Source organism: Streptococcus sp. 27098_8_69 (assembly GCF_041432445.1).
Lineage (GTDB): Bacteria > Bacillota > Bacilli > Lactobacillales > Streptococcaceae > Streptococcus.
On the sequence record NZ_JAPVZO010000005.1, the window covers coordinates 1 to 57,671 of the forward strand.

A 57,671-nucleotide genomic window follows, 5' to 3' on the forward strand; every position below is an offset into this window, starting at 1 on the left:
AAGACGACTTCACATTCACTGGTAAAGTAAACAAAGCTTCTGGAACTACAACATGGACTGAGAAGAGCCATACTTACGGTAAGGTATCTGTACCAGTAATTCCAGGTTACTACGCTGATAAGACAGAAGCCGGTGGTAAGACAGTTACTCCAGAAAATCCTGAAGTAGTAGAGATTGTTACCTATAAACCACTTGGAAGCTTGGTTCCAAAATCTGATGATCCTAAATTCCCATCAACACCAGATGTGAAATATCCAAATGATCCAACAGATCCAACAAAACCAGGTAAACCAGTTGTTCCAGACGTACCAGGCTACAAACCATACTTGCCAGATCCAAAAGATCCAAGCAAACCAGGTAAACCAGTAGAACCAGGTAAGGAACTTCCAAACCTTCCAACAAACCCAGGTGATGACACACCAATCATCTACGTTCCAATTGTACCAGTAACTCCAGAGAAACCAGTAACTCCAGAGAAACCAGTGACTCCAGAGAAACCAGTAACTCCAGAGAAACCAGTAACTCCAGAGAAACCAGTAACTCCAGAGAAACCAGTAGCTCCAGAGAAACCAGTAGCTCCAGAGAAACCAACCTCTGCTAAAGAAAATACTCCTCAGTTGCCAAATACTGGTACTGAAGATCATACTAGCTTAGCAGCACTTGGACTTCTTGGAGTAATGAGTGGATTTGGACTTGTAGTTCGTAAGAAAAAAGAAGATTAAAATAAAAATTTAATCCTATTGAAATTACTTCGGACTAGATGATAGAGTCTATAGCATTAAGAGGACAAACATTTTAAGAATGTTTGTCTTCTTTTTAGTTATCAAATTTGGTATTCAATATTACCTTACAATACTTTATAGAGATAATTTTGTATGTGTAATACTCAAAATGAATCAAACTTAATTTTTTATGTGGAACACTTTATGCAATTGAAAATATACTCTCAAAGAATATTCAAAATTAAAATAATAATACTTGGAAATACTAGCTAAAAACTAACTCTAGAATGTCAAAAATTTACTAAATTTTCCTGAGTAGACTAAGATAGAAAATTATAAAAAATGTGTTTTAGCCAGATTTATCTGCATTAGTCTAGCTTTTATCAATGGAAAATGTTATAATAGACTGTATTTAAAAAAATTTTAAGGAGAAATGACAGAATGTCTGTATCATTTGAAAACAAAGAAACAAACCGTGGTGTCTTGACTTTCACTATCTCTCAAGACCAAATCAAACCAGAATTGGATCGTGTATTTAACTCAGTAAAGAAATCTCTTAACGTTCCTGGTTTCCGTAAAGGTCATCTTCCACGTCCTATCTTCGACAAAAAATTTGGTGAAGAGTCACTTTACCAAGACGTTATGAACGCTCTTTTGCCAAACGCTTATGAAGCGGCTGTAAAAGAAGCTGGTCTTGAAGTCGTTGCACAACCAAAAATTGACGTAACTTCTATGGAAAAAGGTCAAGACTGGGTTATCACTGCTGAAGTTGTTACAAAACCTGAAGTTAAATTGGGTGACTACAAAAACCTTGAAGTATCAGTTGATGTAGAAAAAGAAGTAACTGATGCTGATGTTGAAGAGCGTATTGAACGTGAACGCAACAACTTGGCTGAATTGGTTATCAAAGAAGCTGCTGCTGAAAACGGCGACACTGTTGTTATCGACTTTGTTGGTTCTATCGACGGTGTTGAATTTGACGGCGGAAAAGGTGAAAACTTCTCACTTGGACTTGGTTCAGGTCAATTCATCCCTGGTTTCGAAGACCAATTGGTAGGTCACTCAGCTGGTGAAACTGTTGATGTTATCGTAACATTCCCAGAAGACTACCAAGCAGAAGACCTTGCTGGTAAAGAAGCTAAATTCGTAACAACTATCCACGAAGTAAAAGCTAAAGAAGTTCCAGCTCTTGACGATGAACTTGCAAAAGACATCGATGAAGAAGTTGAAACTCTTGCTGAATTGAAAGAAAAATACCGCAACGAATTGGCTGCTGCTAAAGAAGAAGCATACAAGGATGCAGTTGAAGGTGCAGCAATCGATAAAGCAGTTGAAAACGCTGAAATCGTAGAACTTCCAGAAGAAATGATCCACGAAGAGGTTCACCGTTCAGTAAATGAATTCCTTGGAAACTTGCAACGTCAAGGTATCAACCCTGACATGTACTTCCAAATCACTGGAACTACTCAAGAAGACCTTCACAAACAATACGAAGCAGAAGCTGAGTCACGTACGAAGACTAACCTTGTTATCGAAGCAGTTGCTAAAGCTGAAGGATTTGACGCTTCAGAAGAAGAAATCCAAAAAGAAATCGAGCAATTGGCAGCAGACTACAACATGGAAGTTGCTCAAGTACAAAGCTTGCTTTCAGCTGATATGTTGAAACACGATATCACAATCAAAAAAGCTGTTGAATTGATTACAAGCACTGCAACAGTAAAATAATCTTTACAAGATAAAAGCCCACCGGATTCGGTGGGTTTTCTTATACTTTATTTTCCGAAAATCTCCTTCAGGTCTTCTTGGCTAATCCCAATCATGGCTGGGATACTAGACCAGTTGTCTTCGGTTAGAATATATGATTGTTCAGTGTCTGTTGAGATGGCAGTATCGGTAGCAAGTTGGTTTGTTTCCTCGGCATTCTGCATTAGGTCAGCGAAACGTTCAATTAGATAGGTCTTACGAGCTGTTCCGATGTGTTGAGTTGCATAGTCAAAGGCCTGTAATTCACCTAGTAAAATGAGCTTACTTTTTGCACGAGTGATAGCAGTGTAGATGAGATTGCGCTCTAACATGCGCTTGCTTGCACTGGTAATAGGTAAAATAACGACTGGGAATTCACTTCCTTGCGACTTATGGATACTCATGGCATAGGCTAGGCGAATCTTGTACCATTCATTTCGAGGATAGGAGACTTCATTGCCGTCAAAATCGATGACAATTTCATCTTGCTTGGATTCAGTGTATTTTCCTGGAATCAAGTCTGTGATATAGCCTAAGTCTCCGTTGAAGACATTGACCTCTGCATCGTTGACTAGGTGAATGACCTTATCTCCTGTTCGATAGTGACACTGAGGAGCTTCAAAGCTAAGCTGGTCTTTTTGTGGAGGATTGAGTAGGTCTTGCATGAGCTGGTTGATGGCATCAATACCAGCAGTTCCACGGTACATAGGGGCAAGAACCTGAATATCACGAGCAGGGATGCCACTTCTGATAGCAGCACCTAGGATTTTTTCAATGCTAGCAGAGATATGGTTACTAGCGATTTCAAAGTAGGAGCGATCTGCTTTTTTCTGGGTAAAATCTGCAGGCAATATTCCCTGACGAATCTGACTTGCAAGAGTGACGATGGTTGATTCTTCGCTCTGACGGTAGATTCGTTCCAAACGTGTTTGAGGGATGGTTGGTATCTGGAGTAAATCTGCTAGGACTTGACCAGGACTGACAGAAGGCAGCTGGTCACTATCACCAACGATAAGGATTTTACTGTTAGAGGAGATATTGGAGAAGAGCTGGTTAGCTAGCCAAGTATCTACCATGGAAAACTCGTCAACAATGATAAAGTCAGCATCCAGATAATCTTCCAGATGGCTGGTATCGTCGTCTCCAGTCATACCTAGGTGGCGGTGAATGGTTGCACTAGGCAAGCCTGTCAACTCATTCATGCGCCGGGCTGCGCGACCAGTAGGAGCGGCTAGGAGAATGGGCAGATTGCTCTTTTTCTTGAGATCCAGTCCTTCTAAGAGAGCATAGACAGCGATAATGCCGTTGATAACAGTAGTCTTACCTGTACCAGGTCCACCTGTAAGGATAAAGACCTTGTTCTGGATAGCATCACAGATAGCCTGTTTTTGAATGCTATCATACTCAATTCCCAGTTCTTCCTCAACAGCTGTGATATGGTCTTGAATAGTCTCTAGATCCTGTTTTTTACTCTGACCTTTTTCGAGGATTCTGATGAGATGGCTGCGAATCCCTTCTTCTGCAAAAAAGAGGCTATTATCAAAGATTTTGGTATCAATCTGCTGGACCTTATCTTCTTCAATCAGATAAGCAAGTTCTTGGGCAACTTGACTCGGATCTAGTTCGACTGGACGGGAGGATTCCAGAAGGTTGAGGGTTTGCTCCAACAAGTCTCTAGCTTCCATATAGGTATCTCCCGTCTCCATGCAACCTTGAAAGAGGCTATGGACGAGACCAGCACGGAAGCGCTCGGGAGCCTGGCTCTCAATCCCCAATTCTTGGGCCAATTGGTCAGCGATGGTAAATCCCAAGCCCTTGATATCCTCGACCAGTTGATAGGGATAATTCTCGACAATATCTAGCGTTTCTTCCTTGTAAAAGTCTTGAATCTGAAAGGCTAGTTTATTTGGGATGCCGTAATTAGCCAGTTTGGCTAAGACCATCTCTGTTCCGTAATTAAGACGAAGAGTTGAGACAAAGGCCTCACGGTTTTTAGCAGAGAGTCCAGAGATAGACTGGAGCTTGTCTGGATTTTCTAGGATTTTGTCAATAGTGTTTTCACCGTAGATATCCACAATTTTCTGGGCTGTTTTGAGTCCAATTCCCTTAAAATGACTGCTGGAAAAATACTTGACCAAGCCCTTACTAGTCGGCTTGGCTCTCTCATAGCGAGTCATTTGTAGCTGTTCCCCATACTTAGAGTGTTGGACAATTTGTCCCCAAAAGGTGTATTCCTCTCCTTCAATGATATCAGCCATGGTACCTGTGACAATGATTTCATAATCATCAAAGTCTTCAGCATTGGTATCCTCAATATCTAGGAGCAAAATGCGGAAAAAATTGCTGACATTTTCAAAAATAATGCGTTCAATGGTGCCTGAAAAATAAACTTCCATAAAATTCCTTACAATAGTGTCTGAGAAAATTTATCCCAGATTTAATCAAAATAGAATGAGAAGAGGCTGAGATAGAAAATTCTCGGCCTCTTCCTAGTTTTTAAAATGTTCCGATACGCTTGAGTGGCCAGAAGCGGAATTTGGCTTCACCAGTGATATCTTTTGCCTTGAAGGTACCAACATGTCGACTGTCGCTAGATACCAGACGGTCATCACCCAGTAGGAGGTATTCTCCTTCTGGAACAGTGAAGGTGAAGCTAGTGTTGTAATTAACATCTAGGGTAAAGGCCTGAGCCTTTTGGGCAATGTTTCTAAAGTATTCTCCCTTTTTACCATCCCAACCAGTTCCAGTATAAGTGCTTTGGAGCTTATCTTCCTTGAAACGCTTAAGGTATTCTGCTAGATAAGGCTCATCAGTTTCTTGACCATTGATATAGAGCTTGTCGCTCTCGTAACGAATGGTATCTCCTGGCATACCGATGACCCGCTTAACGATGTCCTTGTTCCCGTCGTCTTCATGAGCAACTACAATATCAAAGCGATTGATTGGGAGATGTTTAACTACAAAGAGGATTTCTCCATCAGCTAGGGTTGGATCCATAGAATGCCCTTCTACCCGGACATTGCTCCAGAGAAAGAGACGGCTAAGGGCAACAAGAGTGATGATGAGGATAAAACTCCCCCACTCTTTTAAAAACGATTTAAAATATTTCATAATTTACCTTTCTAGCATTTGTTTTGCTTTTTCAGTATTTTTAAAGTGTAGTTTGGCGCAGAAATTGAGTCCCTGCATACCATAAGCACGAAGAATTTGGCTAGCTACCTTGTCAGAAGCTGTTCCAGCCCCGCTTGGAAGTTGATAACCAAGTTCTCTACCCAGATTTTCGAGATTTTCTAGAAAGAGATCACGCGCAATGATAGAACTTACTGCGACAGCCAAGTACTTACCTTCGGCTTTTTCCTCTAGACTGACTGGATTAGAAAAATGATTGGCTTCATTTTTTAAGTACTTCTCATAGTTTTGAGCACTAGTAAAAGCATCAATAACAATCTTTTCTGGCTGGACTCCCTTTTGGAGGAGGAGAAAAATCGCTTGATTGTGCAGGGCTACCTTGACAGAAACGGCGTTGTAGCGCTCCCCAATGACTTCGTTATACTTACTTGGAGAAAGCAGTAGAGCTTGGTGCTGGATTCTCTCCTTAAGCAGGGGGGCAAGCTGACGAATCTTTTGGTCTGTCAGAGTCTTAGAATCCCCTACACCTAGTTTTCGTAGGAAGTCATGTTGGTCAGGAGTCACAAAGGATGCTACTACAGCTAGACCACCGAAGTAGGAACCATTTCCCACCTCATCTGTTCCAATCAAGGGGAAATTTTGTCCGCTAGTTCCTTGACTGACTTGATAACCAAAAAAACTGGCATAGTTTTCAGCCATTTCTCCCTGAAGCAAGACTTTTCCAGAAGTGTAGATGGAAACACTTGCCTGCGGAAGCTTCAAAAAGTAGCGAATATAAGGATTTTTACTAGGAGTCAGTGCCTGTTCATATTGCTGAACAAAGACTTGGATTTCCTTTTCACTCGGGGTTAATGTAATACTTGCCATAGTTCTTATTGTACCATAAAAGCCGCAGAATTGGTAAAAACTGACAAACTTAGTGAAATTTGGTATAATATCGTGAGGTGAATTTTTATGGCAAATTTAAATCGATACAAGTTTACATTCGGCAAAAAAACATTGACCCTAACAACTGAGCATGACAACCTCTTTATGGAGGAAGTTGCCAAGGTTGCAACAGAAAAATATGAAGCAATCAAAGAACAAATGCCTGGAGCGGATGATGAGACAATCGCTATTTTATTAGCAGTCAATAGCTTGTCAACCCAACTCAGCCGTGAGATTGAATTTGATGATAAGGAGCAAGAATTAGACGCCCTTCGTCATCAAGTGGTAGCGACTAAACAAGAGCAGAGCAAGATTGAGGACTCACTATGATTTCCGTCCTTCTCTTATTGGTTCTTGCATGGAGCTTTTATATCGGTTACCGTAGAGGTTTAGTTCTCCAGATTTACTATTTTGTAGCAACTGTGATTTCAGCTCTTCTTGCAGGAAATTTTTATCAATCCTTAGGGAAACAATTTGATTTGTTGATCCCATATGCAAGTCCACAGGAAGGACAGGGAACCTTCTTTTTCCCGTCGAATCAACTTTTCCAGCTGGACAAAGTCTTTTATGCAGGTCTTGGTTACCTCTTAGCCTTTACTATATTTTATTGCATTGGTCGTTTGCTGGGTCTCTTTCTTAATCTTCTACCGACTAAAAAGCTAGCGGGTCAATATTTCCGTATAGGCGCAGGAGTTTTATCAGTGGCTGTGACCTTATTTGTCCTCCAGATGATACTGACTATTCTTGCGACTGTTCCTTTACAAATTGTTCAAAATTCACTTGAAAACAGTTTTGTAGCTAAACATATTATCCAGAGTGTTCCAATCACTAGTCATGTGATTAAACAACTCTGGGTAACCAAAATAATCGGATAAAAAGGGCGGGAACTATTCCTAGCCTTTTGTTTACAATTCCAAAAGTTAAGGAGACTTTTAAGAAAGCTTTAGAACTTGAATACAGGGTTCCTAGGCTTATAACTAAGGAAAAGAAAATGAATAAAAAAATACTAGAAACGTTAGAATTTAATAAGGTCAAGGCTTTATTCGAGCCTCATATTTTGACCGAGCAAGGATTAGAGCAGTTGAAAGAACTTGCTCCGACTGATAAAGGAGACAAGATTAAGCAAGCTTTTGCAGAGATGAAGGAAATGCAAGAACTCTTTGTCGAGCATCCTCATTTCAGCATTTCTGCAACAAAAGATATTGCAGCGACCTCAAAACGTTTGGAAATGGGTGCTGATCTCAACATCGAGGAATTTCTCCTTCTCAAACGTGTCATCTTTGCCAGTCGTGAATTGCAGAATTTTTATGACAATCTTGAAAATGTACGTTTGGATCACCTGGCAAGTTGGTTTGAGAAACTTCATGATTTTCCACATTTACAGGGAAATCTACAAGCCATCAACGAAGCTGGATTTATTGAGAACTTTGCTAGCGAGGATTTGGCACGAATCCGTCGAAAAATCCATGATAGTGAAAGTCAAGTCCGTGATGTCTTGCAAGACCTTCTCAAACAAAAAGCTCAGATGCTGACAGAAGGTATCATCGCAAGTAGAAATGGTCGCCAAGTTCTTCCAGTTAAGAATACCTATCGTAACAAGATTGCTGGTGTAGTACATGATATTTCTGCCAGTGGGAACACTGTTTATATCGAACCTCGTGAAGTGGTCAAGTTGAGTGAGGAAATAGCCAGTCTTCGTGCAGATGAACGCTATGAGATGATGCGTATCCTCCAAGAACTCTCTGAACGAGTAAGACCACACGCAGCTGAAATTGCTAATGATGCTTGGATTATCGGACATTTGGACCTGATTCGGGCTAAGGTTCGCTTTATCCAAGAGACGGAGGCAGTAGTACCTCAAGTGTCTGAGGGACAGGAGATTCAACTTCTTCACGTTCGTCATCCCTTGGTGAAGAATGCCATCGCAAATGATGTGCACTTCGGCAAAGAATTAACAGCTATCGTCATCACTGGTCCCAATACTGGTGGTAAGACTATCATGCTGAAGACCTTGGGTTTGACGCAATTGATGGCCCAGTCTGGACTGCCAATTCTAGCCGATAAGGGCAGTCGTGTAGGGGTTTTCGAGGAGATTTTCGCAGATATCGGGGACGAACAGTCCATCGAACAAAGTCTCTCAACCTTCTCTAGTCATATGACCAATATCGTAGATATTCTTGGTAAGGTCAATCAAAACTCGCTCTTGCTACTTGATGAGCTTGGAGCAGGTACAGATCCTCAGGAAGGAGCTGCCCTAGCCATGTCTATCCTAGAAGACTTGCGTTTGCGTCAGGTCAAGACTATGGCAACCACTCACTATCCTGAACTCAAGGCCTACGGGATTGAAACGGCTTATGTTCAAAATGCTAGCATGGAGTTTGATACAGCTAGCCTGCGCCCAACCTATCGCTTTATGCAGGGAGTTCCAGGTCGAAGCAATGCCTTTGAAATTGCCAAACGTCTAGGCTTGTCAGATGTCATCGTAGGTGATGCCAGCAAGCAGATTAATCAAGACAATGATGTCAATCGCATTATTGAGCAATTGGAAGAACAAACACTTGAAAGCCGGAAACGTCTTGAAAATATCCGCCAAGTCGAGCAAGAAAACCTCAAGATGAACCGTGCCCTTAAAAAACTTTATAACGAGCTCAACCGTGAAAAGGAAACAGAACTCAATAAGGCGCGAGAACAAGCTGCTGAGATTGTTGACTTAGCACTAGCTGAGAGTGATGATATACTTAAAAATCTTCACAGTAAATCTCAACTAAAACCACATGAGATTATTGAAGCCAAGGCTAAACTCAAAAAATTAGCCCCTGAAAAGGTTGACCTTTCTAAAAACAAGGTCCTTCAAAAGGCCAAGAAAAAACGAGCTCCAAAAGTTGGAGATGATATTATCGTTTTAAGCTATGGTCAACGTGGTACCTTGACCAATCAACTCAAGGATGGTCGTTGGGAAGCACAGGTTGGCTTGATTAAGATGACGCTTGAAGAAAAAGAGTTTGACTTGGTTCAAGCCCAGAAAGAAGCACCAGTCAAGAAGAAACAAGTTAACGTCGTTAAACGTGCAGCAGGCAAAGGCCCACAGGCTCGACTAGATCTTCGTGGCAAACGCTACGAGGAAGCTATGGAAGCCTTGGATGCCTTTATTGACCAAGCCCTTCTCAACAATATGGCTCAAGTAGATATCATCCATGGTATCGGTACAGGAGTCATCCGTGAAGGTGTAACTAAGTACCTGCAAAGAAACAAGCAAGTCAAGAGCTTTGGTTATGCACCGCAAAATGCAGGTGGATCTGGCGCAACCATTGTAACCTTTAAGGGATAAAGCGAAACGAATGAAAATTTGATCCTAGATAAACTACCTCTACCTGCAAGATAATCTGTTACAGTCTTTTCTTTTAACTCTGAACTATATTTCTTCCAGCTATGACGCTCCTTGAGCCCTTCTACACCCTCTGTTTGATACTTACGAATCCAATTTCTGATTGTGTCACTATTTACTCCAAATGCTTTGGTCAAAATAGATATTGACTTCCCTTGTTCAAGGTAAAGATGAACAACTTCTAACTTCTCCTCCACTGATTTCGGACCTCTTTTTGCCATACGAAAAGTCCCCCTGTAGTTTCTAGTGAAATTTTGTTTTTTCACTATCCACTATAAGGGGAGTGTATCAAACTTTAGTAGTAAGCAAAAGGGGGGCAAAAATATTATAGTCAATTGAAACAAGAACAAGACTATATCGTGCCACTTTCAAGTGGTGTAGTTATCGGTGCTGGAGTGCTGGCTTGCGTGGAATTGGTTTTCTATTTCCTGAAGCCAACAAGTAAGAAGAATAATACAAAAAATCTCGAGATTTTCTCGAGACTTTTTCTTTATTGCCCTGCGTAATATTTTTGAATTCCCTTAACGATACCTGCAACTAATCTGTTTTGGTAGGCATCACTGCGGACTTGTTGATTCTCATTGAAATTGTCAATATATCCCAATTCCAATAGAACAGCTGGTTTATTAGTTTCTCGAAGGACAGCAAAACTACTTCGTAGACGACCTGCATCCTTAGCACCAGTTTCAGCTAACAGTGAAGAGTGAATATCTGCTGCAAGGCGATTACTTTCACTGATTCGGTCAGGGTGGTTATGCCAGTATGGATTAATCTTAGAAGGATAACCAGCAGCTTCTTCATAAGAATAAGTCTGAATTCCAGCTCTGTTTGATGCTGGATTACCACTAGCATTGAAGTGAATACTAATAAAGATATCTGAATCAGTCTTATTAACCATTCTTGAACGTTCGGTGACATAGTCTACAAAGACATCACTGTCTCTTGAAGAAAGAACAGTATAGCCGAGTCCTTCAAGCTCCTTGCGTAGCTTTTGGTAAACTTGCATGTTCAGTTCTTTTTCGGTGATGTTATAATAAGATGCTCCAGGATCTTTACCACCATGGCCTGGATCTAGGAAGATAATATTGTTATATTTCCCCTTTTCAAAACCACGACTTACAGAAGTTTCACCAATCCATTTCCCATTGCTTTGGAATTGATGAGTTTGTCCATCGATTTTATGGGTCCCTGTAACATAGACTCCATTTTCATCTACATAGTAGCGGGCTTTATAGTAGCTGTCGTCAATCCATTCGCTCTTAGCCATGTAACCACCTGCCTTGAGGTAGTAAGAACCAATCCATTCACGCGCTGCGTAAGCACCACCAGATTTCAAGTAGAACCAACTATCATAGTTTTTATCGAAAATCCATTCTTTTTCAGCCATGGCCCCGCTAGCTTTTAGGTAGTAGCTACCTTGCCATTGGTTACTTGCCATAGTAGCATCTTTGTTAAAGTAGTACCAGGTACCACTAATTTTATCCCACTTATTTTTGATTAATTTACCAGAAGCAAGGGCGTAGTACCATTGTCCATCTTGTTTTACCCAAGAACTCTCAGCCATGGCACCACTATTGGTAAACAGATAGTCGTCAAAAATTGTGTTGCTGAGCATGACACCATCTTGATCAAAATAGTACCAGACACCACCGATTTTTTCCCATTTTTGTTGAGAAATTTTTCCATAAGCGTTAGCGTAATACCATTTATCTTGGAGTTTACTCCAACCAGAATCGACCATAGCCCCGCTACTAGTTAGGATATATCCATCAAAAATAGTATCACTCAGCATGATGCCATCTTTGTTGAAGTAGTACCATTTTCCGTGGATTTTTTTCCAGTTTAGAACAGGGGCATTGTTTTCATAGAAGCGCCAGATATTTTCCTCTAATACCCAACCATCTTTTTGGACTTCAGGAGCCTTATCTTCTTCTTTCTTAGCTGGATTTGTCGTTTGATTGGTATTTGCTTCAGTTGAAGCTTCAGTTTCCTTAGCTGGGAGACTGTTTTTCTCCACTTTGTCAGTAGCGGTTTCACTGTGTGTTGTTTCTACTGGGGTTGACTGTGCTTGGTTTTCCTCAGCATAGCTAAGGTTGCTTGTTAGACCAAATACTGAAAGCGTAATGGCACTTGCCAAGAGCGTTTTTTTCACTTGATTTATCTCCTATTTTTACTTTTTTATAATTTTATCAGAAAAGTGCCTCATATGGAACATTTAGTGGCCAAGATCGAGGTGCTGGTGGACTGTATTGTAATAGTTGACTATATCATCACGAAAATTTGAACAATCATGATGATATAGATGAGCAGTGTTAGTAAAAATCCAGCTCGCCAAAAGAATTTAATAAATTTTGGATAATAAAAACTACGTCTTTTGTTTAAGAAGAAAAAGACCAACACAATTGCTAGTATTGATAAGGCCGTTCCCAATACGGGAAGTTGATTGTGTGTAAACATCTTAGCCGTTATCAAATAATATTCAAATATTAGAAAAGGAAAAGCTAAATCAGCAGCATTGATGCCCCTTTTCTTTAACTTAAAGAGTCTGCTTAAAATAATCGCCAGAGCTAAGGTTAGTACCAAAAGCAAGATGGAAGCAAGTTTCATTAAAATCATACCATTATTGTATCATAAAATTTTGAGAATAGAAAAGTAAATTCCGTGATTTATCACTGTTTTAGCAAAAAATCATTGGTAAGAAACAGATTTTATAATTCCTGCTTGAACAGAATGAATCATGTGTTCGGTACGATGATAGTTTGAACTCTCAATATAAATCTTTTTTATGTTCAACATAGAAAAGATATATTAGTCAGAAGTGAAGAATAGTAGTAGAATGAGTAGCAAATAAAACAAAGGAGTTTCTTATGAAATTAGTTACTTTATGGTCAAAACTCTCACTAGGAATTCAATTATTGGTGGCTTTGGTCTTGGGGGTGATTGCTGCAGTCATCTGGCCACAATTTGCAGGCTTTTATCAATTTTTAGGACAAGCCTTTATTAAATTGATCAATATGGTTATCATTCCGCTAATCTTCCCAACCATCGTTGTTGCAGTAGCTGGAGTTATCGGAAAAAAATCTTTCGAAAAAATCTTGGCCAAGAGCTTGGTTTACTTTTTTGCCGTAACAACTGCCATTACTCTTTTGTTTGTATTTGCTAGTTACTTTTTGGGATTTGGACAAGGTGTGAACATTGGTCAAACTGGTGGAAACCTTGATGGGATTGCGAACAATGTCAAGTTCAGCGAATTTTTGCTTGGTTTTATTCCATCAAACATCGTCAAGTCTCTTTCAGAAGGTGCTCTTTTGCCAATTATCGTGTTTGCTATCTTTCTTGGTTACGGAATTGGGAATCTTAAATCTGAGAAATCTCAGAAGATTATCGAAGGTTTCCAAATCTGGATTGAGTCCATCTACAAGATTGTTACAGTGATTGTCAAACTATCACCGATTGGAATTTTTGGATTTATCGCCAAAGATGTTGCAACTACTGGCCTTGATAAATTGATTGGGCTTGGTCAATTTGTAATCGGAACTTACTTGGCTTATGCTGTATTGGTTCTGCTTATTTTCCCTTTGATCGCTCTATTCTTTAAAGTACCGTATTTGTCAGCCTTTCGTGAAAATTGGAGTCTTTTGACTCTGGCCTTTGTTACGGGGAGTTCTAGTGTTGTCTTGCCATCACTTCTTAAAGATTTGAAAAAACAGGGGCATGACGAGCATACAATTGATTTAGTTGTTCCTTTAGGATATACTTTTAACTTAGAGGGGGCAGCAGTTTATTTCTCAGTAGCGACAATCTTTATCGCGCATGCCTACGGCATTCAATTTTCTTTATCAAGTCTCTTGTTTACTGTTTTGCTTTTGACCTTGATTGGAAAAACTGCAGCAACTGTGCCATCAGGTGCTATCGTGGTTCTACTAGCCGCAGCACCTCAACTGGGCTTGCCAGTTGAAGGAGTCGCCTTGATCTTTGCAGTTGATTTCTTTGTCAATGCTGGCCGTACTATGATCAATGTTTTGGGTCAAATCTTAACAGTCAGCGTTATTGAAAAAACAGAAGGATATATTTTAGAAGAAAAGGAAAGCCAACTATCAGTCAGCTTTTCTTAAGGAGATTATAAGTAATGAGTGAAGCAAAAGTTTATGTAATCCATGAGAATCTTGAATGGACCCAGCATTTGGTCAAATGGTTGGAAGAACTAGAAGTCCCTTATGAACTGTGGGATTTATCTAGTGGGATATTGGACCTGCAAAGTCCACCGCCACAAGGTATCTTTTACAATCGTATGTCTGCGTCTTCTCACACCAGAGGACATCGCTATGCGCCAGAATTTACAGAGCAGGTGATTACTTGGTTAGAAGCACACGGACGCAAGGTTGTGAATGGAACAGGTGCTATCAACCTAGAAATCAGTAAAGTCAAACAATATTTGAAGTTAAATGAGTCGGGCATTGAGACTCCTGCGACAGTTGCAGTTTTGGGTCAAGAAAATATCATTGAAGCAGCAAGAAAATTGAACATCTATCCTTTGATTACCAAGCACAATCGAGCAGGTAAGGGGTTAGGCGTTCAACTCTTCCAAAATGAAGAAGAATTGGAAGCTTATGTCAATAGTCCTCTCTTTGAACCATCAGTGGATGGAATTACCTTGTTACAAGCCTACATCAAACCAAGTGATGGATGCATCCGTCGTTCAGAGTTTATCAATCAGAAGTTTCTCTATACTGTTTCAATCGATTCTTCAGATGGTTTCCAACTGTGCCCAGCAGATGGTTGTCAAATTGGCAAGAGACCAGAACAACTAGAAACGTCTGAAAAATTCCAGATTACAGAACCTCTACCAGATGGCCGAAGAGAAGCTTATGAAAACTTCCTAAAAAATGCTCAGATTGATGTTGCTGCTATTGAATGGGTTCAGTCAGAGAATGGTGATATTTATGTTTATGATGTAAATACCAATACAAACTACAATCCTACCGCAGAAAAGAATGCCAATATTTTTGCTCACCAACATTTAGCTCACTATTTAAAAACAGAATTGCAAGCCCTAACGAGTGGACAATAAAGTAGGAAATTCAAAAATCCCCCAGTATTAAATGACTGGGGGATTGATTTGTTTATAATCTTCGAAAATCTCTTCAAACCACGTCAGCTTCCATCTGCAACCTCAAAATAGTATTTTGAGCTGCCTTCGTCAGTTCTATCCACAACCTCAAAACGGTGTTTTGAGCAACCTGCGGCTCGCTTCCTAGTTTGCTCTTTGATTTTCATTGAGTATTAATCGATAAAAAATTATTGCTTTGTTTTAAAGTCTGGATCCTTCAAACTTTGAACACTGGCATTGATCACTGCACCGATAATCAATATCTTGGTGATGATAATAAACCAAAACATCATGACAACAACGATGATGGAACTGAAAAATCGAACGTCGACTAGATAGTTGACATAGTTATTGAAATAAGCTGAAAAGATCGTTAATAGAGATATGAGAGTAAGAAGTACGAACAGACTTCCAGGAAGGACATAACGAATACGACCGACTTTCACATTTGGAAGGAAATAATAGAGCATGATCAAGATCGAAAACAGAAAGACATAAATCAGCGGTCCTGTAAAATCCTGTAAATATGCAAATAGAGAACTTTCGGATTTCCAGTAGTTTTTTAGCAGATCCAACAACATATGACCAAACATACTTAGGAATAGGGCAAGTGCAAAGAGAATTTGAAGTCCCAAACTAACTAGGAGACTCATCAGTTGGTGTGAGATAATTCCTCTATTTTTTGCAATTCCATAGGCTTTGTTAAAGGCCTTTTGAAGGAAATTCATGGATTTTGAAAATGTCCAAAGAGCTGATATCACCGCAAAACTCAAGAGTCCAGCAGACGGTTGCGTCAGCACTTCACGAGCAATCTTTGCTACTACATCATAGATCGTATCTGGTAAAAGTTCTTTTAAGGTTAGTAAAAAATTAGAGATTGGAATTTGAAAATAAGGCAAGATATTGACGGCTATCATAAGTAAAGGGAAGATTGAAATCAACCAATAGTAGGCAACGGCTACACTAGTCAACTCACTATCTGAGACTTGATAGTAATGCAAAAAAGCTTTCAATAAAGGCCTATTGGTTAGTTGTTTCCACAACTCTTTCATTGCATAATCCTCCACAATAATAACCTAAATCTTAATTTCTGCGAACTAATTCCATCATATCATAAGGTAATGTGTTGGCTGATTCTTTTAGAGAATAAGTTTCTAGGTTGTTCACATTTTGTCGCAGTTTTTTAGCATACTGGGCTGAAATAAGTTTTTGTTTCTCGTATTCAAAGATGGACTTACGTTCTAGATAGTAGCCTCTGAGCATTTCGTCGATATTATTGGGTTTGATACGATTGATAACCCGTTCCACAAAGGCACCACTGGTAATATGACTGGTTTCACGGAGACGAGATTCCTGCATAAAGCTAATTAGAGAACTCTTATAAATCCCTTTGAGGTTTTCCAAACTTTCGATGATGATTTCAGTGTTGGCTAGATAGAGCTCTGCAATCTGGTCATAATCGATGGCAAGAAGTCTTTGGTTTTCCTTGTCTCTCCAAGAACGAAAGGTTTTGCCAAATGTGAGCAACTCGTGTAGGAGAAAACGTACAATCCGAATAGAAACAAGGAAGTAGTAGGTTAGTCGAGAAGCAAAGTTTCGCTTAATATTTTTCTCCATGCTTTTCAGGTAACGTTGGTAGACACGATATCCTCTTTCACCGATTTTGCCTTCTTCGTAAGCTTGTTCCAAACCATCGTTCTCAATACTGAGAATCAAGAGTTTCAGAGCTTCCCAGTCTTCTTGGATTTCTTTGTTTTCTTGGCTGAGGATGAGATTTTCAATCCGTCCATGATAGTTATCAATCGCAGCATAGAGTGGAACCTTGTTTTTAGTATGGTCCAAATCTCTCTCTAACTCCATGGCAACATCATTTAGGATAGCGATGTGCATGAGATGATCCTTAGATGGCTCTTGCTCTTCAGAAAGATGTGGCAAGACCAATAATCCAGTAAGGAAACTGACCAGAGTTACACCAGCTACGAGGAAGAGAAGGAGCGGATATTCTTGCTCTAAGTTAGACGGTATCAAGAGGATAGTGGCAATGGATACAGTTCCCTTGACTCCAGAAAAGGTAAGGAGAAGCATATCTTTGACATACTTGTGGAGACTTTTTTGAAGTTTCTTTATTCGAAACGCGTAAAAGCCGTAAATCATCACAAAGCGGATGGCAAAGAGTAGGAAGGTTAAAAGAAAGACTGTGACGAGAAGAAGCACATTGTTATAAAAAGCACTCTTAAGAATGGGCTCCGCAATCATTTCCAGTTCCATTCCTAACAGGACGAAGACAGAACCATTGAGCATAAAGGTTACAGTGTGCCAAACGGTCTCGGTCACTGTATCCACTTGAGCTTCGAGAAGATTTATCTTTTTAAAACGACTGGCTTTTAAAATACCAGCGACAACGACTGCGATAATTCCAGAAACATGAATCTCTTCAGCGATGAAGAAGGTTAGAAGTGGTAAGCTAAGATCTAGTAGCAGTTCGCTGGCTATATCAGTAGCACGGACACTTAGAAGGAAGGAGTGGAGGAAACGATTGATTAAGGCTGTTATAAAGCCAACTGCAAACCCTCCAACGATGGAAATTGCTAATGAAGTACCAGCTTGGGTAAGTGAGAAAGTCCCTGTTGTCCATGCGATGAGAGCAACACGAAAGGCAATTAGCCCAGAAGCATCATTAAGGAGTCCTTCCCCTTTTAAAATATTTGAAATTCGTTTTGGAAATGTAAACCGTTCAGAAAGGGAAGCAAAGGCAACCAGGTCAGTAGGACCAAGTGCAGCCCCTACGGCTAGGCAGGCAGCTAAAGGTAAGCTCGCCCAAAGAACATGGGCAAGTCCTCCCATACTTAGAGTAGATATAAAGATGACAGGGAAAATTAGATAGAGAACGATTTTCCAGTGTTTTAAGATAGAGGTTACATCTGCTTCTTGAGCCTCACGAAAGAGGAGCGGTCCGATAACTAAAGCAAGAAACAACTCAGTATCTAAGTGATACTGGTTATTCGGTAAGCACAGGCCAATACCGATACCCAGCAAAATCTGAATCAGGGGCATGGGTAAAAAGGGAAGAAGTTTATTGGTCGTACTAGAAACAATGAGAACAAGTAAAAATATCAAGAGATAAAATAGTAAATCCATCTTTTACCTCCTTATTTTTGTTTTCGACAAGCTTCAAAAAGTTCCTTTTGTTCTTGGATTTTTTGATCAATTTTCGAGCAGTCCTTATGCTCGATTTTCTTCTGACAACGCTCCATTTCAAGTGTTATCATTTTCTTCTTGATTTTCAGCATCTTCTTGCTCATATGAGCTTCATCTAACATACCAACTGCCCGTTCATGTTGGGTTGATTCAACGAATTTGTGGCGAAGACCTTCTATTTTATCTCGTAGGTATTGTTTATCCATGGCGATACCTTTCTAATTTTTCAATCATGACTAAAAACGGTGGATTGTTGATCTGGTTGAGAGTGCGATAGATCGTAGAAGTATATTCTTGTTGTGGTAAGTGACTGACAAAATCCATGACTGCATCCCGTTCTATATCTCCGCCTTCATGCCCGTAATAAATCATGATGGCTATTCGTCCACCTTTAACTAGCATTTGGCAAAGTTTATCCAGTGCTTCAATAGTTGTTTGAGGTTGGGTGATAATGCTTTTATCAGCTGAAGGAAGATAACCAAGATTAAAGATGGCTGCTTTCACCTCAGTTACAAACTGATCCACGGTTTCGTGGCCTTGCAGGACTAAGTCTACATTGGACAAACCTGCTTCTTGGATACGTTGACTTGTTTTTTCCAGAGCTTGTTCTTGTATATCAAAAGCATAGACTTGTTTAGCTAACTTGGCAAGAAAAAGGGTATCATGGCCATTTCCCATGGTAGCATCCACAACAACATCCTCCGGGGTGATGACTTGGGCAAGAAAATCATGCGCCATTTCGAGTGGTCTTTTCATTCATAAACTCCTGTTTTACAGCCTTGCATCCTTGGACGCTACCGCGTCGTCTCATTTCAGCCTCAATGCTATTTAGAACTTCCCATTTATTGAGACTCCACATAGGACCAATCAACATCTCCCTAGGCGCATCACCTGTAATCCGATGGATAACGATATGTTTGGGAATAATTTCTAGTTGGTCACAGATGACCTTGACATATTCATCCTGACTCATGAGCTGCAAACGACCTTCATGATAGTCGCGTTGCATCCGAGTATTGGTCATGAGGTGAAGTAGGTGAAGTTTAATCCCTTGGATATCATTGTCCCTTACACAACGCCGAACGTTTTCCACCATCATTTCATGAGTTTCGCCTGGCAAACCATTGATCAAATGGGCAACAATCTCGATCTTCGGATACTTCCGAAGTCGTTTGACTGTATCTACGTAGAGTTCATAGGAGTGGGCGCGGTTAATCAATTCGGAAGTTTCTTCATAAGTAGTTTGTAAGCCTAACTCTACGGTAACATGCATTCGCTCTGATAATTCTGCCAAGTATTCAATTGTCTCATCAGGAAGGCAATCTGGTCGAGTCCCGATATTGATACCGACAACCCCAGGTTCATTGATGGCTTGCTCATAACGCTCGCGAATCACTTCCAGCTTTTCATGTGTATTGGTAAAATTTTGGAAATAAACCAAATATTTTTTAACTTCAGGCCACTTACGGTGCATGAAGTCAATTTCCTTATAGAATTGCTCACGGATAGGAGCATCAGGTGCAACGATTGCATCTCCAGAACCAGAAACCGTACAAAAAGTACAGCCCCCATGTGCTACAGTTCCATCGCGATTGGGACAATCAAAGCCAGCATCAATAGGGACTTTAAAAGTCTTTTCTCCAAATAAATTTCGATAGTAATCATTTAAGGTATTATAGGATTTCATAGCTAATATTATATCAGAAAAGACCCGCAAACTCAAAAAAGGTCAGTAAGAGAGAGCATGCCTAGAAAGTGAAACGAGAGAAAAAGTCAAATTTTTTTTATAAAAGCCTTTACAAAAAAATAAAAAGTGGTAAAATTAAAACATAAACATGCGCAAACGTTTTCGTAAAACGTTTGCCAAATAAATATAAAGGAGATTTGAATGATGAAAGATACATTCAAAAATGTCTTGTCTTTCGAATTTTGGCAGAAATTCGGTAAGGCTCTAATGGTGGTTATCGCTGTTATGCCGGCGGCTGGATTGATGATTTCAATCGGTAAGTCACTTGCAATGATTGACCCAAACCTTGCTCCCCTAGTTATTACTGGTGGCGTACTAGAGCAAATTGGTTGGGGGGTTATCGGTAACCTTCATATTTTGTTTGCCCTTGCTATTGGAGGAAGCTGGGCTAAAGAACGTGCTGGTGGTGCTTTTGCGGCAGGTCTTGCATTTATCCTTATTAACCGTATCACTGGTACAATCTTCGGTGTATCAGGGGATATGTTGAAGGATCCTAACGCTATGGTTTCAACAATTTTTGGTGGATCTATCAAGGTTTCTGATTACTTCATTAGCGTACTTGAGGCACCAGCGCTTAACATGGGGGTATTTGTAGGGATTATCTCAGGTTTTGTTGGAGCGACTGCTTTTAACAAATACTATAACTTCCGTAAACTTCCTGATGCACTTTCATTCTTTAACGGGAAACGTTTTGTACCATTTGTAGTTATTCTTCGCTCAGCAATCGCTGCAATTCTTCTTTCAGCTTTCTGGCCATTGATTCAGACAGGTATCAACAACTTCGGTATCTGGATTGCCAACTCACAAGAAACTGCTCCAATCCTTGCACCATTCTTGTATGGTACTTTGGAACGCTTGCTCTTGCCATTTGGTCTTCACCATATGTTGACTATCCCAATGAACTACACAGCTCTTGGTGGTACTTATGACATTTTAACTGGTGCAGCTAAAGGTACTCAAGTATTTGGTCAAGACCCACTTTGGCTTGCATGGGTAACAGACCTTGTTAACCTTAAAGGTACTGATGCTAGCCAATACCAAACATTGCTCGATACAGTTCATCCAGCTCGTTTCAAAGTTGGACAAATGATTGGTTCATTCGGTATTTTGATGGGTGTGGCTGTTGCTATTTACCGTAATGTTGAAGCAGACAAGAAACACCAATACAAAGGAATGATGATTGCGACAGCTCTTGCAACTTTCTTGACTGGTGTTACTGAGCCAATTGAATATATGTTCATGTTCGTTGCAACACCTATGTATCTTGTTTATTCAGTAGTTCAAGGTGCTGCCTTTGCTATGGCTGACGTGGTTAACCTACGTATGCACTCATTCGGTTCTATCGAATTCTTGACTCGTACACCAATGGCGATCAATGCGGGTCTTGGTATGGATATCATTAACTTTATCTGGGTAACAGCACTATTTGCAGTTATCATGTACTTTATCGCCAACTTCATGATTCAAAAATTCAACTATGCTACTCCAGGACGTAACGGAAACTACGAAACTGCTGAAGGTTCATCAGAATCTGCTGCTTCTGGTGAGTCAAAAGTTGCAGAAGCTTCTCAAGCTGTTAACATCATCAACCTTCTTGGTGGACGTGCTAACATCGTTGACGTTGACGCATGTATGACTCGTCTTCGTGTAACTGTTAAAGATGCAGATAAAGTAGGAAATGCAGAGCAATGGAAAGCAGAAGGAGCTATGGGTCTTGTCATGAAAGGACAAGGGGTTCAAGCTATCTACGGACCTAAAGCTGATGTTTTGAAATCAGATATTCAAGACCTTCTTGACTCAGGTGAAGTGATTCCTGAAACTCTTCCAAGTCAAATGGCATCATCTTCTAAAAATGCTGTTGTATATAAAGGTGTAACTGAAGAAGTTTATTCAGTTGCTGACGGTCAAGTGGTTGCCTTGGAACAAGTAAAAGACCCAGTATTTGCTCAAAAAATGATGGGTGATGGATTTGCGGTGGAACCAGCAAACGGAAACATTGTATCTCCAGTATCAGGTACTGTATCAAGCATCTTCCCAACTAAACACGCTCTTGGTCTTGTGACTGAAGCAGGTCTTGAAGTGCTTGTTCACATTGGTTTGGACACAGTAAGTCTTGAAGGAAAACCATTTACAGTTCATGTTGCTGAAGGACAAAAAGTTGCGGCAGGTGATCTTCTTGTCACAGCTGACTTGGATGCTATCCGTGCAGCAGGACGTGAAACCACAACTGTGGTTGTCTTCACAAATGGTGATGCAATCAAATCAGTTAAATTAGAAAAAACAGGTTCTCTTGCTGCTAAAACAGCAGTTGCAAAAGTAGAATTGTAATATTTAAGAGGTTGGAAGCTGTTTCCAACCTCTTGTTTATAGGAGAAAAGAATGAAGTTTTTAACACTCAATACCCATAGTTGGATGGAAAAAGATCCTGAACAAAAGTTTCAATTTTTACTTCAAGATATACTTGAAAACAGTTATGATTTGATTTGTTTTCAGGAAATCAACCAAGAAATCACTTCAGCTCAAGTAGAAACAGGCCCACTTTATCAGCCATTACCATCTGCTGAGCCGATTCATCAAGACCACTATGTGCGACTTTTGGTAGAGAAGTTGGCTGAGCAAGGTCAAAACTATTATTGGACTTGGGCCTACAACCATATCGGTTATGATCGCTATCATGAGGGTGTGGCAATTCTTTCTAAAACACCGATTGAGGCGCGTGAAATTTTGGTTTCAGATGTCGATGATCCGACAGACTATCACACTCGTCGAGTTGCTTTAGCAGAAACAGTAGTTGAAGGCAAAGAACTTGCAGTTGCGAGTGTCCATCTCTCTTGGTGGGATAAAGGCTTCCAAGAGGAATGGGCGCGCTTTGAAGCGGTTCTGAAAGAGTTGAACAAGCCACTCTTGCTAGCAGGTGATTTTAATAATCCTGCAGGCCAAGAGGGCTACCAAGCTATTTTAGCTAGTCCACTAAACTTACAAGATGCATTTGAAGTTGCAAAAGAAAGAAGTGGTAGCTATACTGTTCCGCCTGAAATTGATGGCTGGAAGGGGAATACAGAACCTCTTCGAATCGATTATATCTTTACGACAAAGGATATGCAGGTAGAAAACCTTCACGTGGTCTTTGATGGTAAAAACAGCCCACAGGTGAGCGACCATTATGGTCTCCAAGCAGAATTAGCTTGGAAAGACTAAATAAGGTATTTTAGTAAAAACAAACCAGTCCCCCTTCTACTAGCAGAAGGGGTTGATTTATTTAAGGAGTTAATATAGTTAAAGTTTTTTATTGAATAACTTGTAAAAAAAGATAAAATCCTTTAAAATAAAAAGTGTTGGAGGAATTTATGATTGTAAATCAAATAAAGCGTATGATCCCGACGCTAAAGGTAAATAATAGAAATTTAAATGAATCATTTTATATCGAGACTTTGGGGATGAAACCCTTGCTTGAAGAGTCAGCCTTCTTATCCCTAGGAGACCAATCAGGTATTGAAAAGTTAGTTTTAGAAGAATCACCAAGTATGAGAAACCGTAAGGTTGAAGGGAGTAAAAAATTATCTAGACTACTTGTAAAGGTAGAGAAGCCATCTGAAATTGAAGCCTTACTAGCTAGAATGGAAAAACATCCTCGCCTCTACAAAGGAAACAAGGGATATGCTTTTGAGGTTCTTTCTCCGGAAGGAGATTGTGTCCTTATCCATGCGGAAGATGATATCAAAGATTTGAATAAAGTTGAGGAAGAAGTCACTTTTTCAAAAGATGAGAAACTGAGATATTTGACAGCCTTTGAAATCTCGGTGGAAATCAACTTGCCAGATGAGACATCAAGCCTGCTTGAAAAAGAAGAAATCGAAAACCGACTAGCTTTCAAAAAAGCCCAAGGAAGTGATTTGCTGGTTGAAAATAATGTAACTTGGGACTTGTCCATGTTGAAATTTCAAGTAGAGAATCTGGATCTTGCTGTATTGCGTCAGAGATTTGAAGAAGTCGGTTACTTTATTCCAAAATCAGAGAAGTTTTTCCTCACTAAGGATACCAACAATATCGAATTGTGGTTTGAAACAGTATGAAACAAAAAATCATTCAAAAAATAGAGCAACAAATTGAGGCGGGGATTTATCCTGGTGCCTCTTTTGCATATTATCAGGATGGCGTTTGGTCTGACTGGTATCTAGGAGAAGCAAATCCAGAAATTGGTGAGCAGACTCGTGAGGACTTGGTCTATGATTTGGCCAGTGTCAGCAAGGTTGTTGGAGTAGGAACGGTCTTAACCTTCTTGTGGAAGGAAGGTAAGATTGAGCTTGATAACTCCATAAGAGACTATCTTCCAGAAGTGGATTACCCAGACATCACCATTCGACAATTACTAACGCATGCGACAGATTTGGATCCTTTTATCCCAAATAGGGATCAGCTTTCAGAAGACCAGTTGAGGAATGCCATGTATCATTTGAATCGCCGAGAGAAGAGAGCCTTTCTCTACTCGGATGTGCACTTTCTCTTGCTAGGTTTTCTCTTGGAAAACTATCTTGAAAAGGACTTGGATCAGATTTTACAAGAGCAAGTTTTGGATCCTTGGGGAATGAAGGAAACTCAGTTTGGTCCAGTTAACTGTGCTGTTCCAACGGTCCGTGGACAGAAAGCAGGAGTGGTCCATGATCCCAAGGCTCGTTTGCTTGGGAAACATGCTGGAAGTGCAGGCTTGTTTTCAACAGTTCATGATTTAAAAATCTTCCTTGAGCATTATTTACAGGATGATTTTGCTGCAGATTTGAGCCAGAATTTTTCGGATCTGAGTGATAAAGAACGCTCATTAGCATGGAATCTTGAAGGTGACTGGCTTGACCATACAGGCTATACTGGGACCTTTATCATGTGGAATCGTAAGAAGCAAGAGGCGGCAATTTTTCTATCTAACCGAACCTATGAAAAAGATGAGCGTGCTCAATGGATTTTGGATCGTAATCAGGTCATGGACTTGATTCGAGAGGTAGACTAGGGGGAAGTATGTCAAAAGCTTTAAAAGGAACTCTTTTTACAGTGATTGCAGGTATTGCCTGGGGTTTGTCTGGCACCAGTGCTCAGTACTTGATGGCTCATGGGATTTCTGCTCTTGTTCTGACCAATATCCGTTTGATAATTGCTGGATTACTCTTGGTTCTTCTGGCCTATACTAAATCGAGGGATAAATTTGTGGCCTTTCTGAAGGATAAATCAAGTCTGATTTCTCTTTTGCTATTTTCTTTATTTGGTCTTTTTCTGAATCAATTAGCTTATCTATCGGCTATTCAGGAGACAAATGCTGGGACAGCGACAGTCCTCCAGTATATCTGTCCAGTTGGAATTCTTGCTTACACTTGTATCAAGGATAAGGTGGCTCCGACGCTTTCAGAAATCATCTCTATGTTTTTAGCTATAGGTGGTACCTTTCTCATTGCAACCCATGGGCAATTGGATCAACTCTCGATGACTCCATCTGGTCTATTTTGGGGTTTGTTCTCAGCCCTAACCTATGCTCTTTATATCATTTTACCTATAAAATTGATTCAAAAATGGGGGAGCATATTGGTTATTGGTGTTGGAATGACCATCTCAGGTTTTCTAGCAGTACCTTTTACGGGGCTTATCGGGGCCAGTATTTCCATATCTTTTGATATCTTTCTAGCTTTTGCCGGCATCATTCTGATTGGAACGGTCTTTGCCTATACAGTCTTCCTCAAGGGAGCTAGTATGATAGGACCAGTCAAGTCGAGCCTTTTGGCTTCGATTGAGCCTATCTCGGCAGTATTTTTTGCCTTCATGATTATGGGGGATATCTTTTATCCTGTAGATTTTCTTGGTATGGCAATGATTTTACTAGCTGTGACTATCATTTCATTGAAGGATTTAATGCTTGAAAAGAAACATCACTCCGTTTAATGGATTAAAACAGTTTTTGAAGACTGGCTGACACTCAGCACTATAAAATATTCTGAGTTCACACATCTTATGAGTGAATTAAAAGACGGTTCAAAATGAGCCGTCTTTTTCATATATTCAATTATCGTTCACTAAAGGAAATTTGAAAATTATACATTGTACAATTAGGATTTTTACAAACTTTTATTACTTTACCACGCGCTCTATCTTCTGCATAAAACCATAAAACTTCTTGGCATTTTGTGCATTTTTCAGTCATATTTATACTCCTATAGTTTATTACCGCAATGGCTACACCGTTCTGGACGGTCGCTTGTTTTTTGCCCGCAAGTTGGGCATTCAATAGTTGCTGTAAGAATTTTTTTAACTTTTTTAATCATAATGATTACCATCCAGATTTCTTTTGACAAGTTCCATAATCACACCTATGGTAAGAAAGATTGTGGTAAATAGCTTCTTTACACCAATCGCATTTATTACCACTTAAAGCACGTTCACAAGCACAATACCATTCATTAGGGTTTCCCATAATAAAAACCTCTTTCTATTTACAATATTTTATAGTAAAATACCGCAATCTTGTGCTAATTCTTCTAATGTAAGTCCAGAATAACGTCGTAGGTTCAAAAGTTCCTTATCGATTTCCAGTCTTCCACCTGAAGAATCAACTCTCCACTGCAAAATTGATTCCAGAGCTCGAATACTTGCTTCAATTGTCTCTAAAGTTTCTTGAAGCGATTCTCTTTCTTGAGTTAGACTGATGTATTGTTCACGGTCTGCCGAAGCCATTCGTCCACCCAGCTCGTTAATATCAGCCATTACTTCTAAGCGAATTCTTTTCGATTTCTCAAGAATTTTCATCGCTAATTCTTGTTTTTTAGTGTATTTATCAATGTCAGATTTTCTAATAAACCATAAAATCCCGCCAATAATTGCAATTATAAAAATTAAACCCATATTTTCTCCTTAATAAAACCTCTAAGCATTTGTAGCACATTAAAAATCGTATTTATTTTAATACGAAATACCTCCTTTTTTATTTTCACTCAAAAATCCCTGCTACAATAAGGGTTGAGCTTGTTTTAGTAGACGGTCGTCAACTAAAACAATGAAAAAACAAAAATGCCAATTCAACAAGGTAACCAAAACCCTATTAAATCAGCATTTTAAATATTTTTATTGATAACTTTGATTGTTTTAACAAACGACCGTTTACTAAAACTGTTGATAGGTTTAATTTACTATTTTTCTAAGGATTTGTCAATCAATTATAGGTGATTTCTTCTATTTATTTGGATACCATTGCGCTTTAGCACATTATAAATGGTTGCTGTGGAAATATTCAGCTGATTTGCAATCTTTCGCACAGAAAATTCTTTTCGTAGATATTGCTCGATTATTTGTTTTTCGCTATCTTTAGGCAACCCTTTATTGCCAAGTTTCACACCTTTTTCTTTCGCTTTACGGAGTCCGTCTTTAGTGCGTTCAGAAATCGCTTGAAGCTCCCATTCTGCCACATAGCCCAACATCAAACAAAAGAACTTTCCAGTTAAAGAATCTGTTTCAATATTTTCATGAATTGATTGAAGATGAATACCATGTTTAGTTAAATCTTCAATAATAGCAGAGAGGTGAAGCATCTTTCTTGTAAGCCTATCCAATTTATATACGACAAAATTTGTTTTAACGCCTTGTTTAGCATATTTTTTGGCTAATTTTAACGCTTTGTCAAGCTGTTGTCGCTCCTGATTTCCGCCTGAATCTTTTTCGATATAGAGCTTGTCGCAAAAGCCGAGTGCTTCTTTTTGAACAGATAACCCCAACTCTTGACGATTATCTGTCGAACTGACACGAGCATAGCCGATAGTTATGGTTTTGATATTTTCTAATTTGTTCTTGTGATGATTTGTCAAAATTTCTCCTTTCTTTACTATTGTAGCAGGGTAATTATATTGTAAAAGGGAATTTAGACAAAATAAAAGACCTACAGTTTATATCAAAGGCTTCTTGTTCATAAAAACGAGGTCGGGATTTTGGTCCCGACCTCTTGTTGATTCTATATGGATTAGTCTTTGTTTTCGTATGGCAGGATCAAGTTTAGGATGATACCTGTCATAGCTGATAGGGCAGTACCTGAAAGGGTAACTGGACCAAGTTTAAGGATTGCTCCACCAAGTCCAAGCACCAACATAGCACTAGCGATGATAAGGTTACGCATTTGACCGAAGTCAACACGTTCTTTGATCAAGACTTTCAAACCGTTACTTGCGATAACCCCGTAAAGAAGGATAGACATACCACCAAGTACAGCGTTTGGAATTGTTGAAATCAAGGCAGTAAATTTCCCAAGGAAGCTAAGGGCAATTGCGATAAAGGCAGCGTTACGGATAACTGAGACAGAAGCGATACGAGTCATACCGATAACTCCTGTATTTTCACCGTAAGTTGTATTTGCTGGTCCACCAAGGAAGGCAGAAACAGAAGTTGCGATACCGTCACCAAGAAGGGTACGGTGAAGACCTGGTTCCTTCAAGAATTGGCGTCCACAGATTTGACCTAAAACGGTGTGGTCTCCGATATGTTCAGAAATCGTTACGATTGCGATTGGTAGGATGGCAATTGTTTCAGGACCGAAGTATAGGTTGTATTGTTTGAAGGCACCACCTGTATTGAATGGTAGGTAGAAACCAGGGATTTCAAACCAGTTAGCTTCAAGAACAGGAGTGAAGTCAACCAATCCAAGTGCTAGGGCAAAGAGGTAACCACCGATAATGGCAAAAAGGAATGGGATGATTCGTAGGAAGCCTTTTCCTTTTGTATTGATAAAGGCAGCAATCAAGAAAGTAACAACGGCTACAAGAGCGTTTTTCCAATTTCCGTCCGCTACAAGACCAGCGTTGGTAACAGCTGAACTAGCAAGTCCAAGACCGATAACGATGATCATAGGACCGATAATGATTGGAGGCAAGAGTTTGTCGATCCACTTTGTACCTGCAAAGCGAACACTTGCAGCAACAAGGACATAGACAAAACCTGTAAGAATAACCCCAGTTTGAGCGGCAGATACATCGCCACCCATTTCTTTCATAGCAAGTGACATGGCTGTGATAAAGGCAAAAGAAGAACCCAGATAAACTGGAACTTTAAAGCCAGTAGAGATCATGTAAATGAGTGTTCCTACACCTGATGCAAAAAGGGCAACCGATACAGGCATTCCCAAGATCAAAGGTACCAAGATGGTTGCACCAAACATGGCAAATACGTGCTGGAAGCTAAGAAGAATTCCCTTTCCAGCTGAAGGACGTTGGTCAACGTCTAATAACAAATCAACAGTTGATTCCTGTTTCATATTAACCTCACTTTTGGGCATCAAAAAAGAGCCCATTATTTTACAGCAATAGGCTCTCAGAGTAAGACTTCTTCAAAACATGGTTATCCCAATATTAAAGAATTTCATATATTTCTGCGTCTTCGTCACCTCACGGGATGACATTAAAAACCTTTGCTTGTGATAGTATAGCAGAAAAAAATTCTTTTGTAAACAACTTTTTTAAAAATGTTTTAAAGTGGTCGTTTGTTAGGCATACCAGCCTTTCTTGGGTATTTATTTGGAGTTTCTTTTTTCTTCTCGACAATAGTAATGTAGCGAGGGTCTCCGTTAGGAAGAGTGTAACTGAGGTTTTCTTCAACCTTACTAAAGAGAAGATTGAGGGCATTTTTAGCTTCAGTTAATTCCTCAGGTGCATTGCTAGCCTTGAGTGCAAGCAATGTTCCACCAACTTTTAAGTAGGGGATAGTCAACTCGGACAAGACCTGCATACGGGCAACAGCACGAGCTGTAACAATATCAAACTGAGCACGGAAGTTCTTATCTTGGGCGAAGTCTTCGGCACGTCCATGATAGAAGTGAACATTTTCTAAACCTAGTTCTTTGGCTAATAGATTCAGAAAGTTGATTCGTTTATTGAGAGAGTCAATAATGGTTACATCTAGATGAGGATAGAGGATTTTCATAGGAAGGCTAGGAAATCCTGCTCCAGCACCGATATCTAAGAGTTTAATGGGCTGGTTTTCAATCAATTCCTGTAAAATAGGAGCGATGGAATCATAGAAGTGTTTGAGATAGACTTCTTCTTTTTCTGTAATAGCAGTCAGGTTGATTTTTTCGTTCCACTCGACTAAGAGTTCAAAATAACTCTCAAATTGAACTTTTTGCTGGTCAGAAAGAATAATCTTGTGTTCAGCTAGCAAGTTATAAAATGTTTCTGGTTTCATAGTAGTTTCCTTCTTTAGTATCATCTTATTTTACCACAAAAAGATAGAAATTTGATATACTGGTACTAATCTAAAAACAGAAAGGAGATATCAGATGAATTGGATTATTCTTGGAGTTCTTGCTCTTATTGGTATCTTTGTGATTCTTACCTATAATGGATTGGTTAAAAATCGCATGCAAACTAAAGAGGCATGGAGTCAGATTGATGTTCAGTTGAAACGTCGTAACGATCTCTTGCCAAACTTGATTGAGACTGTAAAGGGATATGCAAAGTATGAAGGTTCAACACTTGAAAGAGTTGCAGAGCTTCGCAATCAAGTAGCCGCTGCAACATCACCGGCAGAAGCTATGAGAGCTAGTGATGCCCTTTCACGCCAGGTGTCAGGAATTTTTGCCGTTGCAGAAAATTATCCAGACCTAAAAGCGAGTGGCAACTTTGCACAATTGCAAGAAGAGCTGACCAATACTGAAAATAAAATCTCATACTCTCGCCAACTTTATAATAGTGTTGTTAGCAATTATAATGTCAAATTGGAAACTTTCCCAAGTAACCTAGTTGCTGGACTCTTTGGTTTTAAAGTGGCTGATTTCCTTCAGACTCCTGAAGAAGAAAAGGCAGTACCTAAAGTCGATTTTAGTGGTTTAGGTGACTAGGATGTTGTATGATCAAATCGCTAGTAATAAGCGAAGAACTTGGATTTTACTACTAGTATTCTTTTTACTTTTGGCTTTGGTTGGATATGCAGTTGGTTACCTCTTTATGCGGTCTGGTCTTGGTGGCTTAGTTATCGCTTTGATTATCGGCTTTATCTATGCCTTGTCCATGATTTTTCAATCAACAGAGATAGTCATGAGTATGAATGGTGCGCGTGAGGTGAATGAGCAGACTGCACCAACCCTCTATCATGTTGTGGAAGATATGGCTATGGTGGCGCAAATCCCCATGCCACGTGTCTTCATTATCGATGATGCCAGCTTGAATGCCTTTGCAACAGGTTCAAATCCCCAAAATGCAGCGGTAGCAGCAACGTCAGGACTCCTTGCGATTATGAATCGTGAAGAGTTAGAGGCGGTTATAGGCCATGAAGTCAGTCACATTCGTAACTATGATATTCGGATTTCTACGATTGCGGTTGCCCTTGCAAGTGCTATTACACTTTTATCAAGTATGGCTGGACGCATGATGTGGTGGGGAGGTGCAGGCCGTGGTCGTAGAAGTGATGATCGAGATAGTGGTGGACTTGAAATTATTATGCTAGTTGTTTCTCTCCTTGCAATTGTTTTGGCTCCCCTAGCAGCAACCTTGGTACAACTAGCCATCTCTCGTCAACGAGAATTTTTAGCAGATGCTTCAAGTGTAGAGTTGACTCGTAATCCTCAAGGGATGATCAATGCCCTTCGTAAGCTGGACCATAGTCAGCCTATGAGTCGTCATGTGGATGATGCTAGCAGTGCACTTTACATCAACGATCCTCAAAAACGAGGTGGCTTGCAAAAACTCTTCTATACCCATCCGCCAATCTCAGAACGTATTGAGCGTTTGAAACATATGTAAAAACATCCAGAGATTTTCCTCTGGATTTTTGCATCAATCACCTCACTTGTGACTTGTCCTCTCACAAAAAAGTAGTATAATATATGTAATTAAATACTAGTGAGGTGAATCATGTATAAGCGTTGGATGACCTTTTTCTTGATTTTGATTTTCATACCAATACACTTGAGTATAGCTGATAAAGTCATGTGGACAAATTCATTAGCCCTATCAATCATTTTTACACTTGTTGAGCTTGCAATATTTTTTTATGTAGGAAGAAAGTATGACCTGTTTCACATTCGAAAACTCTGCCTAAAAGATATGTTGAAGTGGTTTCTCTCCTACGCCTTGCTTGTCTTATTTTATATGTTGGTCAATTTTTTAGGACCTACCCAATCAGACACTACTCAATCAATTCAAAGTTTATCACTTTCATTGCCTGTGCTCTTTCTAGATCTCTGTATTTTAGCACCAGTCACGGAAGAAATTTTTATGCGAGGAATGTTACAAGGGACAGTATTTAAGAATACATATATTGGCTTGGTTGCCACATCGGTTCTCTTTGCTTATCTACATGGCCCCTATACAATTCCTAGTTTTATCACCTATTTTGGTATGGGATTTGCATTTGGTATAAGGTATAAGACTTCCGACAATCTTTGGAATTCCATTCTCTTACATGCCCTCAATAATCTAGTTGCATTTTGCTTTATGTATTTTAGATAAGGCCAAATTAGAATACCTTAGTTTATAAATATAGGTAAAATTTTTTCCCTATAGAACTGTAACAATAGCTAGCCATGAGGTGTCTTGTAGAGTATGTAACAGAACCTTCTATAGCAAGGCTCCTCAAAAACTCTTCTATACTAAACCCTTAATATCAGAACGAATTGAACGTTTGCAACATATGTAGAAAGAGAGAGTGGGACAGAAATCGGTAATTCGTTAGAATTCGATTTCGTCGTCCCCCCTCCGCACAGTTGAGTAGGGCTGTAAAAGCTGATGAAATCAGCGTAGTAGAGCCCACTCAACCACTGCGTCTTGCTCGACAATCCAAAGACAATTGAGAGGCCAGGACTTTTGTCCCAGCCTCTTTTGAGATTTGCTACATTTATAAATCTTGTAAATCAACTATTTCTAAACCATTTTTTGTCAAACGATAGATACTCCTACAGACTTCTTTTAAGAAACGTCGATCATGCGAAACAGTAACCAGACCACCGGGATAATTGGCAAAGAGTTTTCTGATTTCGGGTTGAGAAGTTGGAGAAAAGTTTCGTGTGGGTTCATCCAGAAGGAGAAAGTTTGGTTTTCGCAGCACTAAATTCAAGAGAAGGAGTTTACCTTGTTGGCCACCAGATAAAGAGTGAATCTTGTGGTGCATCTCTGGATAGCTGAAGTTGAGACTGGCTAAGTGAGATTGAATTTTCTGTAATTCTTCTTTATGTCCAGTTTGGCTGAGAAATTCTACTGGAGATAGATCCAAATTCAATGTTTCTTGGTAATCTTGTGGCATAAATCCAAGCGAGATTTCTCTCTTATTATTAAGAAGTTGCTGTAGCTTGGCTAAAAGAGTGGATTTGCCAATGCCATTTGGCCCGATGATACCGATTTTATCTTGGCCACGGACAGTTAGTTGTAACTCCTGAGCCAAAACACGCTCACCAATGGATAAATTTTCCTTTTCCAGTTGGACTAAGACTTTAGAAGACGGTAATGGTTGGATGTCTGAAAAGAAAAGTTGGATTTGTTCCTCTTCAAGTGGCTTTTGGGTCATGGACTGAGCTTCCTTTTCAAAGCGTTTTTCTTGAGAGAGAACATTTTTCATCTTTTTAGCCAGTAGGCGCCCGGCAACATCATTTTTAGTGTTTCGCAAGGCAGTTTCTACTTTTTGCTTGACTCTGCGATGCTTTTCCATGGTTTTTTCATAGGAACGTTGGTCGTTGGCAGCTTGCTGACTTTTTCTGGCAAAATCAGCCTTTCTCTGCTCGCTATAGCAATCATAGTCTAAATGCTCGACTAGGGTTTCAGCTTCCTTTCGGTGCTTGACCAGTCGCAAGTGGACAATAGTGTCTGCCGTTTGAGAGAGGAAGTCTTCATCATGGGAAATGAAAATAACAGTTTGCCTGGTCTTTTGAATCTGACCTTTTAGCCAATCAACCGTCTCAAGGTCTAGGTCATTTGAAGGTTCATCTAAAAATAGAATCTCAAAAGGTTTTGCTAACTCATGGATGAGCTGAATTTTCAAAGCTTCGCCTCCTGAGAGGCTACCAATCTCTTGGTCACTAGTAAAACGACTGCTGTCAAAATGTAATTCCTCAGCCAAGCGATAGAGAATACTGAAGTCCAAATCAGCAGACTCTAAAAAGAAGTAGTCCTGTAAAGATTTTTTCTTCAGTTCTTCAGGGAGATGTTGGGGAATGTAGGCCAGGGACTGAAGGTCAGATTGGATTTCTCCCCTGATAGTGAAATCTGCTAATCTTTCTCCCATTAAAGTTCGAAGTAAGGTTGATTTTCCATTACCTTCTTCTCCAATAATAGCGACCTTTTCTCCGTCTTGTATGGTAATGTTTAAATTGGAAATAAGGTCTCGTAAATCTTTGTTTTGTGTGATGGTCAGATGATTGATTTTTATCATATTATTGCCCTTTCTAGAATGTCCACATTGCATAACAAAAAGCTCTACTTTACCTAGTAGAGCCAATCGTCTATGTCAAAAAATCCTCTTTTAAAAGGGCTGAAAAAGCAGCAGAAAAAAGAGCGCACAAAAAGAGACAGAAACAAGATCTACTAAATAAAGGTTCTTTATTTGATAGACTTAGTTGTTCATGTCTCCCTTACCTCCGAGTATTGTTGGAATCATCATACTCTTTTTGAGAATATTTGTCAAGGTTTAGCTAGAAAAACCACTATTTTTAAAAACCAAAAACAGGTCCATAAAGTGTCAAAACGTGTTTGACTTGATCGTAGTGGAATTTGTCATAGTTTCGCCAAGCTGTGCGAGCTTCTTCATTGAGTTTAAGGGTGCCAAGTCCAATCAAGAGACTAGTATGTTGGTAAAATTTCTCCAGATCAATTAAGATAGAGTTATCTAGTTTCTCTGTCTTTTTAAGTTGATTGAGTAGCTCGTCGATATTTTGCTGCAAGCGCAGATCATCAGGCAATCCTTGTTTGCAAGTTTGGTAAGCTTTGTTTAACTCGGAAATGAGTTGATAAGCTTCTAAGATTAGTTCTTTGTCTTCCATATGAGCGTCCTCCTTTGCTCATGTATTGATGTCTATAGTATAGCACAAAAAGAAAAATTGTAATAATAAATATATCAAAAAATCAATAATATAAAACAAAAAGGATTTAGCTCTATCAATAACAGAACTAAACCCTTAGAAGCAATAGATTTTTAAGGATTTGAATTTCGATTGTCAATCAGCAATCAGTTTTTTTATTTCCAGATGCTGAATCAAAATGAAATGGTAAGGAGTATTAGGAAAATAAGGAAAGTGGTGCCATCGACCAAACTATTATTCATGCCACACAATCCTTTCGCTAGATAGGGAACTAGGGGGTATAAGACACACTGTATAAGGGTGACTGTTATCCTTACTGCCGAGCTGGTTACAGTATACTCCTTTCTACTTTATCATTCCTGTCTTTTTTATAGTCTTTTGAATATCGGAATTCAATTATTTATAGCTAAAAGTAGAGTTAGGAAGTTCATATTCCTACTAGTTCTCCGAATCATTTTTAAATTTTCTATCTACCAATTTTGTTTCTATTATAGAAGAACACCGACATTCGGAATGGAAAACTCTGACTTTTAAATTCAAAGTTTGGAAGGCTTACTTCTAGCATTTTCATGGTATAATCAAGTGAGTAAATCTTTATGGAGGAAGTATGAAATTAAATATTCAAGAAATTCGTAAGCAGCCTGAAGGTTTGCACTTTGAGCAAACTTTAGACTTAGCAGTTGACTTGCGTTCCCGTAATCAAGAAATTATAGATGTAAAAGATATTGTTGCTATAGGGAAAGTCCAGTATGAAGATCTTATGTTTTTCCTAGATTATCAGTTGTCTTATACAATCGTCTTAGCCTCTAGCCGTAGCATGGAACCGGTAGAATTGAAAGAGTCTTATCCAGTGACAGAAGTCTTTATGGAAGGTGCAACCAATCAACTGGACCAAGAAGTTCTAGATGATGACTTGGTCTTGCCTATTGAAAATGGAGAAATCGACCTGGCTGAAAGTGTTTCAGATAATATCTTGCTCAATATTCCAATCAAGGTCTTAACAGCTGAGGAAGAAGCAGGTCAGGGATTTGTATCTGGAAATGACTGGCAAATCATGTCTGAGGAAGAGTATCAAGCCCAACAAGCAGTCAAGAAAGAAGAAAATAGTCCTTTTGCAGGTTTGCAAGGACTGTTTGACGGAGACGAATAGATGGTTTTATCCAAGAAACGTGCCCGTCATGTCATTGAGGAAATCATTGCTCTTTTTCCAGATGCGAAACCAAGTCTAGATTTTCGCAATCATTTTGAACTTCTGGTTGCTGTTATGCTGTCTGCTCAGACGACAGATGCGGCAGTCAACAAGGCTACACCTGGCCTTTTTGCAGCTTTTCCAACCCCACAAACCATGGCAGATGCAAGTGAGAGTGAGATTGCCTCGTATATTTCTCGCCTAGGCCTTTATCGCAATAAGGCTAAATTCCTCAAAAAATGTTCCCAACAACTCCTGGATGATTTTGACGGTCATGTCCCTCAGACTAGGGAAGAATTAGAGAGTTTGGCAGGAGTTGGTCGTAAAACAGCCAACGTAGTTTTGAGCGTAGGCTTCGGTATTCCGGCCTTTGCAGTTGATACTCACGTAGAGCGAATCTGTAAACACCACGATATTGTTAAAAAATCAGCTACACCCCTTGAGGTCGAAAAACGTGTCATGGATGTTTTGCCACCAGAAGAATGGCTTGCAGCCCATCAGGCTATGATTTACTTTGGTCGTGCTATCTGTCATCCGAAAAATCCAGAATGCGATCACTATCCACAGTTGTACGATTTTAGTTCGTTATAAAATTGATTTCTTGTGTTTTTTCTTGCATCGATTCCTGGTTTGTGTTATAGTAGTACCAATCAAATATTCCTTTAATCCTGTCCCGTGAGGCAGGCAAGGAGCTGAATCAAGTAGAAGGGTGGAGTCTCTGCTGTTTTGGTAGGGCTGGCTTAACTATATATTCTGAAGTCTCCTTGTTTAAGGAGACTTTTCTTTTTGGAGGTTTGTCATGAAGACAAAAGAAGTTGTAGACGAATTGACCGTCAAGCGAGCGATTACTCGAATTACCTATGAGATTATCGAGCGAAATAAAGATTTGAACAAGATTGTACTGGCTGGGATAAAAACACGCGGTGTCTTTATTGCCCACCGTATCCAAGAGCGATTGGAACAGTTGGAATCTATCTCAGTGCCAGTCGTTGAGTTAGACACCAAACCATTCCGTGACGATGTCAAAAGCGGTGAAGATACTTCTATAATCTCTGTTGATGTGACAGAACGTGAGGTCATCTTGGTGGACGATGTGCTTTACACAGGTCGGACCATCCGAGCAGCTATTGACAACATCGTAAGCCATGGTCGTCCTTCTCGTGTGAGTTTAGCTGTTCTAGTTGACCGCGGGCATAGAGAATTACCGATTCGTCCAGACTATGTAGGGAAAAACATCCCAACCAGTCGTTCAGAAGAAATCATCGTAGAGATGACTGAACTAGATGGACAAGATCGTGTTCTTATTACCGAAGAAGCTTAGATAGCCAAAGGAGTTAGCCATGTCAGAAAATCAACAAGCCATTCAACATGTAGTCTCAATGGAAGACCTTACTGTAGAACAAGTCATGAAATTGATTAAACGCGGGATCGAATTTAAAAATGGAGCAAAGGCTTCTTATGAAGACCAACACATCGTCTCTAATCTCTTCTTTGAGAGTTCGACTCGTACCCACAAATCTTTTGAAGTAGCAGAGATTAAACTGGGCCTTCAGCTACTGGACTTCGATGTGAAAACAAGTTCAGTCAACAAGGGTGAAACACTCTACGATACAATTTTAACCTTGTCAGCCTTGGGAGTAGATGCCTGTGTCATCCGACACCCAGAGGTGGATTACTACAGAGAGTTGATCGATAGTCCGACGATTACGACTTCGATTATCAATGGTGGGGATGGTTCGGGTCAACACCCAAGCCAAAGCTTGCTTGATTTAATGACGATTTATGAAGAATTTGGACACTTCGAAGGACTCAAGGTAGCCATTGCTGGTGACCTTGACCATTCGCGTGTGGCTAAATCCAATATGCAAATCTTAAAACGCTTAGGAGCAGAACTCTACTTTGCTGGACCTGAGGAATGGAGAAGTCAAGAGTTTGCAGACTATGGACAGTTTGTAAGCATTGATGAAATCATTGACCAAGTTGATGTGATGATGTTTCTCCGTGTTCAGCATGAGCGTCATGAAAGTGGAACAGTCTTTTCAAAAGAGGGCTATCATGCTCAGCATGGTTTGACTCAGGAACGTTACGAACGCTTGAAAGATAAAGCTATTCTGATGCATCCTGCTCCTGTAAATCGCGATGTTGAAATTGCTGATCACTTGGTCGAAGCACCAAAATCACGTATTGTTCAACAAATGACCAATGGTGTCTTTGTCAGAATGGCAATTTTAGAATCTGTATTGACTTACAGAAACGCAAAATAAGACACAAAACGTTAAAAGATGCCTGAGAGCATCCACGAGAGGTGAATTTATGACTAAACGACTTCTAGTTTTAGAAGATGGAACAATTTTTGAAGGAAAAGCCTTTGGGGCTGATATTGATGTAACTGGTGAAATCGTCTTTAATACTGGGATGACCGGTTATCAAGAATCCATTACGGATCAGTCTTATAATGGGCAAATTCTAACTTTTACCTATCCCTTGGTTGGAAATTATGGAATTAACCGTGATGACTACGAGTCTATCAGTCCAACCTGTAAAGGTGTAGTGGTATTTGAAGAAGCTCGTAGAGCCAGCAACTGGCGCAACCAGATGACGCTGGATGAATTTTTGAAATCTAAGAAAATCCCTGGTATTTCAGGTATTGATACACGTGCTTTGACAAAAATCATTCGCAAACATGGAACTATGAGAGCGACTCTGACACATGTGGGAGATAGTATCGATCACATCACAGATCAGCTTCAAGCAACTGTTTTACCAATAGATAATATCAAACAGGTTTCTACAAAAACTGCTTACCCAGCTCCAGGAGTAGGTTTAAGCGTGGTACTTGTAGACTTTGGTCTCAAGCATTCAATCTTAAGAGAGTTGTCTAAGAGAGATTGTAATGTAACGGTGGTTCCTTATACTACAACAGCAGAGGAAATTCTCCACCTAAATCCAGACGGAGTTATGTTGTCAAATGGACCGGGAAATCCAGAAGATGTACCAGAAGCACTCGAAATGATTCGTGGTATTCTCGGGAAAATTCCAATCTTTGGTATTTGTATGGGGCACCAGCTCTTTGCAATGGCAAATGGTGCCAAGACCTATAAGATGAAGTTTGGTCACCGTGGATTTAACCACGCTGTACGCGAAATTGCAACAGGGCGCGTGGACTTTACTAGTCAAAACCACGGTTATGCAGTGAGCAGAGAAGATTTTCCAGAGCATCTGATGATTACTCATGAGGAAATCAATGATAAATCCGTAGAAGGAGTAAGACATAGATATCAACCTGCCTTCTCCGTACAATTCCACCCAGACGCTGCACCTGGCCCACATGATGCAAGCTACCTTTTTGACGAGTTTATCGAAATGATGGAAGCTTTTAAAGCAAGCAATCGTTAAAACTAACAACTTCCCGTATGAGATTTTTTATAGTAAAGCATCGTTTCGCTAAAAAATCGTCGGAGAATTTATGTAACTGAACACGGACGGAAAGCCCAGAATTTAGAGAAACCAACTCGGATTGTTAATCCTTCCTTATTTTCCTGAAATTCAATCGCTTTCTATTCGTCCTTTGTATCTTATTTAATGTTGCCCTGTAAGGCGACAAATAGAAAGGCAGGCCGTTTCTTTTAGTCGCTATATGGCGAACTAAAAACTCCCTGCACTAGATTTTTTATCGAAAAATATCGTTCCTCTAAAAAATCGTCGGAGAATTTATTTAATGGCAACCAGAGAGTTGCCGAATAGAAAGGAGAAGGGTGAGCCGTATTTGCTGAACTGAATACGGGTTACGGACGTTGCTAAAAAGGTAGTTATTCCTAGAACTGACAGTTCTTCGTCGTAACTCCTATTTTAGCTTTGTCCGCTTGACGCCCTTAATATCTTATAAATGCCTAAACGTACTGATATTCAAAAAATTATGGTGATTGGTTCTGGTCCGATTATTATTGGTCAGGCTGCTGAGTTTGACTATGCTGGGACTCAGGCTTGCTTGTCTTTGAAAGAGGAAGGTTATGAGGTTGTCTTGGTGAACTCAAACCCTGCAACTATCATGACTGATAAGGAAATTGCAGACAAGGTTTACATTGAGCCAATCACACTTGAGTTTGTAACGCGTATTCTCCGTAAAGAACGTCCAGATGCCTTGCTTCCAACTCTTGGTGGGCAAACAGGGCTTAACATGGCCATGGAATTGTCTAAAAATGGCATTCTTGATGAATTGGGAGTAGAACTTCTGGGTACTAAACTATCTGCCATTGATCAAGCGGAGGACCGTGACCTCTTTAAACAATTGATGGAAGAGCTCAACCAACCAATTCCAGAATCAGAAATTGTTAACACAGTGGAAGAAGCCGTTGCCTTTGCAACGACAATTGGTTACCCAGTGATCGTCCGTCCAGCCTTCACACTTGGAGGTACTGGTGGTGGTATGTGTGCCAACGAGGAAGAATTGCGCGAGATCGCTGAAAATGGGTTGAAGTTGTCACCTGTTACCCAATGTTTGATTGAGCGTTCCATTGCCGGTTTCAAGGAAATCGAGTACGAAGTGATGCGTGACTCAGCTGACAATGCTCTTGTTGTATGTAACATGGAAAACTTTGACCCAGTCGGGATTCATACAGGGGATTCCATCGTATTTGCCCCAGCGCAAACTATGTCCGACTATGAAAACCAAATGCTTCGTGACGCCAGCTTGAGCATTATCCGCGCTCTCAAGATTGAAGGTGGATGTAACGTTCAGTTGGCTCTCGATCCTCACAGCTTCAAGTACTATGTCATCGAAGTAAATCCTCGTGTATCTCGTTCGTCAGCTCTGGCTTCTAAGGCGACAGGTTACCCAATCGCTAAATTGGCTGCTAAGATTGCAGTCGGTTTGACCTTGGATGAGGTCATTAACCCAGTAACAGGTTCAACTTATGCCATGTTTGAACCAGCCCTTGACTACGTTGTTGCCAAGATTCCACGCTTCCCATTTGACAAGTTTGAAAAGGGTGAGCGCCGTCTTGGTACTCAGATGAAGGCGACTGGAGAAGTTATGGCTATCGGTCGTAACATCGAAGAGTCACTTCTTAAAGCTTGTCGTTCACTTGAAATTGGGGTGCATCACAATGAAATGCCTGAACTTGCAGATGTTTCAGATGATGCCTTGATTGAAAAAGTTGTCAAAGCACAGGATGACCGTCTCTTCTATGTATCAGAAGCCATTCGCCGTGGTTACACACCAGAAGAAATTGCTGAGCTGACAAAAATCGATATCTTTTATCTGGATAAACTATTGCATATCTTTGAAATTGAGCAAGAATTAGGCTCACATCCACAAGATCTTGAAGTTTTGAAAACTGCAAAATTGAATGGTTTTTCAGACCGTAAGATTGCTGAACTCTGGAATACTACAGCTGATCAAGTTCGTCAACTTCGTTTAGAAAACAAGATTGTTCCAGTTTACAAGATGGTTGATACTTGTGCGGCAGAATTTGAATCAGAAACTCCTTACTTCTATTCAACCTATGGTTGGGAAAATGAATCGATCAAGTCTGAAAAGGAATCTGTACTGGTCCTAGGTTCAGGTCCAATCCGTATAGGTCAAGGGGTTGAGTTTGACTACGCAACTGTTCACTCGGTTAAGGCTATTCAGGCAGCTGGCTATGAAGCTATCATTATGAACTCAAACCCAGAGACCGTTTCAACAGACTTCTCTGTATCAGACAAGCTTTACTTTGAGCCATTGACATTCGAAGATGTCATGAATGTCATCGATTTGGAGAAACCAAAAGGTGTTATCGTTCAGTTTGGTGGTCAAACAGCTATCAACCTTGCTGAGCCATTAGCAAAAGCAGGTGTGACTATCCTTGGTACGCAGGTTGCTGACCTAGACCGTGCCGAAGACCGTGACCTCTTCGAACAAGCCCTAAAAGATTTGGATATCCCACAACCGCCTGGACAGACTGCTACAAACGAAGAAGAAGCAGTACTTGCAGCCCGCAAGATTGGTTTCCCAGTCCTTGTTCGTCCCTCTTATGTCTTGGGTGGACGTGCTATGGAAATTGTAGAAAACGAAGAAGATCTCCGTTCTTACATGCGCACAGCCGTTAAGGCAAGTCCAGATCATCCAGTTCTTGTAGACTCTTATATCGTCGGTCAAGAGTGTGAAGTAGATGCTATCTCAGATGGACAAAATGTCCTCATCCCAGGTATCATGGAACATATCGAACGTGCCGGTGTCCACTCAGGTGACTCCATGGCTGTTTACCCTCCACAAACCTTGTCTCAAAAAGTGCAAGAAACGATTGCAGACTACACAAAACGCCTAGCAATCGGCCTTAACTGTCTTGGTATGATGAACATTCAGTTTGTCATCAAGGATGAGAAAGTCTACGTTATTGAGGTCAATCCACGTGCCAGCCGTACTGTTCCATTCCTATCAAAAGTAACCAATATCCCGATGGCTCAGGTTGCAACTAAGTTAATTCTTGGTCAAAGTCTTGAAGAACTTGGTTACCAAGATGGACTTTACCCAGAAAGTAGTCGTGTTCATATTAAAGCACCAGTCTTCTCATTTACCAAGCTAGCGAAAGTAGATAGCTTGCTTGGTCCTGAAATGAAGTCAACAGGGGAGGTTATGGGTTCTGATACGACTCTTGAAAAAGCTCTCTACAAGGCCTTTGAAGCTTCTTATCTTCACTTGCCAACCTTTGGAAATGTTGTCTTTACTATCGCTGATGATGCCAAGGAAGAAGCTTTGGATTTGGCTCGTCGTTTCCAAAATATTGGTTATGGTATCCTTGCGACTCAAGGAACAGCAGCTTTCTTTGAAAGTCATGGCTTGAAGGCTCAACTCGTTGGTAAGATTGGTGATGATGAACATGATATCCCAAGCTATGTTCGTAAAGGGAAAATCCAAGCTATCATCAACACAGTTGGTACTAAGCGAACTGCTGATGAAGATGGTGAACAAATCCGCCGTTCAGCTATTGAACACGGAGTTCCTCTCTTTACAGCTTTGGATACAGCGGATGCTATGCTTAAGGTACTTGAAAGCCGTAGCTTCGTTACAGAAGCCATTTAGTTTCTTGTTAAATGATCTAAGTAGCTTTTATCCAGCGTCAAAAGACGCTGGTTTTTCCTCTTTTATAGAGAAATCGAGTTAGAAATAATAGTTACAGTTCACCATTAAATGTCAAAGTTTATCAATAGATTTATCATTATCGTTAATGAGTAGACTTATTCTGACTTTCCCTAAAATTTTGTTGAATTTTCTTAAGTTTTTATCATATTTTTTATAATTAAGGTGCCTTAAGAAAAATAATGAAAAAACTAAATGTTTTTCATATAGTTTTCATTTTTTGTGTTATAATTAAGGTGCCTTAAGAAAAATATTAAGGTGCCTTAAGAAAAAATATTAAGGTGCCTTAAGAAAAATAATGAAAAAACTAAATGTTTTTCATATAGTTTTCATTGTTTTAATAGTTTAAAGTCAATCTTATTTTTCTCTAATAGAAAATAATGAAAAAGTAGGTTTAGAAAGAGGTAAGTATCTATGTCTTCTCATAAAAAAGTGTCACTCTCTGAGATTAATCAATCTATCGATACTCCAAATAACAATCATTTCTGGCAAAATTTAAAGGCCTTTTTAGGTCCGGGTGCTCTTGTCGCAGTTGGTTATATGGATCCAGGAAACTGGATTACCAGTGTAGTCGGTGGTGCTTCCTATAAGTATAGTCTCTTGTTTGTTATCTTGATTTCATCTCTCATTGCCATGCAACTTCAGCAGATGGCAGGAAAGCTTGGGATTGTAACCCAGATGGACCTGGCTCAAGCAACGGCTCATCATTCACCTAAATGGCTTCGTTATAGTCTATGGGTGATTTTAGAATTAGCCTTGATGGCGACAGATCTGGCAGAAGTTCTAGGTTCAGCGATTGCTCTCAATCTTCTCTTTAAGATTCCGATTATGATAGCAATTCTCTTGACCGTGTTGGATGTTTTTCTCTTATTGCTTCTGATGAAATTTGGCTTTAAGAAGATTGAAGCTATTGTGACAACACTGATTTTAACCATTCTAGCAATTTTTACCTATCTGGTAGCTTTGTCACATCCAAGCTTCCAAGGAATCGTTGAGGGTTATCTACCGAATGCAACCTTATTTGAAAGTCCCTTGCCAGGGCATGAAAGTCAATTAACCTTGGCACTAGGGATCGTGGGAGCAACGGTTATGCCCCATAACCTCTATTTGCATTCTTCCTTGTCTCAAACTCGGAAAATCAATCACAAGGACAAGAATGATGTTCGAAAAGCCGTGCGCTTTATGACCTGGGATTCAAATCTCCAATTATCCTTGGCCTTTGTGGTTAACTCCCTTCTATTAATTCTCGGGGCGGCTCTCTTTTTCGGCCATGCATCTGAGATTTCTGCCTTCTCTCAAATGTATAATGCCTTGCAGGATTCTACTATTGCAGGAGCTATAGCTAGCTCGACCTTATCAACCTTGTTTGCCTTGGCTTTATTAGCCAGTGGTCAAAATTCGACAATTACGGGTACCTTGACTGGACAAATCGTTATGGAAGGTTTCTTACATTTGCGATTGCCTCAGTGGTTCATTCGTTTGGCGACTCGTCTCTTTGCCTTGCTCCCTGTCATGATAGTAGCGGTTCTGTTTGGTCATCAGGAAAAAACTTTGGATCAGTTATTGGTTTATTCACAGGTCTTTCTCTCAATCGCTCTTCCATTTTCAATCTTCCCCTTGATTTATCTCACTTCAAAAAAATCACTGATGGGAGAATTTACCAATGCCAAATGGAATACTATCCTTGGTTATATCGTTTCCATTATCTTGACCATCCTCAATGTGAAATTGCTGTTTGATATTTTTTAAGATCTTTTAACATGAAGTAGAAAAAATCACCCGAGAGTTAACTCTTGGGTGATTTTTTGCAATTCAAATCATTGATAGACGAAAATCCATTATAAAAAGCTGCATGAAGATGCAGCCACACTATAGCAACGGAAGACATGGGATTCGAACCCACGCACGCTTTCACACGCCTACCGCGTTTCCAACACGGCCTCTTAAGCCTCTTGAGTAATCTTCCAATACTTACTAAAATAGTTTATCATAAAGGGAATTATCTTGCAAATAAAATTCAAACAATTGGCAAAATGATAGAAAATGAAAGAAAGTGACAAAAAGTGCTTGACTTTGATTTTTTTTGTGGTAGAATGATTATTGTAATCGTTAACAGGAGGTGAGTAAGTGCTAAAAACCGAGAGAAAAAAATTGATTTTAGAGGAGCTGGGCAAACATAAAGTCGTTTCTCTAGAGAAATTAGTAGGTTTGTTAGACACGTCAGAATCAACGGTTAGACGAGATTTAGATGAATTGGAATCGGAAAATAAACTTCGCCGAGTTCATGGAGGAGCAGAGTTGCCTCACTCCTTGCAAGAAGAAGAAACCATTCAAGAAAAATCTGTCAAAAACCTTCAAGAGAAAAAATTGATTGCGCAGAAAGCAGCTTCCCTCATCAAAGAAAAAGATGTTATCTTTGTGGATGCAGGAAGTACAACAGCCTTTCTCATTAAGGAATTGGAGCGAAAAGACATTACTGTTGTAACCAACTCCATTCACCATGCGGTACAATTAGTGGATAAGCAAATTCCAACTGTGATTATCGGTGGTGGAGTCAAGATGACAACTGATGCCAGTATCGGAGGAGTGGCTCTCAACCAGATTAACCAACTACACTTTGATCGTGCCTTTATCGGAATGAACGGAGTAGACGACGGTTATTATACAACTCCAGATATGGAGGAGGGAGCGGTTAAGCGAGCTATTTTAGAAAATGCCAAACAAACCTATATTTTGGCGGATTCATCCAAGATTGGTCAGTCTTGTTTCGCTAAGGTCGCCCCTATAAAACGAGCTATTGTCATTACAAGCAAGGGTCACGAACTCTTGCCAGCTATCAAAGAAAAAACGGAGGTTATCGAAGTATGATTTATACAGTCACGCTAAATCCATCTATTGACTACATTGTCCGTCTGGATAAAGTGGAAGTTGGTAGTGTTAATCGTATGGATAGTGATGATAAGTTTGCTGGTGGTAAGGGAATCAATGTTAGCCGTGTCTTGAAACGCTTGGATATTTCAAATACAGCGACTGGATTTATCGGAGGTTTTACTGGTAAATTTATCACAGATACTTTAGCTGAAGAGCAAATTGAAACACGATTTGTCCAAGTGGCAGAAGATACGCGTATCAACGTTAAGATTAAAGCAGATCAAGAAACCGAAATCAATGGGACAGGTCCTACAGTTGAACCTGAGCAATTGGAAGAGCTAAAAGATATTCTTTCAAGTCTGACAGCAGAAGATACAGTAGTATTTGCGGGTTCGAGTGCTAAAAACTTAGGCAATGTCATCTATAAGGATTTGATTGCCTTGACTCGTCAAACGGGTGCTCAAGTGGTCTGTGACTTTGAAGGTCAGACCTTAATCGATAGTTTGGATTATCAACCACTTTTGGTCAAACCAAATAATCATGAACTTGGAGCTATCTTTGGAGTCAAGCTCGAAAGTTTAGATGAGATTGAAAAATACGCTCGAGAATTGCTGGCTAAAGGTGCTCAAAATGTCATCATCTCTATGGCTGGTGACGGTGCCCTTCTGGTAACATCAGAGGGAGCTTACTTTGCTAAACCGATCAAGGGAACAGTGAAAAACTCAGTTGGGGCTGGTGACTCTATGGTTGCTGGATTTACTGGTGAGTTTGTCAAATCAAAAGACGCAGTAGAAGCCTTCAAATGGGGAGTGGCTTGTGGAACAGCAACAACCTTCTCAGATGACTTGGCGACTGCAGCATTTATTAAAGAAACTTATGAAAAAGTTGAGGTAGAAAAAAGATGAAAATTCAAGATTTATTGAGAAAAGATGTCATGTTGCTTGATTTGCAAGCAACTGAAAAAACAGCAGCTATCGAAGAAATGGTTCATAGCTTGGTTGAACACGGATACGTGACAGATTTTGAAACCTTTAAAGAAGGAATTTTAGCGCGTGAAGCTTTGACTTCTACAGGTTTGGGTGATGGTATCGCAATGCCACACAGCAAAAATGCTGCTGTTAAGGAAGCGACTGTTCTCTTTGCTAAGTCAAACAAGGGTGTTGACTACGAAAGTTTAGATGGACAACCAACTGACCTCTTCTTTATGATTGCGGCTCCAGAAGGTGCCAATGATACTCACTTGGCTGCCTTGGCAGAATTGTCACAATATTTGATGAAAGACGGATTTGCTGACAAACTTCGTCAAGTAACATCAGCTGATCAAGTCATTGAACTCTTTGACCAAGCTTCAGAAAAAGCTCAAAAACCATCACTAGCTCCTGCAAATGAATCTGGTGACTTTATCGTAGCAGTTACAGCTTGTACAACAGGAATTGCCCACACATACATGGCACAAGAAGCTCTTCAAAAAGTGGCTGCTGAAATGGGTGTTGGTATCAAGGTTGAAACCAACGGTGCAAGTGGTGTTGGCAACAAATTAACAGCAGAGGATATCCGCAATGCCAAAGCTGTTATCATCGCTGCAGATAAAGCAGTTGAGATGGATCGTTTCGATGGTAAACCATTGGTCAATCGTCCAGTTGCAGATGGTATTCGTAAGACAGAAGAGTTGATCAACTTGGCTCTTTCTGGTAATGCTGAAGTATATCGTGCTGCTAATGGAGCGCAAGCTTCAACAGCATCTAATGAAAAACAAAGTCTAGGTGGTGCCTTCTACAAACACTTGATGAGTGGTGTATCACAAATGTTGCCATTCGTTATCGGTGGTGGTATCATGATTGCCCTCGCCTTCTTGATTGATGGTGCTTTGGGGGTTCCAAATGAGAGCCTTGGAAATCTTGGTTCTTACCATGAACTCGCTTCTATGTTCATGAAAATCGGTGGATCAGCCTTTGGTTTGATGCTTCCAGTATTTGCAGGATATGTTGCTTACTCAATCGCTGAAAAACCAGGTTTGGTAGCAGGTTTCGTAGCTGGAGCTATTGCCAAAGAAGGTTTTGCCTTTGGTAAAATCCCTTATGCTCAAGGTGGTGAAGCAACTTCAGCTCTTGCAGGTGTATCATCAGGTTTCCTAGGAGCTCTTGTTGGTGGATTTATCGCTGGTGCCTTGGTACTTTTGGTTAAGAAATACGTGAAGGTTCCACGTTCACTTGAAGGTGCTAAATCAATCCTTCTCTTGCCACTTCTTGGAACAGTCTTGACAGGATTTGTTATGCTTGCTGTTAACATCCCAATGGCAGCAATCAACACTGCAATGAACGACTTCCTTTCAGGTCTTGGAGGCGGTTCAGCTGTCCTTCTTGGTATCGTTCTTGGAGGAATGATGGCTGTCGATATGGGTGGACCTGTCAATAAAGCAGCCTATGTCTTTGGTACGGGTACTCTTGCAGCAACAGTGTCAACAGGTGGTTCAGTAGCTATGGCAGCAGTTATGGCTGGAGGAATGGTTCCACCACTTGCGATCTTCGTTGCAACACTTCTTTTCAAAGATAAATTTACTAAAGAAGAACGCAACTCTGGTTTGACGAACATCGTTATGGGCTTGTCATTCATCACTGAAGGAGCGATTCCATTTGGTGCGGCTGACCCAGCTCGTGCTATCCCAAGCTTTATCCTTGGTTCAGCAGTGGCAGGTGGACTTGTTGGTCTTGCAGGTATCAAACTCATGGCACCTCACGGAGGAATCTTCGTTATCGCCCTTACAACAAATGCCCTTCTTTACCTTGTCTTTGTCTTGATTGGAGCACTTGTTAGTGGTGTAGTTTATGGTTACCTTCGTAAACCATTAGAAAAATAATCACAAAGAGATTCAAATGACTGAACACGAAAGTGGGCAGTCATTTTTTTGATTTCTCTAGATGTTTCTGAAATATGGTATAATAGAAGAATGGCAAACAAAAATACAAGTAAAACAAGACGGAGACCGTCAAAAGCTGAATTAGAAAGAAAGCAAGCTATCCAAAGGATGTTAATTTCCTTAGCCATAGCTTTTTGCTTAATGTTCGCTGCTCTTAGATTAGGAGCAGTGGGACTCACGCTTTATAACCTTATTCGATTACTAGTAGGAAGTCTGGCCTATCTGGTCATCTTTGTCGTCCTAGTCTATCTTTTTTTCTTCAAATGGATTCGGAAGCAAGAAGGTCTAATCTCAGGTTTTCTTTGCATTTTTTCAGGCTTATTGTTGATTTTTGAAGCTTATCTTGTACGGAAATATGGCTTAGAGCAGTCTGTCTTTAAGGGGACTTTAGCCCAAGTTTTGACAGATTTGACAGGCTTTCGTGTGACTAGCTTTGCTGGAGGAGGACTTCTAGGTGTTGCCCTTTATATTCCAGTCGCCTTTCTCTTTTCAAATATCGGTACTTACTTTATCGGAGCCCTCTTAATCTTGATCGGTGCTCTTCTAGTTAGTCCCTGGTCTGCCTATGATGTCGCTGATTTTCTTGGAGCACGTTTTGCACTTTGGATGGAGCGACGTGAGCAGAAGAAACAGGAACGTTTTATCAAACGAGAAGAAGAAAAAGCTCGTAAGGAAGCAGAGGAACAGGAAAGACTTGAGAAAGAACAGGCAGAGCAAGCCTTGTTGGACATACCTCCTGTTGATATGGAAACTGGCGAGATTTTAGAAGCTCCCCCTGTTCACTTTGATGATTTACCACCTCTTCCAGAGGAAGAATGGGTAGAACCTGAAATTATTCTCCCTCAAGCAGACTATGAAGTTCCTAGCGAAGTTGACATTCCAGAAGAGGATGAGTTCTTAGAGGATGAGGATGTTGAGGTCGATTTTTCTGCAAAAAAAGCTTTAGAGTACAAACTTCCAAGCTTGCAACTCTTTGCACCCGATAAGCCAAAAGACCAGTCCAAGGAAAAGAAAATCGTTCGCGAAAATATCAAGATTTTGGAAGAAACCTTTGCAAGTTTCGGTATTAAGGTAACGGTTGAACGTGCTGAGATTGGTCCATCCGTTACCAAGTACGAAGTCAAGCCAGCCGTTGGTGTGCGGGTCAATCGCATTTCCAATCTAGCAGATGACTTGGCTCTGGCCTTGGCTGCGAAAGATGTCCGTATCGAAGCTCCAATTCCAGGGAAATCCTTAGTCGGGATTGAAGTGCCTAACTCAGAGATTGCGACAGTCTCCTTCCGAGAGCTCTGGGAACAATCGCAAACTAAACCTGAAAATCTGCTAGAAATTCCCCTTGGGAAAGCTGTCAATGGTACAGCTCGTAGTTTCGACCTTGCTAAAATGCCTCACTTGCTAGTGGCTGGTTCGACAGGTTCTGGTAAATCTGTTGCAGTCAATGGTATCATTGCAAGTATTCTCATGAAGGCGCGTCCAGACCAAGTCAAGTTTATGATGGTGGATCCGAAGATGGTTGAGTTGTCAGTCTATAATGATATTCCTCACCTCTTGATTCCAGTTGTGACGAATCCTCGTAAGGCCAGCAAGGCCCTTCAAAAAGTCGTGGATGAGATGGAAAATCGCTATGAACTCTTTGCCAAAATTGGCGTTCGTAATATTGCTGGTTTCAATGCTAAGGTGGAGGAATTCAACGCTCAATCTGAGTATAAACAAGTACCTCTTCCTTTGATTGTCGTGATTGTCGATGAGTTAGCTGACCTCATGATGGTAGCCAGCAAGGAAGTAGAAGATGCTATTATCCGTCTTGGACAGAAGGCGCGTGCAGCTGGTATTCATATGATTCTTGCGACGCAGCGTCCTTCAGTGGATGTTATCTCTGGTCTGATTAAGGCCAATGTGCCGTCTCGTGTAGCTTTTGCTGTATCTTCTGGAACGGATTCTCGAACTATCTTAGATGAAAATGGTGCTGAGAAATTGCTTGGTCGAGGGGACATGCTCTTTAAGCCAATCGATGAAAACCATCCTGTTCGTCTGCAAGGTTCCTTTATCTCGGATGATGATGTTGAGCGTATTGTTAGCTTTATAAAGGCTCAAGCAGATGCTGACTATGATGAAAGCTTTGATCCTGGAGAGGTTTCTGAGACAGAAGGTGAGTCTGTCTCAGGAGATGAAGGTGGAGATCCGCTATTTGAAGAAGCTAAGGCTCTGGTCATTGAAACTCAAAAAGCGAGCGCATCCATGATTCAACGTAGATTATCAGTTGGTTTTAACCGAGCAACTCGCTTGATGGAAGAATTAGAGATGGCTGGAGTTATCGGACCTGCAGAAGGAACGAAGCCGCGAAAGGTTTTACAACAATAAAAAACGTAAAAATAGTATAAAAATGCATGGAAACTTTATTAAAAAGTTAGTCAAAATTGGTCTAACTTTTCGATGAAGTTTCCTTTTTTATAGCGATTTCTTTAGAAATAAAGCCATCTGAAAATCGTTTCAGAATTGCCCAATAAATGGATTTTACTTTTACTAGCTTTACCTATTAAAGTATTGATTTTTTAAACTGTTTTTGATATATTAAGTTAGTATAGAAAAAATTATATGTTTATCTAGAAGTGTTTAAAAATTGAGGAGGATATTTTTTTAAAACAAAATGCAAACGCTTACTTGGTAAACTGAAAGGAACAAAAAAATCGATGGATAAAGGATTATTTGAAAAACGTTGCAAATATAGTATTCGGAAATTTTCATTAGGGGTTGCTTCTGTCATGATTGGTGCAGCTTTCTTTGGAACTAGCACTGTCCTCGCAGATTCTGCACAATCAGGTTCAACAGCGAATATGCCAGCTGATTTGGCGGCAGCTCTTGCAAATGCTAAAGAGGATGATGGGCATGACTTTGAAGCACCAAAACCTGGTGAAGACCAAGGTTCTCCTGAAGTAACTGAAGGACCAAAGACTGAAGAAGAATTGCTGGCAAAAGAAACTGCAACTGCAACAAGCTCAGCAGCTTCAGATACTCTTCCTGAAGAACTACGTGGAAAACTTGATAAGGCTGAAGAAAATGGCCGCACTGCCTCAAAAGAAGAACTAGAAAAAGAAGATAAAAGCTTAGTCCCAGAAGAAGTAGCTAAAACAAAAAATGGAGAATTAAACTACGGTGCGACTGTCGAAATTAAAAGCTCTGCTGGGCTCGGTAGTGGTATCGTTATCGGGGAAAATCTCGTTTTGTCTGTTTCTCATAACTTTATCAAAGATGTTCCAGATGGTAATAATCGTAAGGTAGCTGATAATGTTGAAAGTGATGACGATGTTTATACAATTTCTTACCAAGGCGCTCCAGACGTCAAATTCAGTAAAAATGATGTAAAACACTGGGATCGTGAAGGATTCCTCAAAGGATATAAAAATGACTTGGCAATCGTTAAGCTTCGTACACCTCTTGCAAATGCACCTGTAGAAGTGACTGACAAGCCTGCAACAACTAAGGTAGGAGATAAGGTCCATGTATTTGGCTATCCAAAAGGCGAACTTGATCCGATTTTGAATACAACTGTTGAGGATATTAACAATCACGGAGAAGGTGTTCGTGGAATTAGCTATCAAGGAAGTGAACCAGGTGCCAGTGGTGGCGGCATTTTCGATGAAAATGGGAAACTGATTGGTATTCACCAAAATGGTGTATCTGGTAAACGTAGTGGTGGTATTCTCTTCTCACCTGCTCAGCTAGAGTGGATTCAAAACTACATCAAGGGTATTGAAACAACGAAACCAGCTGGTCTAGATGCTCTCGATAAACAAGTTGAGGACAAGGAAGAAAAACCAAAAGAGGATAAACCTAAGGAAGATAAGCCAAAAGAAGAAACACCAGCAGAAAATAAACCAGCAGAAAACAAGCCAGCAGAAAACAAGCCAGCTGAGAATAAACCAGCTGAGAATAAACCAGCTGAATCAAAAGAAGTTACTCCAGAATGGAAAACAGTTGAAAATAAAGACCAACAGGGAACAGTAACAATCCGTGAAGAAAATGGAGTTCGTTACAATCAACTAGCTTCAACTGCTCAAAATGACAATGGTAAGAAACCAGCCTTGTTTGAAAAAGATGGTTTGACAGTCGATGCTAATGGAAATGCCACAGTTGATTTGACATTTAAAGAAGAATCTGAAACAGGTAAATCTCGCTTTGGTGTCTTCATGAAATTCAAAGATACTGATAACAACGTTTTTGTAGGTTACGACCAAGGTGGATGGTTCTGGGAATACAAGTCAAATGGAAGTGGACTTTGGTACCAAGGCAATCGTGTTGCAGCTCCTGTTAATGGCTCAACCAACCACTTGACCATCAGTCTTAAATCAGATGGACAGCTCAATGCAACTAACAATGATGTCAAACTTTTTGATACCCTTACCTTGCCATCTGCAGTAAATGACAAACTCAAAGATGAGAAGAAAATCGTTCTTAAAGCTGGAAGCTATAGCAGTGAGAGAACCATTGTAAATGTTAAAACAGATGACCAAGAAGGCGTGAAAAACGACCAAGAGGCTGCTGAAAAAGAAAAGGGCGACACAGTAGATGACAGCAATGTCAAGTATGACACTATCGAATCTACAGTATTGAAAGCAGTCATCGACCAAGCCTTCCCACGTATTAAAGAGTACGTCCTCAATGGCAACAAGCTTCCAGGTCAAGTGCAACCGATTAATCAAGTTGTGATTAACAAGCACGCTGTGACTCCTGAAGTGACCTATAAGAAGGTCAACGCAACAACTGCCGAGTATGAAATGAAACTCCGTGATGAGGAAAATCTCATCAATGCAGATATGACAGTTCGTTTGCAAGTGGTGGACAACCAACTTCACTTTGATGTGACTAAGATTGTCAACCATAACCAAGTTACACCAGGACAAAAGATAGATGACGAACGTAAATTACTTTCGTCAATCAGCTTCCTAGGAGATGCCTTGGTATCTGTTTCAAGCGATCAAGCAGGAGCTAAGTTTGATGGGGCAACCATGTCAAACAATACTCACGTCAGTGGTGATGACCATATCGAAGTAACAAATCCAATGAAAGAATTAGCCAAAGGCTATATGTACGGATTTGTTTCAACAGATAAACTTGCTGCTGGTGTATGGAGCAACTCACAAAATAGCTATGGTGGTGGTTCTTATGACTGGACACGTTTGACAGCTTATAAGAATACCATTGGCAATGCTAACTATGTGGAAATTCATAGCTCTGAATGGCAATGGGAAAAAGCCCACAATGGAGTTGTCTTCCCAGCATACACTCAAGAACTTCCAAGTGCAAAAGTTGTCATCACTGAAGATGCCAATGCTGACCATAAGGTTGACTGGCAAGATGGTGCGATTGCTTACCGTAGAATCATGAACAACCCTCAAGGTTGGGAAAAAGTTAAAGACATTACTGCTTACCGTATCGCTATGAACTTTGGTTCACAAGCTCAAAACCCATTCCTCATGACCTTGGATGGTATCAAGAAGATCAACCTCCATACCGATGGTCTTGGCCAAGGTGTACTGCTTAAGGGATACGGAAGTGAAGGACATGACTCTGGACACTTGAACTATGCGGACATCGGTAAACGTATCGGTGGTGTTGAAGATTTTAAGACTCTTATTGAGAAAGCTAAGAAATATGGTGCCCACCTCGGTATCCACGTTAATGCTTCAGAAACCTATCCGGAGTCTAAATACTTTAATGAAGATATTCTACGTAAAAATGCGGATGGTAGCTACAGCTATGGTTGGAACTGGCTTGACCAAGGTATCAATATTGATGCTGGTTATGACCTCGCTCATGGGCGTCTAGCTCGTTGGGAAGAGTTGAAGAAAGAGTTGGGTGAAGGTCTAGACTTCATCTACGTCGACGTTTGGGGTAACGGTCAATCAGGTGACAACGGTGCCTGGGCAACTCACGTTATTGCTAAAGAAATTAACAAACAAGGTTGGCGATTTGCTATTGAGTGGGGCCATGGTGGTGAATATGATTCTACCTTCCAACACTGGGCAGCTGACTTGACCTACGGTGGCTATACAAATAAAGGTATTAACAGTGCCATTACTCGCTTTATCCGTAACCACCAAAAAGATTCTTGGGTTGGGGACTACAGGAGTTATGGTGGTGCAGCTGACTACCCACTTCTAGGCGGTTATAGCATGAAGGACTTCGAAGGATGGCAAGGACGTAGTGATTATAACGGTTATGTAACAAACTTGTTTGCTCATGACGTTATGACTAAGTACTTCCAACACTTCACAGTCAGCAAATGGGAAGATGGCAAACCAGTAACCATGACTGACAATGGTAGTACCTATAAATGGACTCCAGAAATGAAAGTCGAGTTGGTCGATGCTGCAAATAACAAGGTTGTGGTGACTCGTAAATCCAATGATGTCAACAGTCCACAATACCGTGAACGTACAGTAACGCTCAACGGACGTGTTATCCAAGATGGTTCAGCCTATTTGACACCTTGGAACTGGGATGCAAATGGTAACAAGCTTGAGAGTGACAAGGAAAAAATGTACTACTTCAATACTGAAGCAGGTGCAACAACTTGGACACTTCCTAGCGACTGGGCAAATGGTAAGGTTTACCTTTATAAACTAACTGACCAAGGTAAGACTGAGGAAAAAGAAGTTGCCGTGAAAGACGGTAAGATTACCCTTGATCTCACTGCAAATCAGCCATATGTTCTCTATCGTTCTAAACAAACTAATCCTGAAATGTCATGGAGTGAAGGAATGCACATCTATGACCAAGGATTTAACAGTGAATCTTTGGACCATTGGAAGATTACAGGTGATGCATCTAAGGCTGAAATCGTGAAGTCTCAAGGTGCCAACCAAATGCTCCGCATTCAAGGCAATAAAGAAAAAGTTAGTCTCACTCAAAAATTGACTGGCTTGAAACCAAATACTAAATACGCAGTGTATGTCGGTGTCGACAACCGTAGTGATGCTAAAGCAAGTATTACTGTTAATACTGGTGAAAAAGAAGTAACCAACTACACCAACAAGTCACTAGCACTTAACTATGTAAAAGCCTATGCTCACAATACTCGTCGAAGCAATGCAACAGTTGATAACACAAGTTACTTCCAAAACATGTATGCTTTCTTCACAACAGGTTCAGATGTATCAAACGTAACCTTGACCTTGAGTCGTGAAGCAGGCGATGAAGCAACTTACTTCGATGAAATTCGTACCTTTGAAAATGAATCAAATATGTACGGTGACGGTCACGATACTGCAACAGGCGTCTTCAAACAAGACTTTGAAAATGTTGGTCAAGGTATCTTCCCATTTGTTATCGGTGGTATCGAGGGTGTTGAAGATAACCGTACTCACTTGTCTGAAAAACATGGACCATACACACAACGTGATTGGAATGGCAAGAAAGTTGATGACGTTATCGAAGGAAATTGGTCACTCAAGACAAATGGTCTCGTAAGTCGTCGTAACTTGGTTTACCAAACAATTCCGCAAAACTTCCGCTTTGAAGCAGGCAAGACCTACCGTATTACATTTGACTATGAAGCTGGATCTGACAATACTTACGCCTTTGTAGTCGGTAAGGGAGAATTCCAATCTGGACAAGCAAGTAATTTGGAAATGCATGAATTGGCAAATACTTGGACAGATTCTAAGAAAGCGAAACGTGCAACCTTCCTCGTAACAGGTGCAGAAACTGGCGATACCTGGGTAGGTATCTACTCTACAGGCAATGCAAGCAACACTCGCGGAGACTCAGGTGGTAATGCTAACTTCCGTGGCTACAATGACTTCATTATGGATAGACTTCAAATCGAAGAAATTGTCTTGACTGGTAAGATGATGACAGAAAATGCTGTCAAGAACTATCTTCCAACTGTTGCTATGACCAACTATACCAAAGAAACAATGGATGCTTTGAAAGAAGCAGTCTTCAACCTCAGTCAAGCAGACGATGATATCAGTGTAGAAGAAGCTAAGTCTGAAATTGCTAAGGTCAATGCTCTTAAAGACGCTTTAGTGATGAAGAAAACAGCTCTTGTAGCAGATGACTTTGCAAGTCTTACAGCTCCTGCTCAGGCTAAAGAAGGTCTTGAAAATGCCTTTGATGGCAACGTGTCAAGTCTATGGCATACATCATGGAGCGGAGGAGATGTTGGCAAACCAGCAACCATGGTATTGAAGGAACCAACTGAAATCACAGGCTTCCGTTACGTTCCACGTGGTTCAGGTTCAAATGGTAACTTGAGAGATGTGACTCTTGTAGTAACGGATGAAACAGGTAAGGAACATACCTTCAATGCAACCAATTGGGCTAACAATAATAAACCAAAAGATATTGACTTTGGTAAGACTATCAAGGCTAAAAAGATTGTTCTAACTGGAACGAGAACCTACGGTGATACTGAAAACCAATATCAATCAGCTGCGGAATTGATCTTCGCTCGTCCACAGATTGCTGAAACTGGTCTTGATACTACAGCCTATGAAGCAGCCTTGGCTAAAGCTCAAAAATTGACTGATAAGAGTAATCAAGAGGAAGTAGCAAGTGTTGTTGCCAGCATGAAATTTGCAACAGATAAT

At 40.3% G+C, this 57,671-nt stretch carries 45 protein-coding genes and 1 tRNA gene (1 of these 46 running past the window's edge); 27 read left to right on the top strand and 19 right to left on the bottom strand.

Annotated elements, in window-relative coordinates; all coding sequences use genetic code 11:
- Positions 1-722, top strand: a 722-nt coding sequence (locus O3658_RS02810; protein WP_371559186.1) for an LPXTG cell wall anchor domain-containing protein, incomplete at its 5' end; no start/stop codon positions are given.
- A 441-nt stretch (positions 723-1,163) separates the two neighbouring features.
- Positions 1,164-2,447 carry a trigger factor gene (tig, locus tag O3658_RS02815; protein WP_371559188.1) on the top strand — a complete coding sequence of 428 codons (1,284 nt, stop codon included), beginning with the start codon at positions 1,164-1,166 and terminating at the stop codon, positions 2,445-2,447.
- A gap of 47 nt (positions 2,448-2,494) precedes the next feature.
- Here the strand turns inward: tig and O3658_RS02820 are convergent, their stop codons facing one another.
- From O3658_RS02820 to rnhC, 3 genes are all read right to left on the bottom strand, one after another.
- Positions 2,495-4,861 carry an ATP-dependent RecD-like DNA helicase gene (locus O3658_RS02820; RefSeq protein WP_371559190.1) on the bottom strand — a complete coding sequence of 789 codons (2,367 nt, stop codon included), beginning with the start codon at positions 4,859-4,861 and terminating at the stop codon, positions 2,495-2,497.
- Between the two features lie 100 nt (positions 4,862-4,961).
- Positions 4,962-5,576: a signal peptidase I gene (lepB, locus tag O3658_RS02825; protein ID WP_371559192.1), complete on the bottom strand. Its 615-nt coding sequence runs from the start codon at positions 5,574-5,576 to the stop codon at positions 4,962-4,964.
- A gap of 3 nt (positions 5,577-5,579) precedes the next feature.
- Positions 5,580-6,461, bottom strand: a complete 882-nt coding sequence (gene rnhC, locus O3658_RS02830) for a ribonuclease HIII (protein WP_371559194.1) — start codon at positions 6,459-6,461, stop codon at positions 5,580-5,582.
- 87 nt (positions 6,462-6,548) lie between these two features.
- Between rnhC and zapA the strand changes: the two genes are divergently transcribed.
- The 3 genes from zapA to O3658_RS02845 all read left to right on the top strand — a co-directional run bounded on the left by zapA (position 6,549) and on the right by O3658_RS02845 (position 9,849).
- On the top strand, positions 6,549-6,851 hold the full coding sequence (gene zapA, locus O3658_RS02835) for a cell division protein ZapA (RefSeq protein ID WP_371559196.1): 303 nt from the start codon (positions 6,549-6,551) through the stop codon (positions 6,849-6,851).
- Positions 6,848-7,396, top strand: coding sequence for a CvpA family protein (locus O3658_RS02840; RefSeq protein WP_371559198.1), 549 nt, complete (start codon positions 6,848-6,850; stop codon positions 7,394-7,396). The genes zapA and O3658_RS02840 overlap by 4 nt, the downstream gene beginning before the upstream one ends.
- A gap of 116 nt (positions 7,397-7,512) precedes the next feature.
- The gene (locus O3658_RS02845; protein ID WP_371559200.1) at positions 7,513-9,849 is read left to right on the top strand and encodes an endonuclease MutS2; all 2,337 of its coding nucleotides are present in this window, start codon (positions 7,513-7,515) and stop codon (positions 9,847-9,849) included.
- Here the strand turns inward: O3658_RS02845 and O3658_RS02850 are convergent.
- From O3658_RS02850 to O3658_RS02860, 3 genes are all read right to left on the bottom strand, one after another.
- Complete coding sequence (locus O3658_RS02850) at positions 9,792-10,127, bottom strand: transposase (protein WP_371559202.1); 336 nt, start codon at positions 10,125-10,127, stop codon at positions 9,792-9,794. The two genes, O3658_RS02845 and O3658_RS02850, sit on opposite strands and share 58 nt — an antisense overlap.
- Before the next feature lie 269 nt (positions 10,128-10,396).
- Entirely contained in the window at positions 10,397-12,058 is a 1,662-nt protein-coding gene (locus O3658_RS02855; RefSeq protein ID WP_371559204.1) for an N-acetylmuramoyl-L-alanine amidase, read from the bottom strand.
- Positions 12,059-12,168: 110 nt separating this feature from the next.
- On the bottom strand, positions 12,169-12,522 hold the full coding sequence (locus O3658_RS02860) for a DUF3397 domain-containing protein (RefSeq protein WP_371559206.1): 354 nt from the start codon (positions 12,520-12,522) through the stop codon (positions 12,169-12,171).
- A 251-nt stretch (positions 12,523-12,773) separates the two neighbouring features.
- Here O3658_RS02860 and O3658_RS02865 point away from each other — a divergent pair, with 251 nt between their 5' ends.
- Complete coding sequence (locus tag O3658_RS02865) at positions 12,774-14,021, top strand: dicarboxylate/amino acid:cation symporter (protein ID WP_371559208.1); 1,248 nt, start codon at positions 12,774-12,776, stop codon at positions 14,019-14,021.
- Positions 14,022-14,035: 14 nt separating this feature from the next.
- Entirely contained in the window at positions 14,036-14,977 is a 942-nt protein-coding gene (locus O3658_RS02870) for a RimK family alpha-L-glutamate ligase (protein WP_371559209.1), read from the top strand.
- A gap of 227 nt (positions 14,978-15,204) precedes the next feature.
- Here O3658_RS02870 and O3658_RS02875 read toward each other — a convergent pair whose 3' ends face one another.
- Genes O3658_RS02875 through O3658_RS02895 form a run of 5 tightly spaced genes read right to left on the bottom strand, consistent with a single transcriptional unit; the run spans position 15,205 to position 19,901 of the window.
- Entirely contained in the window at positions 15,205-16,068 is an 864-nt protein-coding gene (locus O3658_RS02875; RefSeq protein ID WP_371559210.1) for a YihY/virulence factor BrkB family protein, read from the bottom strand.
- A gap of 31 nt (positions 16,069-16,099) precedes the next feature.
- Positions 16,100-18,154 carry a cation:proton antiporter gene (locus O3658_RS02880; protein WP_371559212.1) on the bottom strand — a complete coding sequence of 685 codons (2,055 nt, stop codon included), beginning with the start codon at positions 18,152-18,154 and terminating at the stop codon, positions 16,100-16,102.
- Positions 18,155-18,165: 11 nt separating this feature from the next.
- Positions 18,166-18,420, bottom strand: a complete 255-nt coding sequence (locus tag O3658_RS02885) for a hypothetical protein (RefSeq protein WP_006150587.1) — start codon at positions 18,418-18,420, stop codon at positions 18,166-18,168.
- Positions 18,413-18,970 (bottom strand): class I SAM-dependent methyltransferase, encoded by a 558-nt coding sequence (locus O3658_RS02890; protein ID WP_371559213.1) that lies wholly within the window; start codon positions 18,968-18,970, stop codon positions 18,413-18,415. The genes O3658_RS02885 and O3658_RS02890 overlap by 8 nt, the downstream gene beginning before the upstream one ends.
- Complete coding sequence (locus O3658_RS02895; protein WP_371559215.1) at positions 18,942-19,901, bottom strand: TIGR01212 family radical SAM protein; 960 nt, start codon at positions 19,899-19,901, stop codon at positions 18,942-18,944. The genes O3658_RS02890 and O3658_RS02895 overlap by 29 nt, the downstream gene beginning before the upstream one ends.
- Before the next feature lie 201 nt (positions 19,902-20,102).
- Between O3658_RS02895 and O3658_RS02900 the strand changes: the two genes are divergently transcribed.
- The 5 genes from O3658_RS02900 (at position 20,103) to O3658_RS02920 (ending at position 25,883) form a co-directional block, all read left to right on the top strand.
- Positions 20,103-22,289: a PTS transporter subunit IIBC gene (locus O3658_RS02900; RefSeq protein ID WP_371559216.1), complete on the top strand. Its 2,187-nt coding sequence runs from the start codon at positions 20,103-20,105 to the stop codon at positions 22,287-22,289.
- A gap of 51 nt (positions 22,290-22,340) precedes the next feature.
- Positions 22,341-23,159 carry an endonuclease/exonuclease/phosphatase family protein gene (locus O3658_RS02905; protein ID WP_371559218.1) on the top strand — a complete coding sequence of 273 codons (819 nt, stop codon included), beginning with the start codon at positions 22,341-22,343 and terminating at the stop codon, positions 23,157-23,159.
- Between the two features lie 149 nt (positions 23,160-23,308).
- A complete protein-coding gene (locus tag O3658_RS02910; protein WP_371559219.1) occupies positions 23,309-24,034 on the top strand; it encodes a CppA N-terminal domain-containing protein in 726 nt (241 codons plus the stop codon).
- On the top strand, positions 24,031-24,963 hold the full coding sequence (locus O3658_RS02915; RefSeq protein WP_371559221.1) for a serine hydrolase domain-containing protein: 933 nt from the start codon (positions 24,031-24,033) through the stop codon (positions 24,961-24,963). Before O3658_RS02910 ends, O3658_RS02915 begins: the two co-directional genes overlap by 4 nt.
- An 8-nt stretch (positions 24,964-24,971) precedes the next feature.
- Positions 24,972-25,883, top strand: a complete 912-nt coding sequence (locus tag O3658_RS02920; RefSeq protein ID WP_371559222.1) for a DMT family transporter — start codon at positions 24,972-24,974, stop codon at positions 25,881-25,883.
- Positions 25,884-26,004: 121 nt separating this feature from the next.
- Here the strand turns inward: O3658_RS02920 and O3658_RS02925 are convergent, their stop codons facing one another.
- The 5 genes from O3658_RS02925 to rsmG all read right to left on the bottom strand — a co-directional run bounded on the left by O3658_RS02925 (position 26,005) and on the right by rsmG (position 30,158).
- The gene (locus O3658_RS02925) at positions 26,005-26,142 is read right to left on the bottom strand and encodes a hypothetical protein (protein ID WP_194251989.1); all 138 of its coding nucleotides are present in this window, start codon (positions 26,140-26,142) and stop codon (positions 26,005-26,007) included.
- A gap of 299 nt (positions 26,143-26,441) precedes the next feature.
- Positions 26,442-26,840 carry a hypothetical protein gene (locus O3658_RS02930; RefSeq protein WP_371559224.1) on the bottom strand — a complete coding sequence of 133 codons (399 nt, stop codon included), beginning with the start codon at positions 26,838-26,840 and terminating at the stop codon, positions 26,442-26,444.
- Positions 26,841-27,151: 311 nt separating this feature from the next.
- On the bottom strand, positions 27,152-27,796 hold the full coding sequence (locus tag O3658_RS02935) for a recombinase family protein (RefSeq protein ID WP_371559225.1): 645 nt from the start codon (positions 27,794-27,796) through the stop codon (positions 27,152-27,154).
- A gap of 152 nt (positions 27,797-27,948) precedes the next feature.
- Positions 27,949-29,232 (bottom strand): solute carrier family 23 protein, encoded by a 1,284-nt coding sequence (locus tag O3658_RS02940; protein ID WP_315638841.1) that lies wholly within the window; start codon positions 29,230-29,232, stop codon positions 27,949-27,951.
- A gap of 212 nt (positions 29,233-29,444) precedes the next feature.
- Positions 29,445-30,158: a 16S rRNA (guanine(527)-N(7))-methyltransferase RsmG gene (gene rsmG, locus O3658_RS02945; protein ID WP_371559227.1), complete on the bottom strand. Its 714-nt coding sequence runs from the start codon at positions 30,156-30,158 to the stop codon at positions 29,445-29,447.
- A 94-nt stretch (positions 30,159-30,252) separates the two neighbouring features.
- Between rsmG and O3658_RS02950 the strand changes: the two genes are divergently transcribed.
- The 3 genes from O3658_RS02950 (at position 30,253) to O3658_RS02960 (ending at position 32,422) form a co-directional block, all read left to right on the top strand.
- Positions 30,253-30,813, top strand: coding sequence for a LemA family protein (locus O3658_RS02950; RefSeq protein ID WP_371559228.1), 561 nt, complete (start codon positions 30,253-30,255; stop codon positions 30,811-30,813).
- Position 30,814: 1 nt separating this feature from the next.
- On the top strand, positions 30,815-31,714 hold the full coding sequence (gene htpX / locus O3658_RS02955) for a zinc metalloprotease HtpX (RefSeq protein WP_371559229.1): 900 nt from the start codon (positions 30,815-30,817) through the stop codon (positions 31,712-31,714).
- Between the two features lie 111 nt (positions 31,715-31,825).
- Entirely contained in the window at positions 31,826-32,422 is a 597-nt protein-coding gene (locus O3658_RS02960) for a lysostaphin resistance A-like protein (protein WP_371559231.1), read from the top strand.
- 385 nt (positions 32,423-32,807) lie between these two features.
- Here O3658_RS02960 and O3658_RS02965 read toward each other — a convergent pair whose 3' ends face one another.
- Positions 32,808-34,367 (bottom strand): ATP-binding cassette domain-containing protein, encoded by a 1,560-nt coding sequence (locus O3658_RS02965; RefSeq protein WP_371559232.1) that lies wholly within the window; start codon positions 34,365-34,367, stop codon positions 32,808-32,810.
- Between the two features lie 244 nt (positions 34,368-34,611).
- Positions 34,612-34,941, bottom strand: a complete 330-nt coding sequence (locus O3658_RS02970) for a helicase BlpT (protein ID WP_311518635.1) — start codon at positions 34,939-34,941, stop codon at positions 34,612-34,614.
- A gap of 646 nt (positions 34,942-35,587) precedes the next feature.
- On the opposite strand from O3658_RS02970, the gene O3658_RS02975 reads away from it, so the two are divergent.
- The 7 genes from O3658_RS02975 to O3658_RS03005 all read left to right on the top strand — a co-directional run bounded on the left by O3658_RS02975 (position 35,588) and on the right by O3658_RS03005 (position 45,038).
- Positions 35,588-36,130 (top strand): DUF177 domain-containing protein, encoded by a 543-nt coding sequence (locus tag O3658_RS02975; RefSeq protein ID WP_371559233.1) that lies wholly within the window; start codon positions 35,588-35,590, stop codon positions 36,128-36,130.
- Positions 36,131-36,760 (top strand): endonuclease III, encoded by a 630-nt coding sequence (gene nth / locus O3658_RS02980; protein ID WP_248035390.1) that lies wholly within the window; start codon positions 36,131-36,133, stop codon positions 36,758-36,760. It begins immediately after the preceding gene.
- Positions 36,761-36,968: 208 nt separating this feature from the next.
- Positions 36,969-37,490 (top strand): bifunctional pyr operon transcriptional regulator/uracil phosphoribosyltransferase PyrR, encoded by a 522-nt coding sequence (gene pyrR, locus O3658_RS02985; RefSeq protein ID WP_049549150.1) that lies wholly within the window; start codon positions 36,969-36,971, stop codon positions 37,488-37,490.
- Positions 37,491-37,509: 19 nt separating this feature from the next.
- Positions 37,510-38,433 (top strand): aspartate carbamoyltransferase catalytic subunit, encoded by a 924-nt coding sequence (locus tag O3658_RS02990; protein ID WP_371559235.1) that lies wholly within the window; start codon positions 37,510-37,512, stop codon positions 38,431-38,433.
- Between the two features lie 49 nt (positions 38,434-38,482).
- On the top strand, positions 38,483-39,565 hold the full coding sequence (locus O3658_RS02995) for a carbamoyl phosphate synthase small subunit (RefSeq protein WP_371559236.1): 1,083 nt from the start codon (positions 38,483-38,485) through the stop codon (positions 39,563-39,565).
- Positions 39,566-40,055: 490 nt separating this feature from the next.
- Positions 40,056-43,232, top strand: coding sequence for a carbamoyl-phosphate synthase large subunit (gene carB / locus O3658_RS03000; protein ID WP_371559237.1), 3,177 nt, complete (start codon positions 40,056-40,058; stop codon positions 43,230-43,232).
- Positions 43,233-43,703: 471 nt separating this feature from the next.
- Positions 43,704-45,038 (top strand): Nramp family divalent metal transporter, encoded by a 1,335-nt coding sequence (locus tag O3658_RS03005; RefSeq protein WP_371559239.1) that lies wholly within the window; start codon positions 43,704-43,706, stop codon positions 45,036-45,038.
- Positions 45,039-45,167: 129 nt separating this feature from the next.
- Here O3658_RS03005 and O3658_RS03010 read toward each other — a convergent pair.
- Positions 45,168-45,255 (bottom strand) — tRNA-Ser (locus O3658_RS03010).
- A gap of 161 nt (positions 45,256-45,416) precedes the next feature.
- Between O3658_RS03010 and O3658_RS03015 the strand changes: the two genes are divergently transcribed.
- The 5 genes from O3658_RS03015 to O3658_RS03035 all read left to right on the top strand — a co-directional run.
- A complete protein-coding gene (locus O3658_RS03015) occupies positions 45,417-46,157 on the top strand; it encodes a DeoR/GlpR family DNA-binding transcription regulator (RefSeq protein WP_049532557.1) in 741 nt (246 codons plus the stop codon).
- A complete protein-coding gene (gene pfkB / locus O3658_RS03020; RefSeq protein WP_371559240.1) occupies positions 46,154-47,065 on the top strand; it encodes a 1-phosphofructokinase in 912 nt (303 codons plus the stop codon). Before O3658_RS03015 ends, pfkB begins: the two co-directional genes overlap by 4 nt.
- Entirely contained in the window at positions 47,062-49,017 is a 1,956-nt protein-coding gene (locus O3658_RS03025; RefSeq protein ID WP_371559241.1) for a fructose-specific PTS transporter subunit EIIC, read from the top strand. Before pfkB ends, O3658_RS03025 begins: the two co-directional genes overlap by 4 nt.
- Before the next feature lie 90 nt (positions 49,018-49,107).
- Positions 49,108-51,438: a DNA translocase FtsK gene (locus tag O3658_RS03030; RefSeq protein ID WP_371559243.1), complete on the top strand. Its 2,331-nt coding sequence runs from the start codon at positions 49,108-49,110 to the stop codon at positions 51,436-51,438.
- A gap of 329 nt (positions 51,439-51,767) precedes the next feature.
- Positions 51,768-57,671: the 5' portion of a SpGH101 family endo-alpha-N-acetylgalactosaminidase gene (locus O3658_RS03035; RefSeq protein WP_371559244.1), read on the top strand. Its footprint extends 1,119 nt past the window's final position; the window shows 5,904 of its 7,023 coding nt (coding positions 1-5,904); the start codon lies at positions 51,768-51,770; its stop codon lies beyond the right edge, outside the window.

Coding starts and splice junctions, on each gene's coding strand:
- tig (WP_371559188.1), top strand. CDS start 1,164: ATGTCTGTATCATTTGAAAACAAAGAAACAAACCGTGGTGTCTTGACT.
- O3658_RS02820 (WP_371559190.1), bottom strand. CDS start 4,861: ATGGAAGTTTATTTTTCAGGCACCATTGAACGCATTATTTTTGAAAAT.
- lepB (WP_371559192.1), bottom strand. CDS start 5,576: ATGAAATATTTTAAATCGTTTTTAAAAGAGTGGGGGAGTTTTATCCTC.
- rnhC (WP_371559194.1), bottom strand. CDS start 6,461: ATGGCAAGTATTACATTAACCCCGAGTGAAAAGGAAATCCAAGTCTTT.
- zapA (WP_371559196.1), top strand. CDS start 6,549: ATGGCAAATTTAAATCGATACAAGTTTACATTCGGCAAAAAAACATTG.
- O3658_RS02840 (WP_371559198.1), top strand. CDS start 6,848: ATGATTTCCGTCCTTCTCTTATTGGTTCTTGCATGGAGCTTTTATATC.
- O3658_RS02845 (WP_371559200.1), top strand. CDS start 7,513: ATGAATAAAAAAATACTAGAAACGTTAGAATTTAATAAGGTCAAGGCT.
- O3658_RS02850 (WP_371559202.1), bottom strand. CDS start 10,127: ATGGCAAAAAGAGGTCCGAAATCAGTGGAGGAGAAGTTAGAAGTTGTT.
- O3658_RS02860 (WP_371559206.1), bottom strand. CDS start 12,522: ATGATTTTAATGAAACTTGCTTCCATCTTGCTTTTGGTACTAACCTTA.
- O3658_RS02865 (WP_371559208.1), top strand. CDS start 12,774: ATGAAATTAGTTACTTTATGGTCAAAACTCTCACTAGGAATTCAATTA.
- O3658_RS02870 (WP_371559209.1), top strand. CDS start 14,036: ATGAGTGAAGCAAAAGTTTATGTAATCCATGAGAATCTTGAATGGACC.
- O3658_RS02875 (WP_371559210.1), bottom strand. CDS start 16,068: ATGAAAGAGTTGTGGAAACAACTAACCAATAGGCCTTTATTGAAAGCT.
- O3658_RS02880 (WP_371559212.1), bottom strand. CDS start 18,154: ATGGATTTACTATTTTATCTCTTGATATTTTTACTTGTTCTCATTGTT.
- O3658_RS02885 (WP_006150587.1), bottom strand. CDS start 18,420: ATGGATAAACAATACCTACGAGATAAAATAGAAGGTCTTCGCCACAAA.
- O3658_RS02890 (WP_371559213.1), bottom strand. CDS start 18,970: ATGAAAAGACCACTCGAAATGGCGCATGATTTTCTTGCCCAAGTCATC.
- O3658_RS02895 (WP_371559215.1), bottom strand. CDS start 19,901: ATGAAATCCTATAATACCTTAAATGATTACTATCGAAATTTATTTGGA.
- O3658_RS02900 (WP_371559216.1), top strand. CDS start 20,103: ATGATGAAAGATACATTCAAAAATGTCTTGTCTTTCGAATTTTGGCAG.
- O3658_RS02905 (WP_371559218.1), top strand. CDS start 22,341: ATGAAGTTTTTAACACTCAATACCCATAGTTGGATGGAAAAAGATCCT.
- O3658_RS02910 (WP_371559219.1), top strand. CDS start 23,309: ATGATTGTAAATCAAATAAAGCGTATGATCCCGACGCTAAAGGTAAAT.
- O3658_RS02915 (WP_371559221.1), top strand. CDS start 24,031: ATGAAACAAAAAATCATTCAAAAAATAGAGCAACAAATTGAGGCGGGG.
- O3658_RS02920 (WP_371559222.1), top strand. CDS start 24,972: ATGTCAAAAGCTTTAAAAGGAACTCTTTTTACAGTGATTGCAGGTATT.
- O3658_RS02925 (WP_194251989.1), bottom strand. CDS start 26,142: ATGACTGAAAAATGCACAAAATGCCAAGAAGTTTTATGGTTTTATGCA.
- O3658_RS02930 (WP_371559224.1), bottom strand. CDS start 26,840: ATGGGTTTAATTTTTATAATTGCAATTATTGGCGGGATTTTATGGTTT.
- O3658_RS02940 (WP_315638841.1), bottom strand. CDS start 29,232: ATGAAACAGGAATCAACTGTTGATTTGTTATTAGACGTTGACCAACGT.
- rsmG (WP_371559227.1), bottom strand. CDS start 30,158: ATGAAACCAGAAACATTTTATAACTTGCTAGCTGAACACAAGATTATT.
- O3658_RS02950 (WP_371559228.1), top strand. CDS start 30,253: ATGAATTGGATTATTCTTGGAGTTCTTGCTCTTATTGGTATCTTTGTG.
- htpX (WP_371559229.1), top strand. CDS start 30,815: ATGTTGTATGATCAAATCGCTAGTAATAAGCGAAGAACTTGGATTTTA.
- O3658_RS02960 (WP_371559231.1), top strand. CDS start 31,826: ATGTATAAGCGTTGGATGACCTTTTTCTTGATTTTGATTTTCATACCA.
- O3658_RS02965 (WP_371559232.1), bottom strand. CDS start 34,367: ATGCAATGTGGACATTCTAGAAAGGGCAATAATATGATAAAAATCAAT.
- O3658_RS02970 (WP_311518635.1), bottom strand. CDS start 34,941: ATGGAAGACAAAGAACTAATCTTAGAAGCTTATCAACTCATTTCCGAG.
- O3658_RS02975 (WP_371559233.1), top strand. CDS start 35,588: ATGAAATTAAATATTCAAGAAATTCGTAAGCAGCCTGAAGGTTTGCAC.
- nth (WP_248035390.1), top strand. CDS start 36,131: ATGGTTTTATCCAAGAAACGTGCCCGTCATGTCATTGAGGAAATCATT.
- pyrR (WP_049549150.1), top strand. CDS start 36,969: ATGAAGACAAAAGAAGTTGTAGACGAATTGACCGTCAAGCGAGCGATT.
- O3658_RS02990 (WP_371559235.1), top strand. CDS start 37,510: ATGTCAGAAAATCAACAAGCCATTCAACATGTAGTCTCAATGGAAGAC.
- O3658_RS02995 (WP_371559236.1), top strand. CDS start 38,483: ATGACTAAACGACTTCTAGTTTTAGAAGATGGAACAATTTTTGAAGGA.
- carB (WP_371559237.1), top strand. CDS start 40,056: ATGCCTAAACGTACTGATATTCAAAAAATTATGGTGATTGGTTCTGGT.
- O3658_RS03005 (WP_371559239.1), top strand. CDS start 43,704: ATGTCTTCTCATAAAAAAGTGTCACTCTCTGAGATTAATCAATCTATC.
- pfkB (WP_371559240.1), top strand. CDS start 46,154: ATGATTTATACAGTCACGCTAAATCCATCTATTGACTACATTGTCCGT.
- O3658_RS03025 (WP_371559241.1), top strand. CDS start 47,062: ATGAAAATTCAAGATTTATTGAGAAAAGATGTCATGTTGCTTGATTTG.
- O3658_RS03030 (WP_371559243.1), top strand. CDS start 49,108: ATGGCAAACAAAAATACAAGTAAAACAAGACGGAGACCGTCAAAAGCT.